The following is a 53,593-nucleotide window of genomic DNA, read 5'->3' on the forward strand; positions in this document are numbered from 1 at the left end:
ACATATGAGAATACCGGACCGCGCGGTCGAAATTTCGCGGAGCATCCGGCTCGGCCAGCAGGTTCTGTGTTGCCGCCGCAAGGTGCGCAGACAGTGTCGCCTCGTAGGCCGCCACTTGTTCAGCGCTACCCGCAGACGGAAGAAATGCTTGGGACAACAGGCTAAGCTCGCCTTTTCCGACCTGTTCCACATTCTTTTGGTCGACCAAGGTTTCCAGAACGGTACCTGGGGCCATGTCCACACGCGCGCGCCGCACCAGATCATCAAATCCCGGCCCAGTTTCGTCGCCTTTACGGCTCAGATTTCGAGGCGCACCCAAGTCGTCCAGAAATTCGGGCGTCGTCGACCAATAGCTGATGACCAGTGCCGCCGCATTGCAACTGCGCTTCAACGGGGCATCATCATCGATGTGGCGTAGCCTTTTGACATCCTTGCGATGCAGACCCGTCAACAGGCTGGCGCGACTGTCGCTTAGCTTTCCGTCCGTGCTTTGCTCAACTGCCGTCAGCAAGGCCAGTTTTAGAGCTTCGGTCGCGGAGCCAAGCGTGACCCCATGCGCAACCATTGCCTGTGCCAGTGGGACCAGCAACGCAGACAGCGCGGTTTCAAGAGGAGGTTTGGGATCATTCGACATTTGGGAACTCGTGACGGATTGGTAGTTGATAACATTTTCCTAGAATTAACGAATTCAACGCTTTCGTGTTCAAAATGTGATCGAATGTGACCTTTAATGGGAATTTTTCCCATTATCACTAAGGTGTGACCCCTTCTTGAACTGGAGAATGCCATGCACCTTATCGCAACCGATCCCCAGACAAACTACCCCCCCCTGTCTCAAACCGATTTTACCCGCACAAAAAAACCGGGTGCGCTGGACGCGCTCAGCCCCGAAGATCAAGAGTTGTTTCTATCCTTTGGCTGGGGGCCGCAGGTTCCGCCACGCTATGCCACCATCGCCGATGCGCTGCGCCAGTCGTTGCAGGATCAGCCCGATGCCACCGCGGTGGAATGTGCGGACCATAACCTTAGCTACCGGGCGCTCGACGAGGCCTCGAACCGATTGGCGAATGTCATGCGCGCCCATGGCGTGAAACGCGGCGACGCGGTGTGCCTGTTCCTGCATCGTTCGGTCGAAATGGTCGTAGGTATCGTCGCCGCCATAAAGCTTGGGGCCGCTTATATTCCGCAGCATGTCGGTGTCGCGCCGACGGAAACCTTACGCCATGTTGCGAATGTAACTGGTGCAAAAATCATCCTCAGCCTGAGCGAACTGGCAGATCAAATCCCCGTTGGATTGGACCAGACCCTGATCACAATTGATACGACGATGTTCGACCCGATGCTGAACGCCCCGGCCCCCGGCCCTGCTTATCGGGCCAGCCCCGACGATTTGGCGATGATATTGTTCACGTCCGGCACAACCGGCGTTCCAAACGGCGTACAGGTTAGCCATCGGAACCTGGCCAATATCTTGCTGACCGCCCCCGGGGATCTGGGGATGCGACCGGGCTTGCGGGTCGGACAGATCCTGTCGATCTCATTCGACATGGCCGCGTGGGAGATCCTTGGCGCTTTGTCCAATGGCGCAACTTTGGTGATCCGTGGCAAATCGATTCAGGAAACGGCCGAGAAGGTGGATGTTCTGATCGCCACGCCGTCGATCCTGAACGCACTGGACGACACCCGTTGCGCGCAGGTCAAAACAGCTGCCGTGGCAGGTGAGCCCTGTCCGCGCCCGCTGGCCGATCGCTGGTCTTCCTTTTGCACCTTCTACAATTCCTGTGGTCCGACCGAGACCACCATCATCAATACGGCGGAACCGCATCACCCCGACAAACCGGTTCTGTCGATCGGGCGCCCGACACCGAACAACACGGTCTATGTTCTGGACGACAACCTGCGCCCTTTGCCCATCGGCGAAAAGGGCGAGATGTGGGCCGGCGGCGATTGCGTCACAGCCGGTTACCTCGCCAACCCCAAACTGACGGCCGAGCGTTACCGACCCGACCCATTTCGGCCGGGGCATATGATGTTCCGCACCCGTGATCTGGGACGCTGGACAAGGACCGGTGAGCTTGAGCATTTCGGGCGCGTTGACGACTTAGTCAAGGTGCGCGGATTCCGGGTAGAGCTGGACGGTGTTACATCCGCGCTTGAGGCCTCGCCCTGCTGTCAGCAGGCGGTGACCTTGCAATATGACAGCCGCAATCTGGTCAGCTTCATCTCACCGTCGTCGGCCTGCCCCAAGCAGGCGGCGCAATCCGTCTCAGATCGCCTGCCATACTACTGCAGCCCCGCCGTTGTGGTCCCGATGGACGCGCTGCCCCGCACTCCGCGCGGCAAGTTGGACAAGCGTCTTTTGCTGGATTTGGCGCGCAACCATATCGCGAAAACTGGTGCGGAGTTGAACTGATGACGACGCAGACGACAAATCTAGACACAGGCGGCCTGAATTGGCGACGGGTGACCCGCCACCCGGCCCTGATGGAATACCGCCGCCTGGTGATGCTGGTTGCATTGGTGAATCTGGCCGTCTTTGTGGTTGGATTGCGCGATGGGACTTGGTTCGCTGATAGCGCGTTCACACTCGGCCCAATTGCGGATATGGCGCTGATCAACCTCAGCCTCGGCATCCTGATCCGGCAACAACGAGTGGTCAACGCCCTGTTCTGGCTGGCTACCCGCATTCCCACATCATGGCCACTTTGGATCCGTTGGGGGGTTGGCAAGGTGTTCCACTTTGGCGGGTTGCATTCCGGCGGCACCGTCACTGGGACCATTTGGTTCGGCTTTCTTCTGTTTGCGATAATTTGGAACCGCGCCAACGGAGCCGCCGTGCCCTCAGACCTGACACTGGGCCTGAGCGCGACAATGGTCGTCTTGATGACATTGATGGTGATTTCAGCCCTCGGCCCGATCCGCGCGCGGTTCCACAATGCGTTCGAAAAAACGCACCGCTTTGTCGGCTGGACGGTTTTAGGAATGTTTTGGGCGCAGACGATCTCGATCACAAATGACCTGGGGGGCATGTTGTTGCACAGCCCAGCCTTCTGGATGCTCTGCCTGATCACACTGTCGATCCTGTCTCCTTGGCTGACCCTGAAACGCGTGAATGTCCAGATCGAAAAGCCGTCAAACCATGCGGTGATTGCGCAGTTTGACTATGGAGATACTCCGTTCCCCGGCAGTTCGAACGCGATCAGCCACACCCCGTTTGGCGAGTATCACTCATTCGCCAATATCCCATCCCCGGACCAGCCGGGTTACCGATTGGCCATCAGCCGTGCGGGCGACTGGACCGGGCGTTTTATCGACAACCCGCCCAAGAAGGTTTGGGTCAAGGGCATCACCACATCCGGTGTCGCGCGGATTGAAGTGCTTTTCAAGAAAGTGGTGTATGTGGGCACCGGTTCAGGCATCGGACCAATCCTGCCGCATCTGCTGGCTAAAGAGGTGCCAAACCGCCTGATCTGGTCCACCCGCAGCCCGCGCAAAACCTATGGTGACGCACTGGTGGATGAGATCGAGGCCAACACCGAGCAGCCCTTGATCTGGGACACGGACAAAGACGGCAAACCCAATCTGTCGGCCCTAGCCATGCAAGCCGTTCGCGACAGTGGGGCTGAGGCGGTCATTGTGATCTCGAACCAAATGCTGACCCGCAAGGTTGTGCATGACATGGAAAGCCTGGGCATTCCTGCCTATGGCGCAATTTGGGATAGCTGATCATGTTTGAAACAATCGAAACCCATACACAGGGGCGGGTCGCGACGATCCGCCTCAATCGGCCCGATCATCTGAACGCATTGAACACACAACTCATGCACGAAGTGCTGACCGCCGCCACCGAATTCGATAAATACTCCGGCATCGGCTGCTTGATCCTTATGGGCAATGATCGTGCTTTTGCCGCCGGGGCAGATATCGGCGAGCTTGCGGTGCAAACCTACGCGACCATGCAGGCAAGTGACTACTTTGCCGAATGGGACAGGTTTGCGGCGCTTCGCCTGCCCAAGGTGGCAGCGGTCAGTGGCTATGCCCTGGGTGGCGGGTGTGAAGTTGCGCTGATGTGTGACGTCATTCTGGCCTCGGACACTGCGAAATTCGGTCAGCCCGAAATCAAAATCGGCTGCATTCCCGGCATTGGCGGCACGCAGCGACTTACGCGGCTGATCGGCCGTGCCAGAGCTATGGACATGATCCTGACCGGGCGCATGATCGACGCGTCAGAGGCCCTGCAGATGGGCTTGGTCAGTCGGGTTGTCCCGCAGGACACTCTTTTGGACACCGCGCAAGAGGTGGCCGAAACCATTGCAGATTACGCTGATGATATCGTCAGTATGGCGCGTACTTGCGTAAACATGGCCGACCAGAGCACACTTGAATCGGGTGTTCGGTTCGAGCGGCAGATGTATCACGCGCTTTATGGATTGCCGGCCCAACAAGAAGGCATGAATGCCTTTCTGGAAAAGCGAAAGCCCCAATTCAGGCGCAGGACCCAGTGATCACATCCCGCATCGTCAATCACCGCTCGAGAAATGAGCGGTGATATGACCAGTCTTTTCGCTTCAGTGCGTTTTCCCAGCCGTGCTATACTCAAAGTCGTTAACCTTGCGGGCCATGGATTCAGAATCCACAACCAAGTTCGCAAAGATCGTTTCGACCCATGACAATGCGCCCGAAGTCAGCAAGAAAGTCTCGGGAATAACGATCCATTCGCCAATCCACATACCACCCGAACGTTCGTGTTGATGGGTGGTGAATTCACCGATCTGTTCAGCCCGCTGTCGTCCAAGCCGGGCGACGGCCTCTCCGAATTCTGACGCGCGCTGGTTCTGTTTGTGCGCCATAGCCGAAGACGCGCCTTTACCGGCTTCATGCACCTCGGAACATTCGGAAATATCCGATGAAGACAACAGATTGACGTTATGCGAGATCTTGCACAGCGTCGCACACAGCCCTCCCAGCGCAGTTACAACATCGGCAAGCCCGTCACGGGCGTTTTGCCAATGGGGTTCAACTACATTCAGACCCAAAGTGGCCGCAACGCCTTCCTTGATGCGATGTCCGGTCCCGTTTTCGTAACCGCGCAGATCGCCAACGGGGCCACCAATCTGGACATTCAGGCCGCGAACGCTTGCTTCTTCCAACGCTTGTGCCCGCCGCTGTAGTTCAACTTTCCAGACGGTCAGTTTAGTTTCGGCCCGAATGGGCAAGGCATGCTGGCCATTCGTGCGACCGATCATGACAGTATCACCAAGCTGATCGATATGTTGCTCAATAGCGGTGGTCAGTCTTTGCAGTCCGGTCTGGATGTGCTCCAGACCGATCTTCATTTGCAGGGCCAGTGCAGTGTCCATAATGTCCTGCGTTGTCGCCCTGTAGTGGACTTTTGTCGCGTGCTCACCGACCTGCCTTCGCAATTGTTCGACCAGACCAACGATCGGGCGCCCGACAAGCATCATGTCTTCGTGCAACCGCTCGGTATCCAGATTGCAGACCGACACCGCATCCAACGCATCTGCAGCCTCTTGCGGGATCAGGTTTTCCAGCGCCTGGTGACGGGCAAGCGTCTGTTCAACCTTCAACCAGGCCGAGATCGTGGCGTGTTCCGACCATACGGACCGCATATCGGCGCTGGAAAAGCAGTCGCGGTAAAGGGAGTGCTCAAGCATCTTCCAACGCTCCCTTTGCGATCTTGCGCTCTTTCATGATCCCACGGACGCGGAAGGCAATTGCCCCTGCGCCGATGACCAGAAAGGCCAGAGAAATTGGACGTTCAACGAAGATCAGGGCGCCACCATCCGACATCAGCAACGACTGACGGAATGTCTCTTCAGCACCTTTGGCCAGCACGAACGAAATGACAAATGCCGCAACATTGAAGTCGTATTTCCGCATCAACCAGCCGGCAAAGCCCGCACAGGTCATGACCGTGACATCAAACATTGATCCACGTGCAGAATACGCTGCGACAAACGCGGTCAGGAAGATCAGCGGGTACAGGACATTGGTCGGGATCTTCAGGATAATTCGTGCAACCTGAGTGGCACCGAAGTAACCGATCAGACCATAGGCCACGATACCCAGCATCCCACAGGCGAACAGTTTATAAACCAGCTCTTTGTCGGTCAGAAACAGGGTTGGTCCTACCTGGATGCCGTGGATCAGGAAAACACCCAAAAGGATTGCACCGATAGTCGAACCTGGGATGCCCAGCGTCAGCAGCGGGGCCATCGACGGACCGGACACCGCGTTGTTTGCGGCTTCGGGTGCTGCGACACCTTCGAGCGCGCCCTTGCCCCACTTCTCAGGGTTTTTGGCGCGGCGTTTACCTTCACCGTACGAAATGAAGGCCGCAATAGCTGAACCCAGACCTGGCAGCACACCGATGCCTGCACCGATGAAGCCGCCACGGAACGCATGGGGCAAGCAAGGTTTGTACTCTTCCCATGTCAGGCTGTTGCCGTCTTCCGTGCTTTCATTTTCTTTGGTTTCACCGGTTGCTTTGCGGCGCGTTTCCAACTGGGCAAAGACCTCGCCCAAAACGAATACACCGATCATCAGGGGCACAAGGCCAATCCCGTTGGACAGATCGAACGAGCCAAAGGTATAGCGCTCTTCGCTTGAGATTGGGTCCAATCCGACCATGGCGATCAAGATACCCATCAGGGCAGATGCCAATCCTTTGACGATTGAGCTGCCGATGACCGAGCCGATGACCACGAAGGCTGCAAAGTAGATCGCAAAGGTTTCTGGCGGGCCAAGCTTTAGGGCAATAGATGCAATGAAACCGACGCCGACGACCAGCAGGATATCCCCCATAAGGTCACCGATGACTGATGATATGGTCGCGACCTTCATCGCCTTGCCGGCCTGGCCGGCGCGTGCAAGGGGATAACCATCAATCTGTGTTGCGGCACTCGCTGCAGTGCCCGGCGTGTTGAACAAAATTGCCGCGATCGAGCCGCCATAGCGACCGGACTTACCGATCACATACAGAAAGGCGAGCGCGAATAGTGGCGACATGTAAAAGGTGATGGGCAGCAGCATGGCAATCGCTGCTGATGCGGTCAGACCGGGCGTGGCCCCAACGACCATGCCCACAGCTGCGGCCAGCACGATGGCAAACAGCAAACTGGGGTCGGTTATGACCGAAAGAAGTGCGGGAAAAATTTCCATGGCGGTTTACCCCTGTATCCAGCTGAGCAGGTCAAACACCTCGCCATAAGGCGGGTACACACCAAGCAGCACAAAAAAGATGAGGTGGAAGATCAACGGGCACAGAACGACGGAAACCGCCAGACCGATCCAGCTGCGAACTCCGAAGAAGTACAAAACAACCGGCGCAGCGATCGCCGTTGGCAAAAGATAGCCAAACCAGCGGAATGACTGCTGGTAGATCAGGGCGATGACGAACAGGCCGATGATCTGCAGGGTTGCTCCGCTATCCTGTTCCTGAACGGTATCGCCTGCCGTTTGCCGAACGGCACCTAACAGTAACAGGCCGGAAAGAAATAGCAGTGCGATGGATGCTGAAAATGGTACGATGCCAGCCCAGGTATCCCCCGGCGAAGCTGCTGGCACTTGCCAGGCGCCCCAAATGGCAACGATGGAAATAAGGGCAAGCACAAGGCCTTCTGCATAGGCGCGCATATCGTTCCTCCCTGATTGCGTTAGATACAAAAAGGCCGGGGGAAGAATATCCACCCGGCCCCGAGGACTTTAGTTGGTCAGACTTTCGACCAGGGGAGCGGCGTCCTCTTTCATGGCGGACAGCGTTGCTTTGGCGTCCGCACCATTCTGATAGACCGGGCCTGTTCCGCGCGAGGCCAGCAGTTCGGCAAATTCGGGTTTCGCGGCGATTTTCTCCAGCGCAGTTTCCATCGCGGCAACGACCTCGGCCGGTGTGCCCTTCGGTGCGAACACGATCACTGGCGAAGAAACAGCGGCAAACGGAATGCCCAGTTCGCCAAACGCAGGCACGTCTTTCATGATGCCGTCACGTTCTTGGCTGTTAACCGCCAGGGCGCGAAGTTGCTCTTCAAACCCTGCCAGCTGCTGAACACCCAGGAAACCAAAGTCAGCCTGTTCACCGATCAGTGCAGCACGGGTCGGCCCGCCACCTTTGAACGGTACGTCCTGAGCTTCGATGCCGTTACTCGCCAGAAAGCCCATGCCGCCAACGTGGTGGAAGCCTCCGCGACCCGAATGGGCCCAACGCAATTGACCGGGGTTGGCTTTGGCCGCGTCGATCACGTCCTGAACGGATTCGAACGGGCTGTTCAGCGGCACCATCAGCGACGTTTGCAGCTGACCGACCTGAGCAACAAACTCAAAGCTGTCCAGAGCATCGATATCTGTGTCACGTGTCATGGTCGACAACAGGAACGAACCGCCCGACGTCATCATCAAAGTATAGCCGTCGGGGCGTGCACCCACGACCGAGTTCGCACCATTCAGACCGCCCGAGCCGGGTTTGTTCACGACGACAACTGGAACGTCCAGAATCCCTTCGGCTGCTGCCGAAATAGCGCGGGCATAAGCGTCTGTACCGCCGCCGGCTTTGTATGGAACAACCAGGTTGATCGGACGTTTCGGCCAGTCGGCTGCGAAACTTGCTGTTGCTGTTGCAGTCACGGTTACTGCCGCCAGAACAGCAGTGAGAATTGTTCTACGCTTCATAGCATCCTCCCTAAGATGCGATCTAATCTAGCTTAAATTCAATGTTAATAAAAATGCAAAGATGTTATCTTATCTTGCAGAATAGTAAAGAGTCCGCCTAATGAATATCAAAGCCCTTCGCGCCTTTCGTGCCACCCTTTCCGAAGGAACGCTCGTGGCCGCATCTGAAATCCTGCACCTGAGTCAGCCCGCAATCAGCCGACTGATTTCCGGGCTTGAGGCAGAATTGGGCCTGACCCTGTTTGACCGCAGCGGCCGCAACTTGACGCCAACGCGGGAAGGTTTAGCGTTCTACCGCGAAGCGGGGCGTATCCTGGACAACCTTGATGAAGTGCCTCGCATCGCTGCAGAGATCAAAGCCGGACGTACAGAAACTCTGCGCGTGGTCACAATGCCGCGTATCGCCCGGGCAATTTCGGCACCGGCGCTTGCGATGTTTTTACAAGCCCACCCTGATACAAACGTAACTCTGGATATCCGGGCGCGGCGCGAGGCCAGCAAATGGCTTGCCGGACGGGAATATGACATCGGCATCGGGGCATTGCCGGTCGAGCATCCGGGCGTCAGAACAAAACCCCTGCTGCGGGTGCGGGCACAGGCCGTTTTGCCTGTTGCGCATGCATTGTCTGATCGCAAGTCGGTAACCGCCACTGATCTTGCCCGCGAGCCGGTCATTCGGCTGATGAACGGCCTTTTATTGCGCGAGCAGCTTGATGACATCTTCCGGTCTGCGGGCGTCAATCCCAGACATACCTGTGAAGTCGCGGCGTCCCAGCTTGCCTGTTCGCTTGTCGCGGAAGGCGCCGGTATAACCATTGCTGATGAATTGGTCGCAGCACAGGAAACAAAAGAACGTCTGGCCCTGGTTCCGATCGCACCAGAGCGTTGGATGACCTTTGGCCTGCTGTACCCCGCGACGCAGGAGAAATCACAGGCGCTTCAGGATTTTGAGGATGTTCTGTTTTGGCAGGCGTCCGAGCTATGCAAGAACAGCCCAACTTTATCTCTTGCCTGATAATCCCTGCCAGGCGGATTCAGGTCCATGTCCCATGTCCGGAATAGGCTAACGCAATGATTGCAACAGAGCCGATGCTCAAGCATCTTGAAATCCCCGATCCACGATCATTCATCGGCTGCGCGAATTGCGTGGCGCAGCTGACGGACACCAGAATGAAGAAGTTGAGCGCAATCGTTGCAGACTGCCGGGTCATCAATTTACCTGATAACAAAAGCAGGCGGGTTCATATGGCCAACTTGATGAACAAGTATTGCATCAGTTTTTCATTTTCAGAAGGCAGCGCCGGACAAAGCCATGCCTTAAACTGCGCCCACGCCCATCTTGCAGCGCTTGAGTCACTCAAAACGCTCCCGGCATTGGTTCTGGAGGATGATGTCTCCGCGTTGACCGAAGATCTGACCATTCCCGAAATTCCAAAAGATGCGGACATCGTTTATTTGGGGGTTTCACCCTTCGGCTGCTTTCCCTGGACACGTCGCTATGTTCAAAGCTTCGGGCACCGCGCGCATTACAACCTTGCACTCGCTTCGACTGAGAACAGCGATTGGCTGAGACTGCATTCTATGGCCGGTGCAATAGCTATTCTCTATGTGTCACCAGCAGGTCTGGAGGCGTGGCGGCATTCCATGCGGGCGGCCATAAAACGGAGCAAGCCGTTTGATGTGTTCACTGCCTACAGGATGACATCCCTAAATGTTTATGGACCAAACCGCCCCGTTTTTTACGAAGAACCCGGTCTGCAGCGCCCTCTTAAGCATGTTACCCCTGAACAAAGACTGCGATGGACGACAACACCCTTGTCACCAGTCAAAGAAGGAGCAATCGTCACGGTGCCCACCAAAGGCGGGGCAATGCGCGTTCAGGCTAATATGTGCGGAGATAACCGTCTTGAATGGTCATTGCTTCAATGAGGTCGGAGAAGGGGTTTACTCAGGTTGCTGGCCACGCAATGTCAGGGTCGTTAAGTGCGATGCGCATGCTGTTACCACCTCTGATACAAAGCTTGGACTTACAGATTGAATCCAATTCGAGTTGTTAAAGCCTTGGCGTGGCCTTTTGCAAAGAACCCGACGTCTTTTCCGCACAGCCTTGCAACCGATTGCAAACCCGACGCAATAGGGCGTAGTATTTTCCCATGAAATTGACTGAAAGCCATCCCCGAGCCCATCGGTGCTAGCCATGAGTGTAACCCTAAAAGAAGTGGCCGCACTGGCCGGTGTATCTCGCTCTGCCGTATCGCGGACCTTTACCGAAGGCGCATCCGTCTCGCCAAAGACACGGAGCAAGGTGGAAAAGGCTGCGGCCGAATTGGGGTACAGCCCAAACGCGTTGGCTTCTTCGCTGACAACCGGACGCACCAAGTTGATCGGGTTGATTTCCAACAACTTCCACAACCCCATTTTTCTTGAAGTCTTCGACCAGTTCACCCGCGCTTTACAGGAACGCGGCCTGCGTCCGCTGATCGTGAACCTGACCGACGAAACTGAGCCGACAAACTCAGTAAGAATGCTGCGGCAGTATTCTGTGGATGCTGCCATCGTCGCCTCATCCACCTTGCCCCCCAGTTTTGCAAAGGCATTCCACGATGCGGGCGTTCCCGTCGTACACACGTTCGGTCGATCAGCGACATCGCCAGAGGTACATGTTGTAGGCATCGACAACGTTGAATGCGGGCGCATGGCCGCGCGCGAGCTGTCGTCGCGGGGGTATCGCCGTATTGGCTATCTGGGCGGCCCAAAAGATGCGACATCGGCCATGGATCGGTATCGCGGCTTCATGGAAGAAGTTGAAAAGCACCTGGAACTCGAAGTGACGCATTGCTTCGCAGGCGCCTATTCTTTTGAAGCCGGGCGGGAAGAAATGCTTCAACAATTGGCGGAAGGCCCTGCAGAGGGATACTTTTGCGGTGACGATATTCTGTCAATAGGCGCCCTGTCCGCATTGTCCGATCACGGGCTGAAACCGGGTAAAGATATCGGTATTATCGGCCTGAACGACATGGAGATGTCGCGCTGGGAAAGCGTGGACCTGACGACGATTCATCAGCCGATCAAACAAATCATTACCGCATCCGTCGACCTGGTCGAAGAGATGCTGAAAGACCCCGAGCGTTACCCCGAGGCCCGTATTTTCCCCTGCCGTGTGATCGAGCGGGGCACATTGCGGCCCCGACCCTGATCAGCGAAACATCGGTGGGCGCGCGTCCGTCCATGCCCCGTCATTTTTTGCAGACGCCACTGCGGCATGCACGGCTGCGATCGACCGCACTCCGTCGGCAGGTGTAGGCAGACCATCACGCGCCTCTCCGCGAATAGCGTCGGCAAGATCGCAATAGATGTTGGCCACGGCCAGCGGGAACCCTTCGGGATGGGCAATCGCCACACGGGACAATCGTTGCGCATCGTCGTGAAGACCGCCCTCGCCTTTTTCGATGATCTGTGTACGGCCACCGACAGGCGTATAGATCAATTGATTGGGTTGCTCGGACGTCCAGCGAAGGCCTCCGGTTTCGCCAAACACCTGAATATCAAACCCGTGCTGACGCCCAATTGCCACCGAAGAGGTCCACAAACGCCCGACAGCTCCGCCTTCGGTCCGGAAGTTGACCATGGCGTCGTCCTCAAGTTCGCGGCTTGAAATCGTAGACGCCATATCTGCAGACAAGGTTTTGACTTCATCGTCACTGATGAAACTGGCCATGTGAAGCGCATGGATACCGCAATCGGCGAATTGGCCAGACACACCCGCCATCGCTGGATCATAGCGCCACCGCACCCGCGGGTTATCGGCGTCAGTCGCGTCGCCATGGTGGCCATGGCTGAAATTCGTCACAACCAGACGCACCTTACCAATATCCCTGGCGCGAACCATCGCACGCGCCTGGCGCACCATCGGATAGGCGGAATAGCAATAATTCACCGCACAAATCTTGCCCGAGGCCTCTGCAACGCGGACGATTTCTTCGCCCTCTTCCACGGTCATCGTCATCGGTTTTTCACAAAGCACGTTAAAACCAGCTTCAAGGAACGCTTTGGCAATTTCAAAATGGGTGGAATTCGGAGTGGCGATGGTCACCAGATCAACCCGGTCGGGACGGCCCCTTTCCCCGGCCAGCATTTCCTGCCAGTCGCCATAGGCGCGATCCGACGCCACTCCAAGTCGTTGAGCATATTCTCGCCCAACATCGGGTCGGTGATCCAAAGCACCCGCAGCGAATTCAAACATCCCATCCGCCAACGCTCCTAACCGGTGTGCGGGTCCGATCTGACTGCCTTCACCACCACCAATCATGCCCCATTTCAGCTTTGCCATGGTTCTCGTCTCTCTTAGATGATCTATTAGTTTTTGTGTTCAGACGGTGCTGACGTCCTGCCACTGCCGCTGCTCTGACGACTTTAGCGCAGCAGCAAGTACGCAGTTGACCTCATGCCCATCTCGGAATGTGGGCCAGATCGATTTGCCCGTGTGAATGGCCTCAAGAAAATCTTTGGCCTCGATGATGATCTGGTCCTGATAACCTGTTCCATGACCCGGGCCCTGACAGAAAGGCTCATAATCGGGGTGAGCTGGACCCGTCAGGATCTTGGTGAAGCCCCTTTTTTCCTCTGGTCCTTCGCGCCGATAGAGCCAAAGGGCGTTCTGATCTTCCTGATCAAACCGGATTGCGCCTTTGGTGCCTGTAATTTCATAGGCATAGCCCATCTTTCGACCTGTCGCGATGCGGCTGACATAGATATTGCCCATCGCGCCACTGGCAAACCGGCACATGATCTGCGCGTGGTCATCATTGGTAACGGTGCCGCCTGGGCGCTCGCTATGAACCGTTTCGACTTCGGCCATAACCTCGACAATCGGACCGATCAGGGCCAAAGCACCGTTGACCATATGTGGGGCAAGATCTCCGATCGTTCCGTTGGCCATTCCGGACGTCCGCCATGTGGCCGGGGCGTCAGGGTCGGCATAGAAGTCCTCAGTATGCTCGCCGCGAAACCAGGTTATGTCCCCCAATTCACCGTTGGCGATCAACTGACGGGCAAACTGTGTTGCGGGCGTTCTGACGTAGTTGAACCCGACCATATTGGTGACGCCCGTGGCCTCGGCCGCGGCAACCATTGCGCGCCCATCATCCAAAGAAGATCCGAGGGGTTTTTCGCACAACACAGGCTTGCCCAAGGCTAACGCGGCCTCTGCAATCTGTCTGTGCGTTGTTTGAGGCGAGGCAATCACGACAGCATCCACTGCCGGGTCAGTGACCAGCACTGACCAATCCGAGGTCGCGCGACGAAAGCCGTAAGCCGCACGGTATCGCTCGGCGCTTTCGGGCGTGGACGCGCAAATCATCTCAAGTCGTGGCCGCAAGGCTGTGTTGAAAACTGGGCCTACGGCTGACATCGCGACTGAATGAGCTTTGCCCATATAGCCACCGCCGATTATTCCAATTCCGATTTCAGGCATCTGCAACGGCTCCGAACAATGTATTTGCAACCGGTTGCAAAATCAGTATCGTGTGAATCGATTCAACGCAAGGACCAACGATCCTCGCCAGCCCATTTTTGCCGGAGGACATGACGTGAGCGCTTTGATAGACGGTATCAAAGGAAACCGGTTCGCGGTCTTTGGACGCGCGGGCATGGACCTGTATGCCGATCCCGTTGGTGTTAAAAGCGAAGACGCCGACATGTTTCACGCCGATCTGGGTGGTTCATCGGCAAATATCTGCGCGGGGCTGGTCAAACTGGGCAGCCAGGCATCCTTGATCACTTCGGTCTCAGATGATGCGGTTGGCCGCTTCTGCCTGAATAAACTTGCTCACTACGGTGTAGACACATCCTATATCCGCGTCGTCGGTGGTGAATACCGCATGTCTCTGGCCGTTTACGAAAGCCGGATCGAAGAATTTCAGAATGTCATCTACCGCAACGGCGCAGTCGACTTTCAGGTGACCGAGGATGACATGAACAAGGTCGACTACGGCAAATTTTCAGCCGTGATATCTGCCGGAACGGTGTTTGCCGCTGAACCCTCGCGCAGCGCCACGTTTCGCGCGTTCGAAAACGCCCGAAAGGCGGGTTTGCCGGTAATATTTGACATAGACTACCGTCCGTACAGTTGGCCATCACCTGAGGTTGCTGCCGAAGTCCTGTCGCGCGCGGGCGAAGCAAGCGATCTAATCGTCGGCAATGACGAAGAATTTGGTTTCATGGCAGGAGGCATCGACAAAGGCTTCGCCAAAGCCAAGGAGTTGGCGGCGAAACCGGGCCGGATCGTGATCTACAAGATGGGCGAAAAAGGCGCGGTAACTCTGGTGGATGGGCAGGAAATCGAAACCGGCATCTATCCCGTCACCGCAGTCAAACCCAACGGTGCTGGCGACAGTTTCATGGCCGGCCTGCTGGCCTCGATCGCCGCTGGAAGCGAGCCTAAAGAAGCGGTTATGCGCGGCTCAGCCTGTGCCTCGATCGTCGTGTCCAAGCCCGGCTGCGCTCCGGCCATGCCAACAACTCCGGAACTGGACGCATTTCTTGCGGCCAATCCCGGCCCAACGACATAGGAACCCCTCATGCACATCGCTCCCTATGACAATCAGAACAAACCGATCGTCGACGCCGATGATCCAACGGTTCCGCTGAACTACTTCAACATCGTCAAACTGAAAAAGGGCGAAGCGTTTGAATATCAGGTGCCCGGTTATGAGACGTGTATCGTGCCCGCCACGGGCAGTGTCGATGTCGACGTAGAAGGCGAGCAGTTCGCCAAGCTGGGCAAGCGGGGCGAAGACGTCTGGGATGGGGATCCGGAAGGCGTTTATGTGCCGGTCGGCGCTAAGGTCCAACTGGTCTGCGTGTCGGATGAAACCGAAATCTTCATAGCGGGCGCCAAGTACGACAAGGTACTGGATCCGTTCGATGTGCGTGAACACGACCTTGTGCAATACGGCAGCGACGACACTAAAACGCATCGCAAAATCAAACACATCCTCGGCCAGAAACAGCACGACAAAGTGGGTCGCCTGCTGATCAGTGAGCTGTTCACCGTGGGACAGGGCGGCTGGTCAGGCTTCCCCAGCCACAAGCATGACACGAACCGTCTGCCCAACGAGACGCGGCACGACGAGACCTACAATTTCCGTTTCAAACCCAACTGGGGATCGGGCCTTCAGATGTTGCAGCGTGAGGACAACGAACCGGGCGACGCCTATCACATCGTCGACGGCTCAACGATCTGCATCGACAAGGGTTATCACCCCTGCTGTGTTCTGCCGGGATACGAGATGTACTATTTCACCATCCTTGGCGGTCTGACTCAGCGTTCGCTGGTCCAGTACTTCCAACCAACCCATGCCTATCAGGTCGAGACCATTCCAGGCATCAAAGACATGATTGCCAAATTCAAATGACCCTCGCGACACTCAAAGACGTCCTCACCCCTGCATACGAAAACGGCTACGCTGTTGGCGGGCTTGTTACGCTGGGATGGGAGGATATGCGCGCCTATTTAGCCGCAGCCGAGGCGGAAAATGCGCCGGTGATCCTTCAGGCTGGTCCAAGCTGCCGCGAACACACGCCCCTGCCTGTTCTGGGCAAGATGTTTCGCTTCCTGGCCGAGAATGCCTCGGTTCCGGTCGTGGCCCATCTGGATCACGGTTATACATTCGAGGACTGCAAGATCGCATTGGACAGCGGGTTCACATCGCTCATGTTTGACGGGTCACGCAAGCCGCTGCAGCAAAACATCGACGAAACTGCTGCCATTGCCGAAATGGCGCATGCTGCGGGGATTTCCTGCGAAGGTGAGATCGGGTTTGTGGGGTATTCCGGCGGCGAAGGATCTAACGGGACAGATCCAAACGAGGCCGCGCAGTTCGCTCGTGAAAGCGGCGTGGACGCAATGGCCATCTCAGTCGGAAACGTTCATCTGCAACAAAACAAAGAAGGCGGATTGGACGAGGCTCGCATCGCCGGAATCGACGCTGCGACAAGTGTTCCGTTGGTCATTCATGGCGGCTCTGGCGTGCCTGTGGAACAACGCAGCCGGTTGGCGCGGGAAACGTCGATCTGCAAGTTCAATATCGGTACCGAACTGCGCATGGCATTTGGTAACGCGCTGCGCGAGGCAGTCAACCGAGACCCTGACAGATTTGACCGCGTGACAATCCTGAAAGAGACCCACGACCCGGTTGAGGCGGCAGCCCGCATGGTCATTCGGGCCTTTGGTGCGCCCGCGCAAAGTTAGGCGTGGGCGTTACGCGTCGCGCTCCATGATCCATTCAACTTCGGGGGCCGGAACAAAGCGCCATTTGCGCAGCGGTCCGGCCATAACGTTCAGATAATACATCTCGAACCCATAAGGTGCGCCGCATGGGTGATGACCGCGGGGCACGCAAACAACATCGCCATCGGATACAGCCATAGTCTCATCCAACTGCCCATCATCGGTATAGACACGCTGAATCCCGAACCCATTCGCCGGGTTCAGACGGTGGTAGTAGGTCTCTTCCAGATAGGTGATCCGCGGAAAATCATCTTCATCGTGTCGATGGCTGGGATACGATGACCAATGCCCGTTTGGCGTAAACACTTCGGTCACCAGCAAGCTATCAGCATAGTCCTCATTCTCCATCGCGATGTTGTTGATATAGCGCGTATTTACGCCCTTGCCGCGCTCGGTCAAAGTAATGCCTTCGGGGCCGATGCGTCGCGCAGAGTGGCCATTCTTGCCCGGGGCTGTACACACCGCAATCACGCAATCCGTTTCGGCTGTGGCCGTCCATTCTGTGCCGTTCGGCAGATAAAGACAGTGCGGCGGCGTCTTCTCAAAAACGTTCATCCGATCACCCAGAACACCCCAGTCCCGCTCAGCTCCGGCGATGCGGGCCTTGCCCTCGACCATGACCAGAATGACCTCGCGATCACCCGTTGCCTCGGCCACTGTATCGCCTGCCCGAAGGTGGTAAAGCCCAAACCCCACATAGCGCCACCCGGCACTGGCCGGAGTGATGTCATGCACTTTACCTCTGGTACCAAAGGGCTTTTTGAGCAGGTCGGCCATGTGTTTTTCTCCGTGTAGGGCGGGCTTGGAATGCCCGCCCGTTTTCCCTCAGGCAGCTTGCCTTGTTTCCAGCGCCGAGAATGTCTCGGCCAATTGTTGTTCGGTCCAGCCTTCTGACACAGCACAACGCAAAATGTCGGCCTGACTTTCCGGGGCGTTGCCACCGACCGGAGGATCCGTATCCAGATTGGTAGGGAACGGGTATCCCTCTGCCGTGGCGGCGATGACTGCATCCAGTTCGGCCCCGATCAGCTCACCACGTTGTTTCAACGCAATAAGCGAAGGAAACACCGTCTCAGACATGGACCGCCGGTCAACAGTTTCCATCGCGCGACCAAATGCAGATGAGATTTGCAACAAGTTCGCCATTCGGTCGATATCCGCACTGCGATTTTCACCAGCCGCATGGAACAGTGCCGGGTTGAAGAACACAGCATCCCCCTTGTCCAGCGCCAGCTGGATATAGCAGTCTTCGAAATGTGCCCGGTGGCCCTCGTCATGAAACGCCAGGTAGCCCGGCGGATAAATCTGCGAGAACGGCAGCAGCTTGGTTGGCCCGCTTTCGACTGGCATGTCGCAATGGGCAATCGCCCCCTGCAATGTCAGTGATGCCGTAACAAGATGTGCGTGCACTGGATAGCGCGCAGCACTTTCTGCGCTCTGAAATCCAAGGTGGTAATCCCTGTGAGCCTGCTGCGCTTTACCGCCTGGACGCACTTGATTGATCTGTGCCGTGACCTGATAGTTTGGCCCCAACCACGCCTCGCAGGCTGCAGCAACAGCCGTGTTCCCGAAATAGAGGGCAAAACCCTCGGGGTCGCGCAGACATTGCTTTTGCAGGGCGTTCCAGATCCGATCATTGGCCCCGGACGCCGCAAAGTGGTCACCCTCTCCCGCGCCGCTTTGTCTTTCGTCAACTATGATCTGGCGAAAGACATCGGTTGCGCGGTCAATTGCGGAAGTATCGGCGAACGCACGTTTAAGAACGATCACGCCCGACGATTTGTCCAACACATGTCCCCACTCGGCCAGCAGAGCCTTGCGCTTACCTACGTTTTCCAGCGCAGGGCGCAGCTCGTCCATGTCATAGACTGGAACGTTCTTTTCGATCGTGGCGGCGTTCGGGACAACATCGGCTGTAAGGTTCTGCGAAGTCAACACCTTGAATTCATCCAGATCACAGGATTCCCGGTCGAAATAGCCGACAAAACCTAGCTGCTGATTTACCATGATCTTCTCCTTTTCATGGCTTCGGTGTTAACCCCGTATGGAGATTTGTTACGACTGGACCTCCAATCCTGCCTGTCCACAGACGTCGAGAATGTGCTCGTAGCCTTTCTTGGAATATTCGTATGGCGGAGCCTTGGCCGGGTCCTGTTCGGCCTCCACAACGATCCATCCGTTGTAATCCAAGGATTTGAGCGCATTCGCCACGGCCTGAAATTCGATACACCCGTCACCTGGTACGGTGAATGCTCCGGCGACGACCGCATCGAGAAAGCTGCGATCATTCTCTTTTACGTCCTGTACCACAGCCGGGCGGATATCTTTGAAATGCACGTGATGCACACGATCGCCCCAGCGTTTGAGTGTCGCCATCACATCGCCGCCGCCAAACAACAAGTGTCCTGTGTCAAAGCACAGGTTCACCTCCGGGCCCGAACCTTCCATCAACCAGTTCACGTCATCTTCGGTCTCGATGATCGTGCCCATGTGATGATGATAGGCCATCGGCATCCCCTGATCGGCCATCCATTTGGCCAGCTCGGTGATCTTGGCGGCATAGGCCAACACTTCGTCTTTGGATAGCTTGGACCGGTTGTTCACCGGCGTACCTGCCTGACCCTGCACGGTGTTAGAGCATTCCGCATAGACGATACACGGACTGTTCAGGGCCACGAATTGTTCAACCTGTTCCCGCACGGCCTCACGTTCTGCAGCGAAATCGTTGACCAGTGACGCACCCGAGCACCACCCGCCACAGAGCGCAATGTCATTGCCTTCCAGATAAGCAAGTAGCCCTTCGGTATCGCTGGGCATCCGCTGACCACGCTCGACACCGGTGTATCCGATCTCGCGCGCCTCTTTCAGGGCCTGTTCCATCGTGTACGCCGCCGTCAGGTCCGGCAGGTCATCATTCTGCCAGGCGATCGGAGAAATCCCGATTTTCACGCTCATTTCGTGTTTCTTTCCTTGATCGCCAGCTCATAGGCCGCGCGTTTTTCGTTCACTTTGGGGCGGATGCTGACTTCCGGAACCGCCACTTCCCACCACGTCCCGCCGTATTCGGTCGAGGGGTACGGATCGGTGTCGATGACCACCACATAAGGCCCTTTGATATCGCCACGCTTGGCAAGCGCGTCTTCCAGTTCCGCAATCGAGCTGACCTTGACCGAGGTCGCGCCCATTGCCGCAGCGTGAGCCGCGAAATCGATGGCCGAGGGGTTCTCGTGCACAGCATGATCCAGCAGATTGTTAAACTCGGCTCCACCTGTGCCCATCTGCAGACGGTTGATACAGCCAAAGCCGCGATTGTCGGTAATGACCACGGTGAACGAGATGCCCATCATCGCAGCCGAAGCCATTTCCGAGTTCGCCATCATGTAGGTGCCATCGCCGGTAAAGCAGATCACATCGCGATCCGGTTGCGCCATCTTGATGCCCATCGCACCAGCAATCTCATACCCCATGCAACTGAAACCATATTCCATGTGATAGGCACCCGGACGCGGGGCCTTCCACAGCTTGTGCAGTTCTCCGGGCATGGTGCCCGCCGCACACATGACGACAGTATCGTTGTTCGAGGCACGCTGGACCGCACCAACCACCTGCATATCGGTCGGTAACGCATTCCCATCGCCAGGGGCATCGGTCAGTTTGTCGACCTTGCCATACCAATCAGCCTTAAGCGTATCTGCCACAGGATCGGCACGGTGTCCTTGCAAAGCCGAACCCAGCTCCTCAAGCCCAACGCGCGCATCTGACTGCAGGGGCATCGCGCCGTGCTTTTCAGCATCATAGGCAGCGGTATTCAGGCAGATCATCTCGCGCTGTGGGTTCGAAAACAGACCCCACGAGCCGGTCGTGAAATCCTGCAGGCGAGAGCCAACCGCCAATACCAGATCAGCCTCAGCGCAGACCGAGTTTGCCGGTTCGCCACCGGTCACGCCCACGGGTCCAAGGTTCAGTGGATGATCCCATGCAAGCGCGGACTTGCCAGCCTGTGTTTCCGTGATGGGGATATTGTGCGTTTCCACGAAACTCTGCAGCGCGTCCGTAGCGCCAGAGTAGTGAACGCCGCCACCCGCCACGATGACCGGGCGCTTTGCCGCTTTGATGGCAGCGACGGCGCGGGCCAGTTCACCTTCGTCAGGGCGAATGCGACGCTGATACCAGACGCGCGGCTCAAAGAAGCTTTCAGGATAGTCATAGGCCTCGGCCTGAACGTCCTGACAGAAGGCCAAAGTCGCCGGCCCACAATCAGCGGGGTCTGTCATTGTGCGGAAAGCCCTTGGCAGTGCGGTTAGCAGGTGCTCTGGCCTTGAGATGCGGTCGAAGTAACGGCTGACAGGTTTGAAACAATCGTTTGCACTGACCGTACCGTCGCCAAAGCTTTCAATCTGCTGCAACACAGGATCAGGACCGCGCGTCGCGAAGATATCCCCAGGAATGATCAGCACCGGCAAGCGGTTCACATGCGCCAAGGCGGCGGCTGTCACCATGTTGGTCGCGCCCGGTCCGATGGACGACGTCACCGCCATCGCGCGCGTGCGCCGCATCTGCTTCGCATACGCGATAGCACAATGCGCCATCGTCTGTTCGTTATGGCCGCGATAGGTCGGCAGGCTGCCTTTCACAGCATGCAGCGCCTCGCCCAGGCCAGCCACGTTTCCATGGCCGAAAATAGCCCAGACACCTGCGATAAAAGGCTCTCCGGCCTCATTCATCTGCGCGCCTAGATAGCGAACCAGAGCTTGCGCTGCGGTCAGTCTGATAGTTTTGCCCATATTGATCCCTTTCAACTCAAGGCCACATGGCCAGTCCGTTGAATTCCAGTTTTTCGAAAGCTGGGTCTGCGCGGGACCGCGTCAGACCGTTCCGCCCAAAGACCCTTCCAGCTGGGCCAGTTCCTGACCGCCTGCCATCAAGTCCTGTAGTTCTTCGGGCGAAATCTCACCCCGTATGGCCGTGCCCAGAGTTTTGCCCCGGTTCAACACTGTAAACCGATCGCCGACGGCCAGCGCGTGCCGAACATTGTGGCTGATAAATACCACCCCCACACCCTGACTGCGCACTTTGTCGATAGTCGCCAAAACGTTCGAAGTCTGGCGCACGCCAAGAGCCGATGTAGGTTCGTCCAAAATCAAGATCTTAGCACCGAAATGCACGGCCCGTGCAATCGCAACCGTCTGGCGTTCACCGCCTGACAACGTACCCACAGCCTGATCGGGACCACGCAGGTTGATGCCCATCTTGCGCATCTCTTCCATGGTGATCTCATCAGCCTGTTTCTTGTCAAAAAAACTGATCCCGGCGACTTTGCGCGTGGGTTCATTGCCCATGAAGAAGTTGCGGCTGACGCTCATCAGCGGGATCATCGCCAGATGTTGGTGCACTGTTGCGATCCCGGCTTCGATAGCATCGCGCGGGTCCTCAAAATGCATAGGTTTGTCTTCAAAGATGATCTCGCCAGCTGTCGGCTTATGGACCCCGGACATGGTCTTGATGAAGGTTGATTTACCCGCACCATTATCACCCAGAAGGCAGTGACACTCACCCGGCTTCAGATCAAAGCTGACCCCGGCCAGAGCGATCACAGAGCCAAAGTGCTTTTCAATATCGATCATCCGGATGATCGGATCCTGAGCATTTGCATCGCCGTGGTGGAATTTCGAATCTTCAGTCATCTCAGCGTTCTCCTGTGATGATGCGACGAATGTAGGTGTTCAGGATCACGGCGCCCAGCAGGATCACGCCCAGGAACACCCGGAACAGAGAGCTTTCGACGCCCGCAAAGAACAGCCCCTGCTGAACGACCCCAAAGATCAGCGCCCCAAGGGCCGCCCCAAGAACCGAGCCGTAACCACCAGTCAGCAACGCGCCACCGATTACCACGGCGATGATTGCCTCGAACTCTTTCAGCAAACCACGATCCGCACCGGCTGAACCGAACTCCATCACCTGACAGGTCGCAAAGACCGTCGCGCAGAAGGCGGTGAACATGAACATCAGAACTTTGACTCTGTTCACCGGAACACCCGAGTTACGCGCAGCCTCGGCGTCGCCACCCGAGGCGAAGATCCAGTTGCCGAATTTTGTTTTCGTCAGAAGCACATGACCGAAGATGATGAGCACGATTGCCCAAATGATCAGCATGGGAATACCGTCAACCACTGGCTGACCCTCGCGCGTGCCGCGTTCAAAAGTTCCGATCAGGCCATTATCGCCCAGCCAGACAAAAAAGCCCTGCCCTACTTTGCCGCCAAAAACAGAGGCCAGCCAATCGCCCTCAGCCACATCCCGGATACCGCCAATGATGGTTTTCCGCTCGATGGTCTGCGGCAGAAAAATGGTAAAGCCACGCAGGATGAACAGGAAAGCCAGGGTAACGATAAAGCTGGGCAATCCGGTGCGCACGACGATGAAGCCGTTAAGCGCCCCGATAGAGACACATAGTGCAAAGGTCACTATGATCGCTATCCAAACTGGCCAGCTGAGCGTGACCGAGAAGATCGCGATCATCATCCCCGCGAACCCGATCATGGACCCGACAGACAGGTCGAACTCGCCAGCAATCATCAGCAGGCATGCGCCCACCGCGATGATCATGAACTGGGCCGAAACAATCGACCAGTTCATAACGCCCTGCGAGGTGAACATTCCGCTGTCAAAAGCAAATAACAGAAAAAACGTGAATACAGCGACGGTGCCGACCATGCCGCCCAGTTCAGGGCGGATCAGGGCTTGTCGCAAGGGTGAGATCTGTTTGACCCGCTCGTCACCACCAGCTGCGGATTGCGCTGACTCAGCCATTGTTGCCTCCTTGGCGCGTTCGTCTGAATGCTTGCATCAGGTGGTGCGGACACACGTCATGCGTCCGCACCGTTTTGAAGATCAGCGGTATTCGCCCGCGAACTCTTCGATCTTTTCCAACCCGTCAGCGGTCACGAAACCGGGACCCGAGTTGATGTTGTTGCCCGGCAGAACGCCGTAACGGTGGTAGTTCGTCATCACGACGACTGGCAGATAGGCCTGCAGGAAGGGCTGCTGGTCGATGCCCCACTGGATCACACCACTTTTGATGCCTTTGACGATTTCACCGCCCAGGTCAAATGTGCCGAAGTAGATGTCACCGGCCATACCATTTTCTTCCAGCGCCAGAATGGTCGGGTCAGCCGAAACCGGGCCAAGTGTCAGAACGGCGTCCGTGTCAGGATTTGCCGACAAGTAGGCCAGAACACGGTTCTTGATCTCGGCCGGGTCTTGGCCCGCGTCGATCATCTGCTCACCCAATTCGATGCCCAGGCCGTCTGCAAAGCCCTGGCAGCGTTCTTGGCTGGATGGCTGCACGATATAGTGGTTTACGCACAGGAAAGAGCTGATACCATCGCCTTTGGCGCGCTGGCCTGCGGCCAATCCAGCGTCATATTCCGGCTGACCGACATACATCAGCGCACCAACTTCGCGCGCCTTTTCCGGCGTGCCGGTGTTCATGATGATGACGTCGATACCGGAATCCACGGCGGCTTTGATCGGACCTTCCAGAATGTCCGGGTCGGCCAGCGTAGTGATGATACCATTGGGTCCCGAAGCTGCGGCTTGATCGATGATCCGCGCCATGTCGGCAAGGTCACCGGTAGGCGGGTTGCGATATTCAACCTCGACACCCATCTGATCGCCCGCCAGGGCAATACCATTCTTGATGGTGTTCCACCAGCTGTCACTGTCCGGAGCATGGCTAACCAGAATATACTTCTCGCCTTCTGCCGCAACGCCTGTGGCGCCGGCAAATGCGACTGCGCTGGCCATCAGCACACCTTTTACGATTTTTTTCATTTCCATTCCTCCCAATAGAAAATTCAATCTTGGTGCCGGGTCTGCCCGGCCATTCGGCTAAACCGAATCTCGTCTGCTCCGATCGGTGATCGGGCTTCCTTCAGTTTCCGGATATCCGATCATTTTGCAACCGGTTTCAAAAAACTTCCTCCATCGCAACCGGCCTTCCGGACTGTGCCGAGCGTGTTGCGGCTTCGGCCATCGCCAACGCCGCGACACCATCCTCAAGTGTTACCGGCACGTCCGAGCCGGACTGAATGGCGCGCGTAAACGCATCCCATTCGGCGCGGTAAGCGGCCATGTAGCGTTCAAGAAAGAAATATGTTGGCTTCGCTCCGGTCACACCGTCAGCCGTTGATTTAACAACCGAATTCTCAAGGACATTAAGCGCCTGCAAAAGACCCCTTGAGCCCAGCAGTTCGACCCGTTGATCATACCCGTATGCTGCCCGCCGCGAGTTCTTGATCACGGCCAGACTGCCATCCGGATAAGTCATTGTTACCACAGCCGTATCCACGTCACCGGCCTGCCCTATTTCCGGATCGACGACCGAGGTTCCCACGGCTGAAATGGTGACAGGAATTTGTCCCGTCAGGTAGTTGGCCATATCAAAATCATGGATCATCATGTCCCGGAACAACCCGCCCGATACCTTGACATAACTTACCGGAGGCGGCGCCGGATCAAACGACGTAATGGACAATAGTTCAGCTTTACCGACCTCGCCCGCATCATAGGCGGCTTTCAGCGTCTGGAAATTTGGGTCGAAGCGACGGTTGAAGCCAAGCATGACCGGTTGACCAGTCGCGCCCGCGGCTTTTTGGCAAATTTTTGCTCGCTCAAGGTCCAGATCGACGGGTTTTTCGCACAGGACCGCTTTGCCGGCCTGCGTTGCCGCTTCGATCAGATCGGAATGCGTATCGGTAGGCGTTGCGATCAGAACTGCATCGATGGTGGAATCACCGATAATCTCGTCAGAGCTTTGTACCCTGGCCCCGTACTCAGCAGCCAATCCGACAGCGGCATCATTCACCGCGTCTGAAATAGCTGTCAATTCGGTTTTGGGGTGTGCCGAAATCGCTTCCGCATGCACGCGACCAATACGTCCGGCCCCCAGCAATCCGATCTTCAACATACGGTCCCCCGAATCAATTCTCAGGTGACACAATCAATATTTTTGCAACCGGTTGCAAGAATTAATTTCGACGGCCCTATTCTGCTTTGAAAGGCTCAAGGCTGTCTCGGAACTGCTCGATGAATTCCAGCGTCACTAGTGAAGGTTGTTTCAAAATCGGGCGAACAAGCGAGAGAGTATGCGGCAAGAATGGCTTGAACGGTCGATAGCTTAATCCGAGCGCTGCGTATTGGACGGCGTCAAGTTCGCTTACGACGGAGACGCCAACGCCCTTCACGGCCAATTCACATGCCGCCGTGAACTGCCTGACTTCAATATGGGAGTTTAACTCCACATTGGCACTTTGAAACGCTTTTGAGAGCCGCCCGAAAAAGTCGCTGTCGCGTCGTGTGTGGATAATTTTGCTATTCACGAGGTCCGCCGGTGTAACCTCAGAGAGGTTTTCCAATTCACTTCCGGAGGGGAACACACAAACCGTCCGGACCTCGATATCCCAGCTTTCGACGGCGGGGTGACCGTTAAAGCTGTCGGTGATCCCGAAATCATACTGCTCGCCGATCATCCATTCAAGAATGCGCTCAGGTCTGTCAGGTTCGATCGTCAGGGTGACGCCGGGCCGATCCTTCAAGAATCTGGCGACAACATCGGGCAAATGGCTGGTGGCGAACCCCGGCAGGCATGCAACACGGATATGCCCTGCTTTGCGCTGTGTGATGTCCTGGCTGACGTCAGATATTTGCCTCATCAGTTCCAGAACACGCTCGACGCTGGGTAAAAGATACCGAACTTCCTGCGTCGGCACCAACCGGCCTTCGCGGCGATCGAAAAGCTGAAACCCAAGTGACTTTTCAAGATCCGAAAGCAACCTGCTGACGGCTGGCTGGCTCACCCCCAGGTCGGTCGCTGCCGCCGTGACAGAGCCGTTGGTTGTTACAGCCATAAGAGCTTCTAACTGCCGGACCCTAAGAATTTGACTCATTACCGATCCCAATCTGCCGCCCTGGCCTCATAACACTATGTTATTTTTTTATCCAGTAAATTGGGCTTGAATTATATTTCTGTAACGTTAACGTCGTGAAATCGTCATGTGTGCCGTTTACCCGTTGCGGTCGGTATTCAACGAAGCATCGAACCTGATGCATGGGAGGAATCATGAAAAAGAATTTTCTCGGCGCTCTCGCCGTAACAACTGCATTGTCCCCAGTGGCGGCAATGGCACAAACCGAGGTCCAGTTCTGGCACGCCTTTACCGGCCGCCTTGGTGAGCTTGTCAAAGCCCAAGTGGAAGAATTCAACGCCAGTCAGGACGAGTATGTCGTGGTTGAAAGCCACAAGGGCAACTACTCGGAAACCCTGAACGCAGGCATTGCTGCCTTCCGCGCCGGTGAGCAGCCGCAAATCCTGATGGTATTCGAGGTCGGCACGGCAACGATGATGTCAGCCGAAGGTGCGATCAGGCCGGTCTACGAAGTGATGGCTGAAAGTGGCGCGTCTTTTGATCCCGACGCGTATATTGGTGCCGTCAAAGGATACTATACAACCACTGACGGGGACATGCTTTCGCTGCCCTTCAACTCATCCACGCCAGTTCTTTGGGTCAACCGAGACGCGTTCGAAGCGGCCGGCGTTGATCCAGACACGGATCTGTCCACGTGGGAAAAGGTTGGAGACGTACTTGAACAGCTCAAGTCCGGGGGCGAAGACTGCCCGCTGGTCACCGCATGGCAGAGCTGGATCCATCTTGAGAACATGTCGGCCTATCACGACGTTCCGTTCGCGTCTAAGGACAACGGTTTTGCCGGTCTCGATACCGAACTGATGCTGAACGGTCCGGCGCAGGTGGCACACCTGACCGCGATGGGTGACTGGGCCAAGGATGGCAAGTTCATCTACACCGGTCGCAGAAATGAAGGCGGGGCGAACTTCCGGTCAGGCGAATGCGCATTGTTCACTGAAAGTTCGGCAGGTTACGCGGGCATCAAGGCAGAGGCCGAATTCGACTTTGACGTCCGCCCGCTGCCCTACTGGGAAGCCGTCACAAGTGAGCCGCAGAACACCATTATCGGTGGCGCATCCCTTTGGGTAATGGAAGGTCATGACCCTGAGGAGTACAAGGGCGTCGGAGAGTTCCTAAGCTTCCTATCATCGTCTGACGTGCAGTCGGCCTGGCACCAGAACACCGGCTACCTTCCGATCACGGCCGAAGCGGGTGATGCGACACGTGCGGCAGGTTTTTATGACGAAAACCCCGGCACCGACATCGCTGTGATCCAGATGACAGCGAAAGAGCCGACCGCAAATTCCAAAGGTCTGCGTCTGGGATCATTCGACCAGATCCGCGGTATCATCGACGAAGAGCTTGAGGCAGTCTGGGCCGGTGAGAAAACTGCTCAGGAAGCGATGGATAGCGCGAAGGAACGTGGTGACGCGCTGCTGCGCCGCTTCGAATCCGCCAATCAATAAGTCATAACTTCATGCGGGCCCTTTTCGGGCCCGCATTATCTTTCTTCGGTGGAAAATCAGGATGGAAAAACGCGTCACCTTTCGCGGCTGGCTATTGCCATTGGCGCTGATCGCCCCACAGGTCATCATTTCCGCCGTCTTCTTCTTTTATCCCGCCGGTCAGGCGGTGTGGCAGTCCCTGTTCATTCCCGACCCGTTCGGTCTGTCGTCGCAGTTTGTGGGGCTCGGCAACTTTGAGTTCCTGCTGAGCGACAAGTATTATCGCGCATCTTTCATCACAACCGCCGTGTTTTCGACGCTTGTGACGCTCTGCTCGATGATACCGGCGCTATTTCTGGCAGTTATCGCGGACAGGCTCATTAAAGGTTCGGGTGTTTATCGCACATTGCTGATCTGGCCCTACGCCGTGGCCCCCGCTGTGGCCGGTGTACTTTGGCTGTTCATGTTTAACACACGCGTTGGCGTGGTGGCGTGGTATCTCAGCCAGCTTGGCTATGACTGGAACCATGTTCTGAACGACACCGAAGCTATGGGGTTGGTTGTCGTCGCCTCGGCCTGGGGGCGCATCAGCTATAACTTCCTGTTCTTCTTTGCGGCACTGCAATCCGTTCCCCGCTCGGTCATCGAAGCGGCGGCGATTGACGGCGCGCATTTCTGGCGCCGGTTCTTCACGATTGTGCTGCCGCTGCTGTCTCCGACTGCATTCTTCTTACTGGTGGTGAACGTTGTCTATGCCTTCTTTGAGACCTTCGGGGTGATCCACACGATCACTGGCGGCGGCCCACAACAGGCGACAACAATCCTGGTCTACAAGGTCTTCTCAGATGGGTTTGTAGGGCAGGATCTTGGATCATCTTCGGCACAATCTGTCATCTTGCTGATTGTTGTCGGCCTACTGACCGTCATTCAGTTCAAATACGTTGAAAAGAGGGTGCATTACTGATGGCAGCCCAACAACACGGAATGGTCGAAAAACGCGGCGTAGGCATCTGGTTCACCCATGCGTTCATGATCCTAGGCGTTTTGATCATCTTTTTCCCGATCTGGCTGGCCTTTGTAGCCTCGACCGTGACCCAGGCAGACATCGTCTCGCCACCTATGCCCGTGGTGCCAGGTGATCAGTTCTGGGTGAACTACAAAGCGGCACTGTTCTCAGGGGTAAACGTGCCCGTCGCAACGATGCTGTTCAACAGCCTGGTGATGGCCATTGGCATCGCGGTGGGCAAAATCATCATCTCCCTGCTGTCAGCGTTTGCGATTGTCTACTTCAAGTTTCCCGGCCGTACGACGTTTTTCTGGCTGATCTTCCTGACCCTGATGCTGCCGGTCGAGGTGCGGATTGTTCCAACCTTCGAGGTTGTTGCCGGGTTCGGCATGCTCAACAGTTACTACGGTCTGATCTTTCCCCTGATTGCCTCGGCAACGGCGACCTTCCTGTTCCGTCAGTTCTTCCTGACGATCCCTGATGAACTGGCCGAAGCAGCTCGCGTGGATGGCGCGCGACCGATGCGGTTCTTCATCGACATCGTGGTGCCCATGAGCCGGACCAATATCGCGGCGCTGTTCGTGATCTTGTTCATCTACGGGTGGAACCAGTACCTGTGGCCGCTGCTGATCACGACCGATCCTGAAATGAACACCATCGTGATGGGCATCAAGCAGATGTTCCCTTCGGGTGATGATTTTGCGCATTGGCCGACAATCATGGCGACCTCAATTCTGGCAATGATCCCACCGGTCATCGTTGTGGTGTCAATGCAAAAGCTCTTTGTCCGCGGCCTTGTCGATAGCGAGAAATAAGAAATGGCAACAGTAACCCTAGAGAACGTCAAAAAGAGTTTTGGCCCGACGGATGTGATCCACGGTATTGATGTCGATATCGCAGACGGAGAGTTCATCGTGATCGTCGGCCCCTCGGGCTGCGGTAAATCCACGCTACTGCGAATGGTGGCAGGGCTGGAAACGGTTACGTCCGGGGAAATCCGGATCGGTGAGGAACGGGCCAACGACAAAGAGCCAATGGATCGGGACATCGCGATGGTGTTCCAGAACTATGCGCTCTACCCGCACATGTCCGTGCGTCAGAATATGGGTTACGGCCTGAAGATTGCCGGGCTTCCCAAAGATCAGATCGATCAAAAGGTGACTGACGCAGCCAAGTTGTTGCAGTTGGAACCTTTGCTGGATCGTAAGCCCAGACAGCTGTCGGGCGGTCAACGCCAAAGGGTGGCCATGGGCCGTGCCATCGTCCGCGAACCGGCAGTCTTCCTGTTTGATGAGCCGCTCTCGAACCTCGATGCCAAGCTGCGTGTTCAGATGCGTCTGGAAATCCGAGAGCTCCAGGAAAAGCTTGGAGTCACCTCCCTGTACGTTACGCACGACCAGGTCGAGGCCATGACGATGGCCGACAGAATGATCGTGATGAATGGCGGTATCGCCGAGCAAATCGGGACCCCGTTGGAAGTTTACGAAACTCCCAGAACTCTGTTCGCAGCGCAGTTTATTGGCAGCCCTGCGATGAATGTGTTTGATGCCCGGCGTGAAAACGGGATGGTCAAGATCGGAGAAATTGAGGTCGGCGCATCTCAGGGACCTGATATCGCGGTAAAGTTGGGGATACGACCAGAGCATCTGTTGTTGGACGAAAACGGTCCGTTGGAAGCAGCAATCCAGATTGCGGAACCATTGGGGGCAAACACACTATTGCACGGCCAGCTCATAGGCTCTGGCAGCGCGATTACGATTAGCCTTCCGGGTGTCCACCCAATCGAAGGCCAGCATCCGAACATGCGGTTTTCGATCGCCTCAGAGAATATGCACCTGTTTGACCATTCAACCGGTGAAAGGCTGCAAAGCTGATGACATTTCCACAGGTTGAAGCCTTTCGAGGCGGTGAAAACCTGATCCGGGTTGTAGGGCACCGGGGTGCACGCGGCGTTTTACCTGAAAACAGCATGATTGGCTTTGACTTTTCGCTGTCCATCGGCGTCCCGCTCCTGGAATTTGATGTCGTTCTGACCGCAGATAGTGTTCCGGTCATAACCCATAACCACCGGCTGCACGCGCCGACGTTTCGTGACGCCAATGGTCGATTTTTGGTGGGAGAAGAGCCAAAGGTTTCCTCGTTAACCGTTGAACAGATTCAGCAATTCGACATCGGACGGTTGGATGGGCACTCCGCCTACGGTCGTCGTTTTCCAGACCAGGCCCAAATAGACGGTGTTCGTGTTCCAACGCTGATGAACTTGCTGGAACTGGTCGATGACCCAAAATACAGCGATGCCTGTCTCATGCTCGAACTGAAGTCGGATCCAGACTTGGCCCACGACGCATCCTATAGACAGAAATTCGTAAAGTGCGTGCTGCAAGAGCTACACACGACAAGCATGTCGTCGCGCGCAGTCCTGCACAGCTTTGATTGGAATTTGTTGGAGGAATGCCAACGGCAAGCTCCCGATATGCCATCTTCCTACCTGACTCAGTTGCCAGATAATGCGGACGATATAGGCGAAGACTCTTCGAAAGCGGTCTGTCCGGACTTTCGCGGCCGTCACGATGAAATTCCAAATTTGGTCAAGGAAGCTGGTGGCGCGCTTTGGTGCCCGTACTTTGCGGATGTGACTGCGGAAAGCGTGGCTCTTGCCAAAAAGCTGGGCCTGTGCGTCGCTGTGTGGACCGTCAATGAAAACGACGAGATCGGCAGGATGATTGAACTGGGAGTGGATTCAATCGTGTCTGACTATCCTGGACGGGTGCAAAGGCATCTGTCGGATTTGGGGATGAAGTGGAGTGCGACCCACTGGCAAAGCTAATTCAGGTATGAACGTACCAAACACGTTCCTTGCCGCCGGGAAACCCCATACAGCTGCCCACAATAAGGTTGCTGTAAGAAAACCAAAAAAAATTATCACCGGCAGCGCATCCAATAACACAAGTGCCGCTTGCGACACACCGGATGTGAACCCAAAAAAGACAAACCCTTGACTAAAACTCTTTGTCTGCAATCGGACTGTTGTTCGTCACCGAATGGTACCTTGCCTGAAGCAAAATAGTCCAGGCGTCGCGATCACTGATTTGCGCACTGTGGCGACAATTGAGCAGATATCACCGCCAGACCCGCGTCGAGACTAATTGAATTGCTTGAAACCATTGGGGCAGTGTTTCACGGCGCGCGCCTTCGACAAGCAGGTGGCGGAGATTGAGAACGCATTGCCGTGCACAACCGCAACACCGATCTTGGTATACACTTCGCTTGGCCCGCGGGACAAATCCGTAAGGGAAAAGGGGAAGTACGACCCTCAAACAATTTGTGCAACAAATCCGGAAACCTGCACCAATTGCACGCGATATCCATCACTTACCGAGTTCCTTTGCGGATCATATCCGCCGCTTTTTCAGCAATCATCACAACCGGTGAAGCCGTATTGCCGGATACAATTTTTGGCATAATAGATGCGTCGACCACCCGTAATCCCGACAGTCCATGCACCCTGAGATCCGCGCCGACCACAGCAGATGCATCGGAGCCCATTTTGCACGTGCCGACAGGGTGGAAAATAGTTGTGGCGATATCACCTACACCTTTCACAAGGTCTTCCTCTGTCTCCATCGCCGGGCCGGGCAGGATCTCTTCAGGCTGATAGTGTTTCAAAGCGTTCGCCGTCATAATCTTCCGCGCCTGTCGCACGGATTTCGCTGCAACGCGTTTGTCGTTTTCGGTTGAAAGGTAGTTCAGGCGAATATCAGGCTGTGCTTCGATGTCTTTCGACTGAATATGGCAGGTGCCCACGCTTTCAGGTCGCAAGTTGCAGACCGAGACAGTAATCGCAGGGAAAGGGTGAAGCGGATCACCCAACTTGTCGGTGGACAGCGGCTGCACATGGTATTCCAGGTCGGGTGTGGCCAGATCGGGATTGGATTTTGTGAACATCCCAAATTGGCTGGGGGCCATCGACATTGGCCCTGATTGCGTCAGGCCGTATTGCAATGCAATCTTTGCTTTCCCAAGCAGCGAATTCGCCATCGTGTTCAGGGTTTTTGCGTTCTGGACCTTGAACACAGTGCGGATTTGCAAATGGTCCTGCAGGTTCTCACCCACGCCCTGACTTTCGTGTTGCAAGACGATGCCATGTTCAGACAGCACATCGCCCCGGCCCACGCCTGACAATTCCAGAATTTTAGGCGTGTTGATCGCGCCCGCCGCCAACAAGACCTCGGACCCGGCATAGGCGTCATATTGAACGCCCTTGTGCAGGTAGCGTACGCCCGTCACCTGCTTGCCATCGAACAACAGCGTCTCGGTTTCAGCATGGGTCAGAACGCGCAAGTTGGGCCGTTTCATCGCCGGGCGCAAAAAGCCTTTGGCCGTGTTCCAACGCACACCGTTGCGTTGATTGACCTCGAAAAATCCGGTCCCTTCGTTGCTGCCATCGTTGAAGTCTGCGCGCGGTTGGATGCCAAATTCCTTAGCGCCCTCCTGCACGGCTTTCAGAATGTCCCATTCCAAGCGCTGTTTCGAGACCTTCCATTCCCCTCCGTGCCCATGCATGTCTGCGGGCCCGGCATGGTGATCCTCGGATTTTAGGAAATAGGGCAACACGTCATCCCAACCCCATCCGGCATTGCCCAGCTGCCGCCAATGATCGTAGTCCGCTGCCTGTCCGCGCATATAGATCATGCCGTTGACCGAGGTGCATCCCCCCAGCACCTTGCCACGCGGATAAACCAGCGAACGTCCGTTCAAGCCCGGCTCGGGGGCAGTTTTCATCATCCAGTCCGTGCGCGGGTTGCCAATGCAATAAAGATACCCCACCGGTATATGCACCCAGTGGTAGTTGTCTGAGCCGCCGGCCTCGAGCAACAGCACCCGCGTTTTGGGGTTTTCTGTCAGGCGGTTGGCCAGAACGCACCCGGCCGTGCCCGCGCCGACTATGATATAGTCGTAATCCCCATCAAGTTTCCGGACGTCTGTCATTGAATTTTGGTCTTTCTGATTAATTTACGACGACGAGTTTGCCGATCATGCGGCCAGTTTCAATAATCGCGTGGGCTTCTTTAATCGTGGCCGCTGACAAGCCATGAAGCTTTTTTGTTCGGTTGCCCGGATGATGCCATCATCAACCAGACGGGCGACACGCGACAAAATCCGCCCTGGGCGCGCCAATTCTGCTGTGCTGAGTAGGAATCGTGTGAACATCAGCTCCCACATCAGCACGTCGGAAAGTTCTTCGGCAAGCCCTGCGGAGCGGGTATCCCGGGACCGAATGCCCAGCAGATAAAGCCCGTTTCCGTGGCCGGCGCAACCGATGCCTTATCGACATTGCCGGTATCAGCTCCAAATTCGGCACCGGCGTTGTTCCCGTTGGATGTAGCGGTACCAAGTTCTACGAACCTACCGTTCTCAAACAAGAAACGGGCGTCCGTTGGGAAACTCTGGGTGCCCCCGGCAATACGCTTTCCTGCTTACAGAGTTGCCAAAGATGCAAAAACTGCAAAATTCTTCATTTTCCCTCCCCGATTGTCTCTTTTTAGCGGCGTTGCAGCTGCGCTGCTCTTTTAATCGCCTACGATCCACAGCCTCCACTGGTCCCGAAAGAAAAGACAATTGTTGTGTGCAAGGACGATTGAAAAAAAACGCGCAAAACCAGGACCGACAATGACAAACCCACAGACTCTCTCTGTCAAACGATGATTCAAGAAAACCTTTTACCAAATTCACGGCTCGTTTTTGACCTCAGAGCCAGAACATAACCCGCAAAGGTCAGCTCAAATGCTTCTCAACAGATCTGTCATTGTTCCGAACCTGACCGCATCTTGTGATGGGCGGCAATGCGGCGGGATACATCTGTCGGATTGCAACAGGGATCAATCGCGCCAACTCTTGCGAAGTAACCGCGATCCACATCCGCAAGCGTGTCGCAATACACCCGTAGCGATGAAGGCCGTTCAGAAAACGCCAACACCTGTTCGATACGTCCAAGCAGGTTCTTCCGGTCCGTCGCAGGTTCGGCCGGGTTCGCGGCACCGCATTTGAAATGTACCGAGGCTTGCAAGCCGCGTGCCGATGCGGCTGCATTGATCTCGGCCAAGCCAGATGGCACATCCTGATCAGAACCAAGACGGAAAACAGCCCCCGATATTCCCTTGTCCCGATGGTCGGCTAATGTGTCCAGCATACCGATATCTGATGCGGAAAAACCGTGATTGATCACATGGTAATACACTGATCCAGCCGCCAGATCGTCTTTGGACCTCATCCGGGACAGATAAATCGGCAACCCTGTGAACGCTTGCGCAACCGAAATGGCAGGTAGGCAGTCTTCAAACCGACCCCAATCGATGGTGATTTCCCAGCCTGTAAGGACCCCGTACAACGATTGGGCCAACCCAATATCGGCCTCCGTCGGGGCACCAAAGCTGAACAAAGTCGGGCGGATACCCAAACCGTGCAGCGCCCGCAGCCTGTCGACGCGATCGGGGCGTCGGATGTCGGACAAGGGTATTCTGATATCGCGGATACCCATCTCAATCAGGGCCAGCAGCGGATAGTCATTACGGGCCAGTTTTCGGTCGAACTCATCCAACCCGCCGGACGGGGCGATTTCGCTGATTTCAGCCCAGTTGGCCCGCAGGTCGAAACCGATGAGTGGACACGTGTTTTCCAATGGGGTTGGCCCTGCCGGACATGCCAGTGCAGCCTCTTGTTCGACCCCCTGCTCTGACCCCTGCGTTCTGACGACCTGAACCGTATGCCCATTTTCGTAGATGTTGACGATAAAATAGCCAAGCTTTCCCTGGTCATTCCGGCCATACTCGCTACCTTCCGGCGGCGCGGCGCGCAGCATTTCACTGTAGTCCTGCCGCACGAAACTAGTTGCCGGGGCAAGGTAATAGTCAGTCCCCAAAACGCGGTCGTACCAGAAGTTATGGGCATGACCGCAGAACATCAGATCCACTTTGTGTGTCTTGAGCAATCCAAGCAGCCACTCACGGCCCGGAGGATCTGTGTTGTCGTAATGCGGGTCCTCATCTGGTGTGCAGATATAGGCCGGATGATGATAGGCTAAGACAATGCGCCCGGTTGCCTGTTTCAACGTGGTCTCAACCCATAGGCGCTGCTCTGCTTCCTCGGGCAGGCCCGAATTTAGCAGTTGGGCATTGAACATCACAAATGTGATGCCTTTATGGATAGTGCTTTGGTATTGTGGCCCGAACTCCTGCGTCCAGGCCGCGATCATCGGCGGCGTGGTCGGAGCGGCAGGGGCACCCGATACGGGTGTATCCCCGATATCGTGGTTTCCCGGTGTGAAATAGATCGGCACCGAAAGGTCCGAAGCTATCCTGCGAAATGCCTCGGCGGCCTGACTGTATATCGGTCCTGCTTCGGGAACGGGGTGCACCAGGTCCCCCAGATGCAGAACAAAGTCGATGTCACGTTGGTTGAGGTCGGACACCACGTGCCGGAACCTGCGATTTGCGCGCGCGTTTACTGGGAAGGGTGAATTGCAGCTATCTTCATCGACATTGACATGTGTATCAGAGATCACAGCGAACGAAAAAACCCGCTCGCCGTGATGTGCTTTTTGTAAAGCGTCCATCGCTCAGCCGCCTGTGGTCAAGACCGATGCCTTGCCGGTGCGTGCCGCCTCGATCCGACTGCGGATCAGGACAAATACCGACAGTGCAGTCAGACCCCAGAAGACAATACAGATCGCATTACGGAAGAAGATCGTCGGATCACCATCTGAGATCAAAAGCGATTGTCGGAAGTTGTCTTCAAGCAACGGCCCCAGCACAAAGGCTATGAGGAAGGGTGCTACTGGAACATCCAGCTTAAGCATCAGATACCCGACCAGTCCCATCGACAGCATGATGAAGACATCAAACAGTGTGTTGTTCACCGCATAGGCGCCGTAGACACACAGTACGAAAACGATGGGGTACAGAATTCTGTTCGGCACCGTAGCGACCCGGCTGAAAAACTTGATCGCGACTTTGCCGACCACAAACAAGTAGGCCGAGCTGAGCAGGATACCCATGAACAAGGCGTAGATCATTGGCAGGTTCTGGTCGAACATCAGCGGACCAGGGCGCAAGCCATGGATCATGAACGCACCCAGAATAACCGCCGTAATCACATCGCCCGGGACACCCAGAGCAAGCAACGGGATCATGGTTGCACCGGCAACCCCGTTGTTGCCCGCCTCAGCGGCGGCAATGCCCTCGATTTCGCCCTTACCGAAGTTTTCCGGGTTCTTCGAGTTCCGGCGCGCCTCGGAATAGGACAGGAACGCTGCTGGCGCACCCCCGATCCCGGGAATTGCACCCAGGATGACGCCAAAGATACTGCCGCGCACAACTGATTTCAGCACGCGCTTGAAGTCGGCAAAGGTCGCGCCGGTGCCCAATTCCTGCTTGGACGCTCCGGGCGGACGCGCACGTCGCGTCGCACGGTCGATGATTTCGGGCAAGGCAAAAAGACCGATCAGAACCGGAATAAAGCTCAGGCCGCTCATCAGACGATAATCGCCAAAGACGAAACGTTCCGTGCCGTAGATTAAATCCAGACCGACAGTCGCCAAGATCAGGCCAAGCGACGCGGATACGATGCCTTTTGACAGGCTGGGACCTGATACACCGGCGATGATTGTCAGAGAAAAGACAATCAGCGTGAAGAATTCTGGCGGACCAAACCGCAGCGCAAAGCTGGCCAGAACGCCAGCAAACAAGATCAGCGCGACGTTTGAGATCAGGTCTGCCACACAGGACGAGTACAGGGCGATGTCCAATGCCTTACGCGCTTGCCCTTTCTGTGTCAGCGGATAGCCGTCCAAAACGGTACAGGATGCCGCCGGCGTCCCCGGCGTCTTGATCAGGATCGCGGTCAGAGAGCCACCATAAAGGCCGCCCTTATATACACCCAGCAACAGCAAGATACCCGCCACCGGAGGCATGCTGAACGTAAAGGGAAGCGCCAGCGCCACGCCCATTGGCGTGGTCATGCCGGGGATTGCACCAATCACCGTCCCAATCGCAACACCGATGCCTACGACAAGAATGTTTTGAAGGCTGAAGAAAATCGAAAAGGCTTCGAGAATGATATCCATAGGTTACGACTCCTTTTCACCCAAACATGCCAAGCGGAATTGGAACGTTGGCGACATAGCGAAAGAACAAATACAGCAACACCGGCACCCCGACGCTCAGACAGGCGATCATCACGTATTTGCGTTCGCCAAAAAACAGCATCATCGCGGCAATCAGAAACACCGACGTCACCACCATGCCAAGGGTTGTCAGGCTGAAATAGAAGCCGAACAAGACAACAATCAAAACAAGTGTGCGCAATACCGCCGGGAGTGTGGCCAACTTGTATTGGGCCGCTGCCTCGGCATCTTCCTCATCATCAGCCGGGGGCTGTTGCAGAAAAATGCTTTCCAAAATCAGGGCCACTGATGCGAGCACTGCCCCCCAGGCGATTATTCTTGGCCAGAAATCCGGAGACAACGCCGATATCTTCACGCTTCCCGGCACCGCAACGCCTTTTGGAATAAACAAGAATATCGCCGCAAGCCCCACCGCGCAAAAAATGACCCCGGCCAAAAGGTCTTTGCTTTTGGTGAATTGCATTTCGTTTCCTCCATGGATGGCCATCATCTGCGCAGTCCGCAAAGACACATCACCTTTGACTTTCGCCTCCGCGTTGACATCCAGAACCGCACCTCACCCAAACCCTCCGACGGCAGGATGCGCTTCACTAAATAGTTGCCAACGGTAAGTAAATAACATATGGTTTTGATAAGGGCAATAAAAAAAACACGTCCAAACAAACCTAGTTAAGGGAGGTAACCTTATGGTTTTTTTCAATAAAATAGCTGCAGCCGCCGGATTCGCTGTGGCGCTTACCGCATCTGCGGCGGTGGCGGAGTATCCATCCAAGCCCGTTACGCTGGTTGTTCCATACGGCCCAGGCGGCGCAGCTGATCTGGCGGCCCGCATCATCGGCGCCGAGGCCCCGGAATACCTGGGCGGCAATGTGCTTGTGGTTAACCAGGCCGGCGCCGGTGGCGTCACTGGCTCGACCATGGTGGCCAAGGGAAACCCTGACGGGCACACCCTGTTGATGTCACGCGTTGGCTCGCAGGCTACGGTGCCCGCCATGAACACCACCATTCCCTACACGTGGGACGAGTTCACCTTTTTGGGGCTGGTGGAAACCAACCCCTTTGTGATCGCAGTTGGCGCGGATTCCAAATACCAGTCCTTCGAAGATTTGGCCAACGCGATCCAAAGCGGTGAACGTCTGACCTATTCCTCCGCTGGCGTCGGAACATTGCTGCACATGGCTGTTTTGATCCTGCTGGATGATCTGGGCGTCGATCCCGAAGCGTTGATCCACGTGCCCTTCAAAGGGGGCGGTGCAGCAACCACAGGTGTTGTCAGCGGAAATGCCGACTTCATCTTCCACAACCTCTCAGGTCTGATCGGTCCGATCGAAAGTGGTCAGCTTCGCCCCCTGCTGACCAGCACGACCGAACGCGTACCATCTCTGCCCGACACGCCGACCGCCGCAGAGGCCGGTCACCCGGCGCTTGAAGCGGTGGTAGGCTGGTCCGGCGTCTGGGGTCCGAAAGACATGCCGCAGGAAGCTGCGGACAAGTGGATCGCAGTTCTGGAAAACCTGTCCACTGATGAAAGTTGGATCGCATCCACAGAAAAGCTGGGCTCAATCCCGCAGGTCATGTCTCCCGAGGACACCAAGATCTTTGTCGAAGCCCAGTATAACAAATTCCGCGAAGTGGCGGACAAGTTGGGAATGGTTGTGCGCTAACGCCACTCGGTAACCGATGAAGACAAAATGGGCCTCTCAGTTTAGCCGGGGGGCCTTTTTTCTCGGAGAGTTTTCACTCGGGGGTGCGCATAATGACAGCCACAATCATTCAGGCAATCTTGCCGTTGTGGGGCTATCTGATCGCTGGCTACCTGCTGCGCCGGGCCATCCCACGATCGCAGGTTTTCTGGCGCTGGCTGAACCAGATAAGCTATCTGGTGCTGTTGCCGTTGACCATCTTCGCCCTGCTTGTCGGGGCTGGAACGCTGGCCGCCCTATCGCTCAAGCTGGGCTTGGTTCTGTTTGCTGCCCATCTGATCCTGTTCACGGCGCTTACTCTGTTCTACTGGGGCATTTCCGCCCTGCGCCAAAATACAGATGCCTATAGCAGCATGGTGCAGACTGCCACCCGTCTGAACGTACCTGCTGGGGTGCTGCTCACTACCACTCTGGTCGGAGTATCAGCGGATGCGGCAGTGGGAACGATCATTATCGCAACCGTACCTCTGATCAATTTTGCCAATGTTCTGATGGTTGTGATCTGCCATCGGCCGCCGCATTCCTCAATCCTGACCATCGCGCGCATGACCGCGTTCAACCCGTTGGTCATCGCCTGCACCGCAGGGCTGGGGTGCCTTCTATTCCGCGTAGACTTTCCGGCAGCCCCGGCCGAGCTACTAACCATCATCGCCCAGATCGGACCCCCAGCAATGCTGGTGGGGATCGGGGCATCGTTGGACGGGCTGCGAATGCAAGGGCAGATGCGCTTTGTTGTGGCCGCCAATTTGGCCAAGTTGTTCGCACTGCCAATGTTGGTTCTGGCATTGGGGTGGATGGTGGGGTTGGGACCACTGCACTTGTTAGTTGCCGTGATCTTTGCTGCCCTGCCAACCGCACCTAACGGCCTTGTGCTGGCGTTGCAGTTTGGCGGGGACATCCGAACCTATTCCGCAGCCCTGCTGTGGCAGACGGTGGCGGCAATCGCAACGCTACCATTCTGGATCTGGCTTGCCACTGCTGCCTGAAGACAAAGAAGCGGCCCGCGCAAACGGGCCGCAGACACAAAGCCGAACCAGGATCAGACCAGATCAGGCTTTGCCGGAGGAACATAAGGAAGCCGCGCCTTGGCTTTGGTATCAGCGGCACCCGCGTTTCGGATGTAACGATTGTCATCGTCGGCCCGAACGATATTGACCCAAGTTGGGCTGCCACCGGTGGCGCGATGAATCATCAGACGGCGCTGCTGATCCAGTGCGATTTCCTTGGACAGTGCCTCTGGGTCCCAGTTGCGCATTGCGATTTCACGCAGCTCGGCCAGGGCTTCGGCATGGGCAGGATCGTCGATCAGATTGTTCAACTCATTGGGGTCGGCATCGATATCATAAAGCAGCTCGTCCACACCTTCGAGATACATGTATTTCAGCGGCCCTTTCTTCACCATACGACTGACACCAGTCGACCCATCCGCAGCGAATTCAGAGATACAGATGTCATCCATCCCGGAGGTATCGCCGTTCAATGCAGGCACCAGCGATTCACCATCGATACCGCCACCTGCATAATCATCGAACGGCTTGCCCGCAGCCAGATCCAACAATGTGGGCATCAAATCGATCAGCGAGGCATTTTGTTTTACGCGCCCCGGCTTGAAACGGTTGGGCGCATGAACAACGAACGGTATCTTCGCGGCCCACTCAAAGAAGTGCTGTTTGAACCACATGCCACGCTCACCCATCATGTCGCCGTGATCGGCGGTCAGGATGATGATTGTGTTGTCGGCCAGCCCACATTTATCAATCGTTTCGCGCAGCTGAGCCACCTTATCGTCGACATATGAAATCATGCCGTAATAGCCATGTCGCGCGATCCGGCGGTTTTCCGGGGTCACCGTGAATTCGTGGCGGCCCTGACAATAATGAAGGTTCCGGCTGAGGTGATCTTTCTCATCCAACGGAATCTCATCGACCGCCGGATATTCGATCTCATCGTGGTCGTAACGGTCCCAATAATCCTGAGAGATGACGTAAGGAGAATGCGGTTCCGTAAAGGAAACGGTCAGATACCAAGGCTTACCGTCACCCTTGCGTGCCAGATCGTAAATCGCCTGCACGCCGTTATAAGCGACCTCGTCATCGTAATCCATCTGCATGGTTCGAATCGCGGGGCCACTTTCCAGGATCGGCGCCATGGTCAGGTTGGTCGGGCGATACTCGCGCCCCTTTGTCCAGTCGACTGTCCAGGCAAAATTGGCAGGGTAAATCTCGGTCGTGTGCCGCTTTTCATAGCCATGAAACTGATCAGCACCGACAAAATGCATCTTGCCGCTCATCTCGACATGATAGCCTAGCGACCGCAAGTAATGCGCAAATGTGGGAATCGATGACTGGAACTCGCTGGCATTGTCATACATGCGGATGTTGAACGGCAATCGTCCCGCATGCATCGATGCGCGTGACGGCCCGCACATGGGTAAGTTGCAATAAAAGTTTTCGAAAACAACGCCCTCTTCAGCCAGACGCGCCATATGCGGGGCCTTTACAGTTTTGTTTCCCTGAAAAGGCATGGCCGGCCCGGCCATCTGATCCGCCTGGATAAATAAAATATTCGGTTGTTTAGTCGCCATTGTCTTGCCTCGTTCAGCTTCCAGTCCCGAAGTTTGCCTCAGCCCAATTCGCAGGAGGTATATCGCCGGAATTGCACCAGATCAGGCCGGCACTATTCGCGGATATTAAGTAAGTGGGCAGCAATAAATTCGAGCCAACAGTAGGGTATCTTGCTGTGTTCCCCGCCAAAAATGGCCCTTTTGCCGCCTCAAGTCCTTGCGACTAAAGGTCAATCTTACGAAACAGATTATCTTTGCACTTACGTTCAGTCAATATTTAATTACCGTCTTTAATTAATTATAAAGCGGTTAGAATACATTGCAAGAATTGAATTGTAGGAGAGCGGCTGTGCAGGATGGCAAGCCCCAAGAACACGGTCAGCCCGAAAAGGGTACAGCGGCCTTGCGGCGACATAACAGGGAATGGCTGGTCAGCCTCATTGCCCGCAGCGGGCCAGTGACGCGTGGAACACTCGCAGGTCTAACCGGCCTGACAGGCGCGGCAATTTCCCGAATAACGCGCGAACTCATCGACTCCAAGCTAGTCAGGGAAGGAGATCCTATCGCCGTACCCGGTCGGGTTGGACGAAGGGAATACAACCTGTCGATCAATCCCACTGGGGCATTTTTTCTGGGCATTTCGCTGACCGCCAACCGACGCAGTGTAAGCCTGGCAAACGCTGATGGCGAAGTTTTGCGGGCAGCGGATTGCAGCGACATACCCATAGATGATCCGCTGGCCTTTCTTGCCGAACTCGGAAACCGGGCCAAGACGCTGGCCTTTGACGAAGCGATGGAACGTGATCGCCTTTTGGGTGTCGGGGTTTCTTTTGCCATGTCAGCAGGTCCCGACAGCAGCTCGGGTAACGGCCTCGTCAGTTCAGAACCTTTGGGGTGGAAAGACGTCCCCGTACGCGACACGCTTTCGCAGTCGCTGAATTTGCCAGTGCAGGTAGAACATCGCGCAAGTGCTATTTTGTGCGGCGAACTTCTTGGGGGGAAAGATTTAATTAGCGTCTATCTGATAAACGCAGCCCTTGGCCTGGGCAACAGCGCCTATTTCGATGGTAGATTCCTGACCACGACGGATCGCGGCTTTGGGGATCTGTCACATTATTCGACATCGCATTCGGACAAACTTTGCACATGTGGCCGTACCGGTTGTATGGAAGTTGCCGCCTCGGGCAAAGCCATCCTGAACGCGCTCGGGTCCGAGTTTGCACCTTCAGAACGCGTTGCGACGCGCTTGGCAAAAGCAATAGAAGCAGCGAACTCCAGTGACCCAAATGTTCGCGCCCGCTTTCGCGATGCCGGCACGCAACTGTCCTATGGCGTTGATGCAATCCTAGCTCTATTCGATCCCGATTGCGTCATTATCGCCGGAGAGCTTGGGCGCCAGACTGACTATTACCAAGGCCTAGTCGACGGTCTGGAAAAAATCGGACGACCCAATGCCCGTGACATCATCATGCAAAGCTCGATAACCTCGGAAGAGGCCGCCGTCAGCGTGGCGCTGCAGAATTTCCTCTATTCAGGAAGCCTGATCGGTACATTGACGCATGCCCTATAAGCAACCAACTGGCCTGAACTTCAGAAAAACAGGTTCAGCGCAGCGATAGAAACGATCAGAAACAGGATGGTCATGACGCCGCCAGCGCGCACAAAATCAACGACACGGTAACCGCCCGGCCCCATCAAAAGCGCATTGACCTGATGGGTCGGGATCAGGAACGAATTCGAGGTGGCAATCGCCACAGTCAGCGCAAAAATTGCCGGATCAGCCCCGGCCCCCAGCGCAATATTGACGGCCAATGGCACCAGCAGGACCGTGGCACCGACATTTGACATCACCAGCGTGAAAAAGGTCGCAAGCGCCGCCACGCTGGCTTGAATGACCCAGACCGGCATGCCGTCCAGAACTACCAGCACCTGATCAGCGATCCAGGCTGCCGTCCCCGAGGATTGCACCGCCTGTCCCAGTGGAATGAGACTGGCTAACAGAAAAACCGTCGTCCAACTGACGGCGTTATAGGCCTCATCCATCGACAGGACACGGCTGACGACCATGCCCATCGCACCAACCAGAAGGCACAGCGAGAGACGCAAGTCGGAAAACAGGATCAGCGACACCGCAATAACAAAGAACAACAAGGCCCAGCCGATCTTTTTCGGGCGCAGATCCTCATGGGGGAAATCGGTGGTGACCACAACGAAATCGCGGTCTTTCTCAAGCCGCGCCAGTGCTTCCCAAGCAGTGTGGCAGACCAGGGTATCACCGGCCTGATACGGGATCTCGCCCAGATCTTCCTGGTCTCGCGACAACGTATCGCCACCGCGGTATATCGCCAGAGGTGACAGGCCATAAACTTTTCTCAGCCACAGCCCCCTGCCCGTTTGGCCAATCAGACCAGAGCCGGGCGGGATCACCACCTCGGCGATACCTGCCTTTCCTGCTCCCAACGTTTCGACAAATTCATCCAGCTCCGAACTTTCGGTCAGCCCGTATTCATCCAGAAACGCGGTTACGGCCTCTTCCGCTGCGATCACGGCGATTGTGGCGGGTGCGACCAATTCAGTGTCACGCGGCGGAGCAGGATAAGTGCGCCCCTGATAGTGTGTGGCAATGATTTGCAGGTGATACTTGCGCTGGACCTCGTCGATACTGTGGCCCACAAGCGGGCTGCCTTCGGGGATGCGTATCTCGTGGATCTGGCCATCCAGCCCGTAGGTGCCGTTGACATAGTCCAGCATTGAGCTGCCCGCTGGTCCGTCTGTTAAATTGGTGCTCGGCAGAACGAACCGGCCAAAAATGATAAAATACATCAAGCCGGTCGCCAAAAGACACAGGCCGATCGGGGTTACAGAAAACAGTGAAAAGGTGGTGATCTGCGCTTCAGCTGGCAGGGTGCCGTTGATCGACTGGATCAAATCGTTCAGCAGGATCAAGGGGGACGAGCCCACCATGGTCATTGTTCCACCCAAAATGGCACAGAACCCCATTGGCATCAGCAGCCGCGACATCGGAAACCCAGTGCGGGTTGAGATGCGGCTGACCACCGGCAAAAACAGAGCCGCTGCGCCAACATTCTGCATAAAGCTGGAAATCACCCCAACCGCACCCGAGATCATCAGGATCAATCGGTTCTCGGTCCCACCTCCGACCCGCGTGATCCAGGCTGCGACGGTCGACATCACGCCCGTTCGGTCAAGCCCTGCGCCGATAATCATGACTGCGATGATCGAAATCACTGCGTTACTGGCGAAGCCGTCAAACAGGCTGCGCACATCAATCAGGTTTTCAAGTCCCGGCACTGCCGTCAGCAACCCTAAGGTGACCATGACCAGCACTGCCGCGATATCGACGCAGACAATTTCGGAAATAAAAAGCCCGATCGTCGCCGCCAGCAGCAACAATACGACAACCATCTCAAATGTAAGCCCCAGCGCGTCCATGCCTCACCTCATTTATTAATATCCGTACGTGATATTGAGCCCGGGCCCGCCCGTAGCAGAGCTGACTGACACTCTCAGCCCCGCTTCCATCACCGCACGCGCAGCGGCCGCACAAACGCCTGGATGCTGGCGCAGGGCACAATAGCCCTCGGCATAGGCGTTCAGGGCTGGTGAGACACACGGGTTGTAAACCTCAATCCCCTCGTCAATGGCCCTGCCGGTTTCCGCACGGATTTTGCCCGCGCAACGGACGAGCATGATACGGATATGCCCGTCCTTGGCGGAGCGCGATGTTTCGCAGATTTGATCAATCAAAGACATAGTCTATCCCAGTCGGTCAGGGACAGGGCGGCGCATGGCCGCCCAGCTCTGGTGAGTGGTCACAGCCGAGGCTGCTGGGGAATAAGATCATCCTTGTTGATGCCAGCCACCGAGACGGGTTTTTTCATCGCGTCGCGGCGGAATGGCTCGCCCAATTCCTGGTTCAGAACGACCTCGATGAAAGTGGTCACGTTGTCGTTCATCTGCTCTTTGACGGCTGTACGCAGCGCCTCGGTCAGATCGTCCATCGAAGTGATCTGCACGCCCTTCAGTCCGCAACCTTCGGCGATCTTGGCATAGTTCACGTCCAGGTTCAGTTCGGTGCCGACAAAGTTGTCGTCAAACCAAAGCGTCGTATTCCGCTTTTCCGCACCCCATTGATAGTTGCGGAAGATCACCATGGTAATTGGCGGCCAGTCGTCGCGACCACAGGCAGTCATTTCGTTCATAGAGATTCCGAATGCACCGTCACCCGCAAACCCGATAACCGGCGTGTCGGGGTTGCCGATCTTTGCACCCAATATCGAGGGCAGACCATAACCGCACGGACCAAACAGGCCCGGTGCCAGATATTTGCGCCCTTTTTCGAAGGTCGGATAGGCGTTGCCAATGGCGCAATTGTTGCCAATATCCGAGCTGATGATCGCATCCTCGGGCATCGCCGCCTGTATCGCGCGCCAAGCCATACGGGGGCTCATCCGCTCGGGGTCGCGGGCGCGGGCGCGTTCATTCCAGGTAATGCCCGGATCATCTTCCTCATGATCCATTGACGCCAGTTGCTGCGCCCAGGTGGATTTTGCAACGGCAATCGCGTCTTCACGTTCCTTGCGACCAGCGTCGCCTGCGTGTTCGCCCAATTGGTCAAGAATCTGCTCGGCGACCATGCGTGCGTCACCCTGAATGCCCACTGCAACCTTTTTGGTCAAACCGATCCGGTCTGCATTGATATCGACCTGAATGATCCTGGCGTCGTTGGGCCAGTATTCACTCTGATAGGCGGGCAGCGACGAAAACGGGTTAAGCCGTGTGCCAAGGCATAAAACCACATCCGCTTTCGAGATCATCTCCATCCCGGCCTTAGAGCCATTGTAACCCAGCGGGCCGCAGGACAGCGGATGCGAGCCGGGGAAAGCGTCGTTGTGCTGATAGTTGCAACAAACCGGCGCCGAAAGACGCTCGGCCAAACGTGCGCTGGCATCAACGCCGCCGGACAGGATCACGCCCGCACCGTTCAAGATGACAGGGTGTTTGGCGTTGCTAAGCAGGTCCGCTGCCGCGCTTATCGCGTCAGCATCACCGGGCGGATGTTCGATCCGGACCACCTGCGGCAGCTCGATGTCGATGACTTGCGTCCAGTAGTCGCGCGGAATGTTGATCTGCGCCGGGGCCGAGCCGCGGAACGCCTTCAGGATAACCCGATTCAGAACCTCGGCGATCCGGGTTGGATCGCGGACCTCCTCCTGATAGCAGACGGCGTCCTTGAACAAGTTCATCTGCGGCATTTCCTGGAACCCGCCCTGTCCGATGGTTTTGTTGGCCGCCTGGGGCGTGACCAGCAACAGAGGCGTATGGTTCCAGTAGGCGGTCATGATTGGCGTTACCAAGCTGGTGATACCCGGACCATTCTGGGCAATGGCCATGGACATCTTGCCTGTGGTGCGGGTGTAGCCGTCGGCGCTCATCCCGGCGTTGACTTCATGCGCGCAGTCCCAGAACTTTATCCCCGCCGCCGGAAACAGGTCTGAGATGGGCATCATGGCTGACCCGATAATCCCGAACCCATGTTCGATCCCATGCATCTGCAGAACTTTGATAAAAGCCTCTTCAGTCGTCATTTTCATGGCACTGTTCCCTGTTGAGAGTTGAAGTCAGTCTTAAACCCGGCGGTCCGGTATCACCTGTGATCCTCAAGGATCATGTCACTGGCTTTTTCACCGATCATGATGGCCGGAGCGTTGGTATTGCCGCTGACGATCGCGGGCATGATCGAGGCGTCCGCCACCCGAAGCCCGCGTATCCCGTGCATACGCAACCGGTCGTCAACCACGGCTTGTGGATCATTGCCCATGCGGCAGGTGCTGGTGGGGTGATAGATCGTCTGGCTGATATTGCGCGCGGTATCCAGCAGCTCTTCGTCAGTCTGCGGGTTGTTGTTGGGGACATGTTCGCGCACGACAAAGGGCCGCAACGCATCGGTTTTCGTCATGGCCCGTGCAAATTTCACAGCCCGGATCGCGCACAGTTCATCCGCAGGGGCCGATAAGTAGTTGGGCACGATCTTCGGATAATCGGTCGCGTAGGGGCTGGCGATATGAACATGGCCCCGGCTTTCCGGCCGAAGCTGGCAGACAGATGAGGTAATACCCGAGAACGGGTGCATTTCGATCCCAGGCTTGTCCGCACTCAGCGGCTGGAAATGGAATTGGATATCGGGGGTTTCAAGCCCCTCCATCGACTTTGCAAACACCGCCACCTGGCTTGCGCCCAGGCTCATCGGTCCTTTACGGCGGAACATATAGTTCATACCGATCCCAATGCGCGGGATCAGCCGGTTGATCGCGTCATTCAGAGTCGGCACATTGACTTCGTAAACCAGACGAATTTGCAGGTGATCCTGCAATGCCTCACCAACGCCCGGCAACTCGTGGCGCACATCCACGCCAGCTCGGGTCAGAACCTCACCACGACCGATTCCCGAAAGCTCAAGTATTTGCGGCGAACCTATCGCGCCGGCGCTCAATACCACCTCTCCGCCAGGTTTGAGCTGAGCGTGCTGCGGGTGCCCCTTGATGCTATAGCTGACGCCATCAACCCGCTTGGAATCCTCTGCGTCAAAGGTCAGCCCCTCGGTCAGCGCATGGGTTATGATGGTCAGGTTGCTGCGTGATTTCGCCGGTTTCAGAAAGGCACGCGCGCTCGAACATCTAAAGCCGCCTCGCGCAGTCTGATGAAAATACCCCGCACCCTCCTGATCCTGACCATTATAGTCTTCGGTGCGGGGGACGCCCATTTCATTGGCGGCACCAATAAACGCCTCGGCAATGTCGCTTTTGGCGCGAATGCGCGACACCGACAATCCGCCACTGGCGCCGTGCAGATCGGTTTCACCATCCTCATGCTGCTCGGACCGCTTGAACAACGGCAGAACCTCGTCCCAGCCCCAGCCCTTGTTGCCCAATTGGGCCCAATGGTCGTAATCCTGCTTTTGGCCGCGGACATAAAGCAGCCCGTTGATTGAACTTGATCCCCCAAGTGTCTTGCCCCGCGGCCAATCCAAGGAACGGCCGTTCAGTCCTTCGTCAGGTTCGGATTTATAGCACCAGTCTGTGTTGGGGTTGTGCAGCGTTTTGAAGTACCCGACCGGGATATGAATCCATGGGTTGATGTCCTTGCCACCCGCCTCGAGCAGCAACACTCTGTTTTTCGGGTTCTCTGACAATCGGTTGGCCAGAACACAGCCTGCGGAACCCGCCCCGACAACGATGAAGTCATACGACATAAACTGAAACCTCGCCCAAGTTTGCGGCACGGCGCCAATAGGCGCACCATTCTCGCTGCACATGTCCCGGTGAGCGAAGAAATGCACTTTCGTCCAAACTGGAATCACCGCAGATTATATTTGCTTACCGTTGTATATTATTATGAGCTGCGGGATCAATATTTTTTTCAAATAGTCGCAGCTTTGCACTACGGCGTATCTTCTGGAAGGTAAATTCATTTATTTTTTTGATACCTTTCACCTCCGGCATCGGCATCCCACAAATCATCATGTTTACTTACTATACGTAACTTTTTAGAAAAAAGCCTCTCCCGCTGCTTGAATTTCCAACCAACGGCGACACTCCTAGTTTGTGTTGGCAATGAGGATTCTCACCGGGTCGAAAGGTGTTGTCACGTTGACTTTGAGCCCACCAAGGAAATCAGCTGCTTTGATTTCAAGCAGTTCGAAGGGCTGCATTCCGCGCGTCAAATGCCTCGAGGCTGTGATATCGGATTGTTAAGGCAGAGCGACTCCATGTTGATCGATCACACGCTAAAGCCAATATTTATGATCTGGGATTTGACGAAAACCTCATCAAGATGGCAGGCATCCCCAAACTGCCCAGTCGCCGACGAAACCTGAGCGCATTCTTCGAACCGAACTTGACGACCCGGCGCCGGATCGTTTCGTAGGATGCGTCGACCCCGCGCTGCATTACCATGCCCTAAACTTTACGCAGCCTCAAATTGAAGCGAACGAGAAGTCACACTTCGTGAAAATTACTAAAGGTGGACATCGGAGATGCTTGTAGCTCATGGCTGATGAATTCAGCGATGCCACCTACCTCCAAATTTCGGCACGAGCAAACAACGACGGATAACGTGCCAAAACTCATTGGGGCCATTTTTGCCGCTCGAGCATCTATTCAGTCAATGTTGATTTTAAGCGTGCTAAAACCATTCTGAAACGAAGGGAAAGGACCAAACTAAGGACGCTCGAAATGCAGCATTTGCATCACTTCAAATACGCCGCCTAATCAAACCAACCAGATGAGCCCCACGATCGCTACGCGTAAGCTTCATTTGATTTCAATACTCCTGACGACGGACTGCAGCAAGCAAAGCGGCGCGCATTGCCGGATCTTGAAAGCCTGCGCGGCAGGGCCGAAGCGGTGGTCCGGATATTAGTCCTGCTTGGGGGCAGCAACCGCAGCTATCGCTCCGAGATGCTGGATCGGTGGTCAGATATTTTCACTCGGAAAGAGCCCTTTGCCGGTCTATCCGTAGAACGCCGCCAGCATCTGCTGCATGAAAAATCGATTGTGGCAACGCTCGACCCCGATGGCGCAGTAGAGACCCTGCCGGATCTTTTGCCGCAACCCGAAGACCTGGCGCTGGCTGTGGCGATGATCGACCGGATCATCGGTGAGGTCGAGGCCCCAATAGCAGAGCTGAAGGCAATGGCGCGCTATCTGTGTCATGCGTTGAACCAGAAAACCCCAAAGGAGTTTGTCGAAAACCCGGCGAAACGGGAAACTAGGGGCGCGCGAAAGGGTCGCAAGATCTGAAAACTCAGGGCACCGCACCGGTGTTTCCAAGTTGTTTGTCATCGCGCGCAAAGAGTGTCGGATGGTACAGCCAGGTGGTCGGCGTTTAGACATGACCCTTCCAGAGATCAGGCGCATCCGCGGGGGCATAGCGACGGATACTGCGGCGACCCCATAGGTTCCCGGCAACAATCAAGATGGTGACCGCCCCCGTGCAGCTTGAATTCCAAGCATCATGATCGCAATTGTCCCCGGCGTTTAACTTAACAATATCAATGGTCAAAAAACAACTTGCGCTGGTTCGGAATCAACTTAAACAGAAAATATGAAATGCCACCAAAATCCCACTCTGCTTGAACTAGGAAACAGCCCTGTTATCGCGAAGGGAAACAGGCAATTCGTATATGAACACCCATTTGACAAGGGGTTGCTGTTAAAGGTTCCGCAACCTCACACGATGGACGCAGGTTCGAGGCTTGTAACCGACAAGTGGTATGACCGATTGTTTCGCAGAGCTACCGCTTTTAAGGGTTTCATGCGTGAGTTTGATGAAGCCTTTTTTCTGATGGTTCGCCATCAGGAAAATCCGGAAGTGATGCCCGTTTGCAGGGTGTTTGGCACCGCACCGACAGACAAAGGTTTGGCGCTGGTCTATGAACGCATTTCTGATCCGGATGGACAGCTTTCCCCAAGTCTGGGTCAGTTGATTGCCCAAGATCGTCTCACCCCTCAGCATTTGAGCGATCTCAATAAACACTTCGACCAACTGTCAGATGAACGCGTCATCATAAGCAACAAGAACACTGGCAATCTTGTCTATCAAACATGGCCCGACGGATCCGGGCGATGGGTCTGGATTGACAGCTTCGGGTCTAAACAAGTCATTCCTCTGCGAAGATGGGTTCGCAGTTACAATGACCGCAAGCTTGGCCAAGTTAGAAAAAAGTTCTTTGACTTGATAGACGCCGCAAAGGGCTAGTCGTCAGACTAGCCCAGTTGATTGCCGTAGAGAGGGTTCTATCAGCCCAGACCAAATGCCTGGCCCATGCGCGTCCGGCGGCGCTCGATGGATTTGCGGAATGCTAAGTCAGAAACCAGCGTCAGCGGAAACAACACTCTTTCGCCCAAGCCATCGATAACGACCAGTTTTCCATTGCGCTCTTGCGCCCGTACAATGTTTTCAAAACCTAGGTCGCCCACGATAATCCGACCACGTTCAAGGTCGTCCATGAGTTCCATGAATTCACCGTGCAGCTGCTTGCGCTCTGACATGTCATCGCCCAATGCGGCCCGTTCCGACTCCAGCGTTGGCGCCAAATCGCCATCAGGACCGGTCATCTTTTCGACCACCAGTGCTGGTCCTTGAGATGTTGCAGCATACCCCATAAAATCCGCAAGGCGTTCAATCTCGGGGCAGCCTCGTGTCAACGCGGCTAAGTATTCGTTGGCTTCCCGGTTCCACTGACGGAGGTTGCCATAGCGCCTCTCGGCATAACGAGGAATTACGTGGTTACGCACCGGTTCATCCACCCGGACTTTCAACAGCGCGCGCTCAATAAACGGATGCTGATAAATTTCGTAGTTGCGGCTTCTTCGCAATGGCCGAATTTTACTTAAGTCTATCATATTGTTTTGCCGATCCTAATAAAGAAGATCACCGATTACAGCCATCCTCTCAAACCAAGGTCTCCAATTAGTCTTTTTCATGTTTGAGGACAACCAGATGCTGGCCTCGGATGTTTAGGCTCAGGAACTCAGTAACGGAGTCGTTTCAGTCAGGCGATTTCGTGCAAATAAACTGACCCGCCAAGGCGGTAGTTTCAATTTTTTTTTGCCGCCTTGCTTTCAATCTCAACCTTCGGCTGAGATTCTTCGGCTGGCTCTGCTCAATCTAGTGGCAGCAACGCGGATAGGCTGTGTGAAATCTCTCGCTGTTTTGTGGGTATTGTCACGG

General features: G+C 55.9%; 46 protein-coding genes (1 of these 46 running past the window's edge). 19 read left to right on the forward strand and 27 right to left on the reverse strand.

Annotated features, from left to right (window positions below):
* Window positions 1–634: the 5' portion of a DUF6502 family protein gene (locus QMP16_RS09245; RefSeq protein ID WP_282152124.1), read on the reverse strand. Its footprint begins 197 nt before the window's first position; the window shows 634 of its 831 coding nt (coding positions 1–634); its start codon is at window positions 632–634; its stop codon lies beyond the left edge, outside the window.
* A 153-nt stretch (window positions 635–787) separates the two neighbouring features.
* Here QMP16_RS09245 and QMP16_RS09250 point away from each other — a divergent pair, with 153 nt between their 5' ends.
* The 3 genes from QMP16_RS09250 to QMP16_RS09260 are packed head-to-tail and all read left to right on the forward strand — an operon-like array spanning window position 788 to window position 4,505.
* Window positions 788–2,413 (forward strand): amino acid adenylation domain-containing protein, encoded by a 1,626-nt coding sequence (locus tag QMP16_RS09250; RefSeq protein ID WP_282152125.1) that lies wholly within the window; start codon window positions 788–790, stop codon window positions 2,411–2,413.
* Window positions 2,413–3,726 (forward strand): hypothetical protein, encoded by a 1,314-nt coding sequence (locus QMP16_RS09255; protein ID WP_282152126.1) that lies wholly within the window; start codon window positions 2,413–2,415, stop codon window positions 3,724–3,726. Before QMP16_RS09250 ends, QMP16_RS09255 begins: the two co-directional genes overlap by 1 nt.
* A gap of 2 nt (window positions 3,727–3,728) precedes the next feature.
* Window positions 3,729–4,505 (forward strand): enoyl-CoA hydratase-related protein, encoded by a 777-nt coding sequence (locus QMP16_RS09260; RefSeq protein ID WP_282152127.1) that lies wholly within the window; start codon window positions 3,729–3,731, stop codon window positions 4,503–4,505.
* Between the two features lie 63 nt (window positions 4,506–4,568).
* On the opposite strand, the gene QMP16_RS09265 is transcribed toward QMP16_RS09260, so the two are convergent.
* The 4 genes from QMP16_RS09265 to QMP16_RS09280 form a co-directional block, all read right to left on the reverse strand.
* Complete coding sequence (locus QMP16_RS09265) at window positions 4,569–5,675, reverse strand: lyase family protein (RefSeq protein ID WP_282152128.1); 1,107 nt, start codon at window positions 5,673–5,675, stop codon at window positions 4,569–4,571.
* Window positions 5,668–7,182 (reverse strand): tripartite tricarboxylate transporter permease, encoded by a 1,515-nt coding sequence (locus QMP16_RS09270; RefSeq protein WP_282152129.1) that lies wholly within the window; start codon window positions 7,180–7,182, stop codon window positions 5,668–5,670. The genes QMP16_RS09265 and QMP16_RS09270 overlap by 8 nt, the downstream gene beginning before the upstream one ends.
* 6 nt (window positions 7,183–7,188) lie before the next feature.
* Window positions 7,189–7,656, reverse strand: a complete 468-nt coding sequence (locus QMP16_RS09275; RefSeq protein WP_282152130.1) for a tripartite tricarboxylate transporter TctB family protein — start codon at window positions 7,654–7,656, stop codon at window positions 7,189–7,191.
* A 69-nt stretch (window positions 7,657–7,725) separates the two neighbouring features.
* On the reverse strand, window positions 7,726–8,685 hold the full coding sequence (locus QMP16_RS09280) for a tripartite tricarboxylate transporter substrate binding protein (RefSeq protein ID WP_282152131.1): 960 nt from the start codon (window positions 8,683–8,685) through the stop codon (window positions 7,726–7,728).
* Window positions 8,686–8,785: 100 nt separating this feature from the next.
* On the opposite strand from QMP16_RS09280, the gene QMP16_RS09285 reads away from it, so the two are divergent.
* The 3 genes from QMP16_RS09285 to QMP16_RS09295 all read left to right on the forward strand — a co-directional run bounded on the left by QMP16_RS09285 (window position 8,786) and on the right by QMP16_RS09295 (window position 11,881).
* The gene (locus tag QMP16_RS09285; protein ID WP_282152132.1) at window positions 8,786–9,700 is read left to right on the forward strand and encodes a LysR family transcriptional regulator; all 915 of its coding nucleotides are present in this window, start codon (window positions 8,786–8,788) and stop codon (window positions 9,698–9,700) included.
* 56 nt (window positions 9,701–9,756) lie between these two features.
* A complete protein-coding gene (locus QMP16_RS09290; protein ID WP_282152133.1) occupies window positions 9,757–10,614 on the forward strand; it encodes a hypothetical protein in 858 nt (285 codons plus the stop codon).
* 268 nt (window positions 10,615–10,882) lie between these two features.
* Window positions 10,883–11,881 carry a LacI family DNA-binding transcriptional regulator gene (locus tag QMP16_RS09295; protein ID WP_282152134.1) on the forward strand — a complete coding sequence of 333 codons (999 nt, stop codon included), beginning with the start codon at window positions 10,883–10,885 and terminating at the stop codon, window positions 11,879–11,881.
* On the opposite strand, the gene QMP16_RS09300 is transcribed toward QMP16_RS09295, so the two are convergent.
* Window positions 11,882–13,015: a Gfo/Idh/MocA family protein gene (locus QMP16_RS09300; RefSeq protein ID WP_282152135.1), complete on the reverse strand. Its 1,134-nt coding sequence runs from the start codon at window positions 13,013–13,015 to the stop codon at window positions 11,882–11,884. It lies immediately after the preceding gene.
* A gap of 39 nt (window positions 13,016–13,054) precedes the next feature.
* The gene (locus QMP16_RS09305; RefSeq protein WP_282152136.1) at window positions 13,055–14,158 is read right to left on the reverse strand and encodes a Gfo/Idh/MocA family protein; all 1,104 of its coding nucleotides are present in this window, start codon (window positions 14,156–14,158) and stop codon (window positions 13,055–13,057) included.
* A gap of 115 nt (window positions 14,159–14,273) precedes the next feature.
* Here QMP16_RS09305 and iolC point away from each other — a divergent pair, with 115 nt between their 5' ends.
* Genes iolC through QMP16_RS09320 form a run of 3 tightly spaced genes read left to right on the forward strand, consistent with a single transcriptional unit; the run spans window position 14,274 to window position 16,936 of the window.
* Complete coding sequence (gene iolC, locus QMP16_RS09310) at window positions 14,274–15,254, forward strand: 5-dehydro-2-deoxygluconokinase (protein WP_282152137.1); 981 nt, start codon at window positions 14,274–14,276, stop codon at window positions 15,252–15,254.
* Window positions 15,255–15,263: 9 nt separating this feature from the next.
* The gene (locus tag QMP16_RS09315) at window positions 15,264–16,100 is read left to right on the forward strand and encodes a 5-deoxy-glucuronate isomerase (RefSeq protein ID WP_282152138.1); all 837 of its coding nucleotides are present in this window, start codon (window positions 15,264–15,266) and stop codon (window positions 16,098–16,100) included.
* Window positions 16,097–16,936, forward strand: a complete 840-nt coding sequence (locus QMP16_RS09320; RefSeq protein ID WP_282152139.1) for a class II fructose-bisphosphate aldolase — start codon at window positions 16,097–16,099, stop codon at window positions 16,934–16,936. Before QMP16_RS09315 ends, QMP16_RS09320 begins: the two co-directional genes overlap by 4 nt.
* Before the next feature lie 9 nt (window positions 16,937–16,945).
* Here the strand turns inward: QMP16_RS09320 and iolB are convergent, their stop codons facing one another.
* The 9 genes from iolB to QMP16_RS09365 form a co-directional block, all read right to left on the reverse strand.
* Complete coding sequence (gene iolB / locus QMP16_RS09325) at window positions 16,946–17,752, reverse strand: 5-deoxy-glucuronate isomerase (RefSeq protein WP_282152140.1); 807 nt, start codon at window positions 17,750–17,752, stop codon at window positions 16,946–16,948.
* Between the two features lie 48 nt (window positions 17,753–17,800).
* Complete coding sequence (locus tag QMP16_RS09330) at window positions 17,801–18,982, reverse strand: phytanoyl-CoA dioxygenase family protein (protein WP_282152141.1); 1,182 nt, start codon at window positions 18,980–18,982, stop codon at window positions 17,801–17,803.
* Window positions 18,983–19,030: 48 nt separating this feature from the next.
* Entirely contained in the window at window positions 19,031–19,930 is a 900-nt protein-coding gene (iolE, locus tag QMP16_RS09335) for a myo-inosose-2 dehydratase (protein ID WP_282152142.1), read from the reverse strand.
* Window positions 19,927–21,759, reverse strand: coding sequence for a 3D-(3,5/4)-trihydroxycyclohexane-1,2-dione acylhydrolase (decyclizing) (iolD, locus tag QMP16_RS09340; RefSeq protein ID WP_282152143.1), 1,833 nt, complete (start codon window positions 21,757–21,759; stop codon window positions 19,927–19,929). Before iolD ends, iolE begins: the two co-directional genes overlap by 4 nt.
* Window positions 21,760–21,840: 81 nt before the next feature.
* On the reverse strand, window positions 21,841–22,659 hold the full coding sequence (locus QMP16_RS09345) for an ATP-binding cassette domain-containing protein (RefSeq protein WP_282152144.1): 819 nt from the start codon (window positions 22,657–22,659) through the stop codon (window positions 21,841–21,843).
* Between the two features lies 1 nt (window position 22,660).
* Complete coding sequence (locus QMP16_RS09350) at window positions 22,661–23,785, reverse strand: ABC transporter permease (protein WP_282152145.1); 1,125 nt, start codon at window positions 23,783–23,785, stop codon at window positions 22,661–22,663.
* A gap of 81 nt (window positions 23,786–23,866) precedes the next feature.
* Entirely contained in the window at window positions 23,867–24,808 is a 942-nt protein-coding gene (locus QMP16_RS09355; protein WP_108859931.1) for a sugar ABC transporter substrate-binding protein, read from the reverse strand.
* Window positions 24,809–24,944: 136 nt separating this feature from the next.
* Window positions 24,945–25,943 (reverse strand): inositol 2-dehydrogenase, encoded by a 999-nt coding sequence (iolG, locus tag QMP16_RS09360; RefSeq protein ID WP_282152146.1) that lies wholly within the window; start codon window positions 25,941–25,943, stop codon window positions 24,945–24,947.
* A gap of 76 nt (window positions 25,944–26,019) precedes the next feature.
* Entirely contained in the window at window positions 26,020–26,922 is a 903-nt protein-coding gene (locus tag QMP16_RS09365) for a LysR substrate-binding domain-containing protein (RefSeq protein WP_282152147.1), read from the reverse strand.
* Between the two features lie 173 nt (window positions 26,923–27,095).
* Between QMP16_RS09365 and ugpB the strand changes: the two genes are divergently transcribed.
* The 5 genes from ugpB (at window position 27,096) to QMP16_RS09390 (ending at window position 32,218) form a co-directional block, all read left to right on the forward strand.
* Entirely contained in the window at window positions 27,096–28,406 is a 1,311-nt protein-coding gene (gene ugpB / locus QMP16_RS09370; protein ID WP_282152148.1) for a sn-glycerol-3-phosphate ABC transporter substrate-binding protein UgpB, read from the forward strand.
* Between the two features lie 61 nt (window positions 28,407–28,467).
* A complete protein-coding gene (ugpA, locus tag QMP16_RS09375) occupies window positions 28,468–29,349 on the forward strand; it encodes a sn-glycerol-3-phosphate ABC transporter permease UgpA (protein WP_282152149.1) in 882 nt (293 codons plus the stop codon).
* 20 nt (window positions 29,350–29,369) lie between these two features.
* Complete coding sequence (gene ugpE / locus QMP16_RS09380) at window positions 29,370–30,206, forward strand: sn-glycerol-3-phosphate ABC transporter permease UgpE (protein WP_058274572.1); 837 nt, start codon at window positions 29,370–29,372, stop codon at window positions 30,204–30,206.
* Window positions 30,207–30,209: 3 nt separating this feature from the next.
* Entirely contained in the window at window positions 30,210–31,265 is a 1,056-nt protein-coding gene (gene ugpC / locus QMP16_RS09385; protein ID WP_282152150.1) for a sn-glycerol-3-phosphate ABC transporter ATP-binding protein UgpC, read from the forward strand.
* Entirely contained in the window at window positions 31,265–32,218 is a 954-nt protein-coding gene (locus QMP16_RS09390) for a glycerophosphodiester phosphodiesterase family protein (RefSeq protein WP_282152151.1), read from the forward strand. The genes ugpC and QMP16_RS09390 overlap by 1 nt, the downstream gene beginning before the upstream one ends.
* A gap of 545 nt (window positions 32,219–32,763) precedes the next feature.
* Here QMP16_RS09390 and QMP16_RS09395 read toward each other — a convergent pair.
* From QMP16_RS09395 to QMP16_RS09415, 5 genes are all read right to left on the reverse strand, one after another.
* Entirely contained in the window at window positions 32,764–34,380 is a 1,617-nt protein-coding gene (locus QMP16_RS09395; RefSeq protein WP_282152152.1) for a GMC family oxidoreductase, read from the reverse strand.
* 45 nt (window positions 34,381–34,425) lie between these two features.
* Window positions 34,426–34,614, reverse strand: coding sequence for a hypothetical protein (locus QMP16_RS09400; protein WP_282152153.1), 189 nt, complete (start codon window positions 34,612–34,614; stop codon window positions 34,426–34,428).
* Between the two features lie 580 nt (window positions 34,615–35,194).
* On the reverse strand, window positions 35,195–37,003 hold the full coding sequence (locus QMP16_RS09405) for a metallophosphoesterase family protein (protein ID WP_282152154.1): 1,809 nt from the start codon (window positions 37,001–37,003) through the stop codon (window positions 35,195–35,197).
* 3 nt (window positions 37,004–37,006) lie between these two features.
* Window positions 37,007–38,512 (reverse strand): tripartite tricarboxylate transporter permease, encoded by a 1,506-nt coding sequence (locus QMP16_RS09410; protein ID WP_282152155.1) that lies wholly within the window; start codon window positions 38,510–38,512, stop codon window positions 37,007–37,009.
* 16 nt (window positions 38,513–38,528) lie between these two features.
* On the reverse strand, window positions 38,529–39,035 hold the full coding sequence (locus QMP16_RS09415; RefSeq protein ID WP_282152156.1) for a tripartite tricarboxylate transporter TctB family protein: 507 nt from the start codon (window positions 39,033–39,035) through the stop codon (window positions 38,529–38,531).
* Between the two features lie 223 nt (window positions 39,036–39,258).
* Between QMP16_RS09415 and QMP16_RS09420 the strand changes: the two genes are divergently transcribed.
* The gene (locus QMP16_RS09420) at window positions 39,259–40,236 is read left to right on the forward strand and encodes a Bug family tripartite tricarboxylate transporter substrate binding protein (protein ID WP_282152157.1); all 978 of its coding nucleotides are present in this window, start codon (window positions 39,259–39,261) and stop codon (window positions 40,234–40,236) included.
* A 92-nt stretch (window positions 40,237–40,328) separates the two neighbouring features.
* Window positions 40,329–41,261, forward strand: coding sequence for an AEC family transporter (locus QMP16_RS09425; RefSeq protein WP_282152158.1), 933 nt, complete (start codon window positions 40,329–40,331; stop codon window positions 41,259–41,261).
* Window positions 41,262–41,314: 53 nt separating this feature from the next.
* Here the strand turns inward: QMP16_RS09425 and betC are convergent, their stop codons facing one another.
* A complete protein-coding gene (betC, locus tag QMP16_RS09430) occupies window positions 41,315–42,859 on the reverse strand; it encodes a choline-sulfatase (RefSeq protein WP_282152159.1) in 1,545 nt (514 codons plus the stop codon).
* A gap of 328 nt (window positions 42,860–43,187) precedes the next feature.
* Between betC and QMP16_RS09435 the strand changes: the two genes are divergently transcribed.
* Entirely contained in the window at window positions 43,188–44,408 is a 1,221-nt protein-coding gene (locus tag QMP16_RS09435) for an ROK family transcriptional regulator (RefSeq protein ID WP_282152160.1), read from the forward strand.
* 20 nt (window positions 44,409–44,428) lie between these two features.
* On the opposite strand, the gene QMP16_RS09440 is transcribed toward QMP16_RS09435, so the two are convergent.
* Genes QMP16_RS09440 through QMP16_RS09455 form a run of 4 tightly spaced genes read right to left on the reverse strand, consistent with a single transcriptional unit; the run spans window position 44,429 to window position 50,111 of the window.
* The gene (locus tag QMP16_RS09440) at window positions 44,429–46,291 is read right to left on the reverse strand and encodes an SLC13 family permease (protein WP_282152161.1); all 1,863 of its coding nucleotides are present in this window, start codon (window positions 46,289–46,291) and stop codon (window positions 44,429–44,431) included.
* A 15-nt stretch (window positions 46,292–46,306) separates the two neighbouring features.
* The gene (locus QMP16_RS09445; protein WP_282152162.1) at window positions 46,307–46,612 is read right to left on the reverse strand and encodes a hypothetical protein; all 306 of its coding nucleotides are present in this window, start codon (window positions 46,610–46,612) and stop codon (window positions 46,307–46,309) included.
* 59 nt (window positions 46,613–46,671) lie between these two features.
* Window positions 46,672–48,453 carry a sulfoacetaldehyde acetyltransferase gene (gene xsc, locus QMP16_RS09450; RefSeq protein WP_282152163.1) on the reverse strand — a complete coding sequence of 594 codons (1,782 nt, stop codon included), beginning with the start codon at window positions 48,451–48,453 and terminating at the stop codon, window positions 46,672–46,674.
* Between the two features lie 53 nt (window positions 48,454–48,506).
* Window positions 48,507–50,111, reverse strand: a complete 1,605-nt coding sequence (locus QMP16_RS09455) for a GMC family oxidoreductase (protein ID WP_282152164.1) — start codon at window positions 50,109–50,111, stop codon at window positions 48,507–48,509.
* 1,114 nt (window positions 50,112–51,225) lie between these two features.
* Between QMP16_RS09455 and QMP16_RS09460 the strand changes: the two genes are divergently transcribed.
* Together QMP16_RS09460 and QMP16_RS09465 are read left to right on the forward strand one after the other, a co-directional pair.
* Window positions 51,226–51,660 carry a hypothetical protein gene (locus tag QMP16_RS09460; RefSeq protein WP_282152165.1) on the forward strand — a complete coding sequence of 145 codons (435 nt, stop codon included), beginning with the start codon at window positions 51,226–51,228 and terminating at the stop codon, window positions 51,658–51,660.
* 304 nt (window positions 51,661–51,964) lie between these two features.
* Entirely contained in the window at window positions 51,965–52,618 is a 654-nt protein-coding gene (locus tag QMP16_RS09465) for a YrbL family protein (RefSeq protein ID WP_282152166.1), read from the forward strand.
* A gap of 41 nt (window positions 52,619–52,659) precedes the next feature.
* On the opposite strand, the gene QMP16_RS09470 is transcribed toward QMP16_RS09465, so the two are convergent.
* Window positions 52,660–53,265 carry a YrbL family protein gene (locus QMP16_RS09470; RefSeq protein ID WP_282152167.1) on the reverse strand — a complete coding sequence of 202 codons (606 nt, stop codon included), beginning with the start codon at window positions 53,263–53,265 and terminating at the stop codon, window positions 52,660–52,662.
* Window positions 53,266–53,593: the final 328 nt, after the last annotated feature.

It is taken from the genome of Ruegeria atlantica (assembly GCF_947495585.1).
Classification (GTDB): Bacteria; Pseudomonadota; Alphaproteobacteria; order Rhodobacterales; family Rhodobacteraceae; genus Ruegeria; species Ruegeria atlantica_G.

What these genes read in the sequence shown, in the direction of transcription:
- QMP16_RS09250 (WP_282152125.1), top strand. Translation starts at nt 788, where the DNA reads ATGCACCTTATCGCAACCGATCCCCAGACAAACTACCCCCCCCTGTCT.
- QMP16_RS09255 (WP_282152126.1), top strand. Translation starts at nt 2,413, where the DNA reads ATGACGACGCAGACGACAAATCTAGACACAGGCGGCCTGAATTGGCGA.
- QMP16_RS09260 (WP_282152127.1), top strand. Translation starts at nt 3,729, where the DNA reads ATGTTTGAAACAATCGAAACCCATACACAGGGGCGGGTCGCGACGATC.
- QMP16_RS09265 (WP_282152128.1), bottom strand. Translation starts at nt 5,675, where the DNA reads ATGCTTGAGCACTCCCTTTACCGCGACTGCTTTTCCAGCGCCGATATG.
- QMP16_RS09270 (WP_282152129.1), bottom strand. Translation starts at nt 7,182, where the DNA reads ATGGAAATTTTTCCCGCACTTCTTTCGGTCATAACCGACCCCAGTTTG.
- QMP16_RS09275 (WP_282152130.1), bottom strand. Translation starts at nt 7,656, where the DNA reads ATGCGCGCCTATGCAGAAGGCCTTGTGCTTGCCCTTATTTCCATCGTT.
- QMP16_RS09280 (WP_282152131.1), bottom strand. Translation starts at nt 8,685, where the DNA reads ATGAAGCGTAGAACAATTCTCACTGCTGTTCTGGCGGCAGTAACCGTG.
- QMP16_RS09285 (WP_282152132.1), top strand. Translation starts at nt 8,786, where the DNA reads ATGAATATCAAAGCCCTTCGCGCCTTTCGTGCCACCCTTTCCGAAGGA.
- QMP16_RS09290 (WP_282152133.1), top strand. Translation starts at nt 9,757, where the DNA reads ATGATTGCAACAGAGCCGATGCTCAAGCATCTTGAAATCCCCGATCCA.
- QMP16_RS09295 (WP_282152134.1), top strand. Translation starts at nt 10,883, where the DNA reads ATGAGTGTAACCCTAAAAGAAGTGGCCGCACTGGCCGGTGTATCTCGC.
- QMP16_RS09300 (WP_282152135.1), bottom strand. Translation starts at nt 13,015, where the DNA reads ATGGCAAAGCTGAAATGGGGCATGATTGGTGGTGGTGAAGGCAGTCAG.
- QMP16_RS09305 (WP_282152136.1), bottom strand. Translation starts at nt 14,158, where the DNA reads ATGCCTGAAATCGGAATTGGAATAATCGGCGGTGGCTATATGGGCAAA.
- QMP16_RS09315 (WP_282152138.1), top strand. Translation starts at nt 15,264, where the DNA reads ATGCACATCGCTCCCTATGACAATCAGAACAAACCGATCGTCGACGCC.
- QMP16_RS09320 (WP_282152139.1), top strand. Translation starts at nt 16,097, where the DNA reads ATGACCCTCGCGACACTCAAAGACGTCCTCACCCCTGCATACGAAAAC.
- iolB (WP_282152140.1), bottom strand. Translation starts at nt 17,752, where the DNA reads ATGGCCGACCTGCTCAAAAAGCCCTTTGGTACCAGAGGTAAAGTGCAT.
- QMP16_RS09330 (WP_282152141.1), bottom strand. Translation starts at nt 18,982, where the DNA reads ATGGTAAATCAGCAGCTAGGTTTTGTCGGCTATTTCGACCGGGAATCC.
- iolE (WP_282152142.1), bottom strand. Translation starts at nt 19,930, where the DNA reads ATGAGCGTGAAAATCGGGATTTCTCCGATCGCCTGGCAGAATGATGAC.
- iolD (WP_282152143.1), bottom strand. Translation starts at nt 21,759, where the DNA reads ATGGGCAAAACTATCAGACTGACCGCAGCGCAAGCTCTGGTTCGCTAT.
- QMP16_RS09345 (WP_282152144.1), bottom strand. Translation starts at nt 22,659, where the DNA reads ATGACTGAAGATTCGAAATTCCACCACGGCGATGCAAATGCTCAGGAT.
- QMP16_RS09350 (WP_282152145.1), bottom strand. Translation starts at nt 23,785, where the DNA reads ATGGCTGAGTCAGCGCAATCCGCAGCTGGTGGTGACGAGCGGGTCAAA.
- QMP16_RS09355 (WP_108859931.1), bottom strand. Translation starts at nt 24,808, where the DNA reads ATGAAAAAAATCGTAAAAGGTGTGCTGATGGCCAGCGCAGTCGCATTT.
- iolG (WP_282152146.1), bottom strand. Translation starts at nt 25,943, where the DNA reads ATGTTGAAGATCGGATTGCTGGGGGCCGGACGTATTGGTCGCGTGCAT.
- QMP16_RS09365 (WP_282152147.1), bottom strand. Translation starts at nt 26,922, where the DNA reads ATGAGTCAAATTCTTAGGGTCCGGCAGTTAGAAGCTCTTATGGCTGTA.
- ugpB (WP_282152148.1), top strand. Translation starts at nt 27,096, where the DNA reads ATGAAAAAGAATTTTCTCGGCGCTCTCGCCGTAACAACTGCATTGTCC.
- ugpA (WP_282152149.1), top strand. Translation starts at nt 28,468, where the DNA reads ATGGAAAAACGCGTCACCTTTCGCGGCTGGCTATTGCCATTGGCGCTG.
- ugpE (WP_058274572.1), top strand. Translation starts at nt 29,370, where the DNA reads ATGGTCGAAAAACGCGGCGTAGGCATCTGGTTCACCCATGCGTTCATG.
- ugpC (WP_282152150.1), top strand. Translation starts at nt 30,210, where the DNA reads ATGGCAACAGTAACCCTAGAGAACGTCAAAAAGAGTTTTGGCCCGACG.
- QMP16_RS09390 (WP_282152151.1), top strand. Translation starts at nt 31,265, where the DNA reads ATGACATTTCCACAGGTTGAAGCCTTTCGAGGCGGTGAAAACCTGATC.
- QMP16_RS09395 (WP_282152152.1), bottom strand. Translation starts at nt 34,380, where the DNA reads ATGACAGACGTCCGGAAACTTGATGGGGATTACGACTATATCATAGTC.
- QMP16_RS09400 (WP_282152153.1), bottom strand. Translation starts at nt 34,614, where the DNA reads ATGTGGGAGCTGATGTTCACACGATTCCTACTCAGCACAGCAGAATTG.
- QMP16_RS09405 (WP_282152154.1), bottom strand. Translation starts at nt 37,003, where the DNA reads ATGGACGCTTTACAAAAAGCACATCACGGCGAGCGGGTTTTTTCGTTC.
- QMP16_RS09410 (WP_282152155.1), bottom strand. Translation starts at nt 38,512, where the DNA reads ATGGATATCATTCTCGAAGCCTTTTCGATTTTCTTCAGCCTTCAAAAC.
- QMP16_RS09415 (WP_282152156.1), bottom strand. Translation starts at nt 39,035, where the DNA reads ATGCAATTCACCAAAAGCAAAGACCTTTTGGCCGGGGTCATTTTTTGC.
- QMP16_RS09420 (WP_282152157.1), top strand. Translation starts at nt 39,259, where the DNA reads ATGGTTTTTTTCAATAAAATAGCTGCAGCCGCCGGATTCGCTGTGGCG.
- QMP16_RS09425 (WP_282152158.1), top strand. Translation starts at nt 40,329, where the DNA reads ATGACAGCCACAATCATTCAGGCAATCTTGCCGTTGTGGGGCTATCTG.
- betC (WP_282152159.1), bottom strand. Translation starts at nt 42,859, where the DNA reads ATGGCGACTAAACAACCGAATATTTTATTTATCCAGGCGGATCAGATG.
- QMP16_RS09440 (WP_282152161.1), bottom strand. Translation starts at nt 46,291, where the DNA reads ATGGACGCGCTGGGGCTTACATTTGAGATGGTTGTCGTATTGTTGCTG.
- QMP16_RS09445 (WP_282152162.1), bottom strand. Translation starts at nt 46,612, where the DNA reads ATGTCTTTGATTGATCAAATCTGCGAAACATCGCGCTCCGCCAAGGAC.
- xsc (WP_282152163.1), bottom strand. Translation starts at nt 48,453, where the DNA reads ATGAAAATGACGACTGAAGAGGCTTTTATCAAAGTTCTGCAGATGCAT.
- QMP16_RS09455 (WP_282152164.1), bottom strand. Translation starts at nt 50,111, where the DNA reads ATGTCGTATGACTTCATCGTTGTCGGGGCGGGTTCCGCAGGCTGTGTT.
- QMP16_RS09465 (WP_282152166.1), top strand. Translation starts at nt 51,965, where the DNA reads ATGAAATGCCACCAAAATCCCACTCTGCTTGAACTAGGAAACAGCCCT.
- QMP16_RS09470 (WP_282152167.1), bottom strand. Translation starts at nt 53,265, where the DNA reads ATGATAGACTTAAGTAAAATTCGGCCATTGCGAAGAAGCCGCAACTAC.